This is a genomic window from Bradyrhizobium canariense, assembly GCF_019402665.1.
Taxonomy (GTDB): Bacteria; Pseudomonadota; Alphaproteobacteria; order Rhizobiales; family Xanthobacteraceae; genus Bradyrhizobium; species Bradyrhizobium canariense.
On the sequence record NZ_VSST01000086.1, the window covers coordinates 112,027 to 168,263 of the forward strand.

The window sequence follows — 56,237 nt, forward strand, 5'->3', positions numbered from 1 at the left end:
TCTGATCAAATTCTCGACAGAGGAACGTCTTAATGAGATCATGCGGTCGTTTGAGGCCGATGGATGCATCATCAACAATCCACATATTTTCAAACTCGAAGATGGTGGTCGCTTTGATGCGGACGGCCGGAAAATGGCGTTTCGCAAGCGAGTCGATCCAATGGGGCTTTTGAACCCCGGAAAGCTTCGTTCGATTGACTGATCCTTACGAGTGATCCCGCCAAGTGTTTGTAGAATTGGGCTTGGTTCTCACGCAATTTTGGTGCAGCTCCTATTCGGCGCCAGATTAATCTGGCTTGAAGCAGATCGATTTTACCGCGGCCATACATCTGACGTCTGACGAGCTTCAGACGCGTGATCTGACCTTCAGTGCCGTTGGATCATGGCGAAGTGATTGCCGCTCGAACCCCCTCAACGCCGCTAGCGAACGAGGCGATGAGACTAGCGCGGACGCTCATCCATGGGGCAAATCCCGTCTCAAGCCTGCACCGGATCATCAAGTGGAATTGGTTGATGATCTCGCGCGGTTCGGCCAGGGTTGGTACGCCAGCTTGGATCGGCGCGACCATGACGGTTTCCGCTTTGATGAGCAAGTTCCGCCCGATTGTCATGAGGCGTGCAGTTTTTTTGCCGACGAACCCGCTGAAGGTTTTGTGCGTCGGCCTTTTCAGCCCGTCGTCTTCGGGTCGCCCACTCGCTGATGACGCGGCGTGTGACCGCGCTGTCGCCCAAATTGGATAGGGCGAATACATCCGCCCCTTAAAGAGACGCTACCATCGTAGCGTAATGGATCGAATGGGGTCGAAGGAAAGCGATCAAAATCGAAAAATTTGGTAGCGAGAGACCGCTACCGCTTTTGCCCACATGGCGCAAATCTGCGATATTTCCTCCGATCCTCCGCCTAAGCGCTAGGTTTGTGGGCCCTCGCATACGAGGGAGCTACGAGCCCCGGCATAAGAGCCCTATCGGTTAGCCGCACCGACGAATGCTGCATATCGCCGATGGCTGGATGGCGACAATGCCGCTGGTGCTTGGCCAAGGGGAGCTGTTCCGAGGGGCTGAAGCTGATGACCTTTCCCGGCACTTCTGGTCCGAGGCAGTTGCGCCCAACGGGGTTGATAACGGGCCCGAGAGTTCCAGCACCATCGAAGAAGCTTCTGAAAACACGAAATTTTTGCTTGCTCCGTCGGGCAAAACAGTGGTTCATAAGGCGCTGGTCCTAGCAGACGAAGGAGCCAGCCCCGATGGCAAATGACGTCGACACTTCCTCGGAACTGTCCAAAATTGCGAAGCTGAATGGTGATTTCCGGAGGAATTACGGCACGCTCATCGGAGCGATTTTGTATCTCCGCACCGTGGCCGCCGCCCGCCGAAGCCCTTGGCTTTGGGCCAGCCTGATTTCGATCGCTTGTTCAGCGGCGCTGACCTACTTGGGGCGGTATGGTTGGATTTTGCCAGCGTTGCAGTGATTGCTCCAAACAACGCACCCTTTTCCGCGTAAAGCACGCCTCGATGTCGACGAAGGGAATCAGATGAGAGCCAGAGGTAGCGTCCTGCCCTCAACGGGGAAGACAACAGCACGTAGTCCTCGATCTCCCGATTCGCCGCATTCAACCGCATCATGGCAAGTAGGCCCGATGAGATCTGCCTTCGGTAGGCTTTCCATTGCGCGGCGTGGTCCTTTCCTCGATGCGCCAGTCGTCGCGCGACGAGAAACGAAATCACGCGCGCGCCTCCGACATCAAGCCCTATGCCGTTCGGAAGAAGATCAGCCTGGAGGCCAAGCTCCGTTCGCAGTGCCTCCGCGAGTTCGGTGGCATGCCTCGATTGTTCGGCGGCCCAAAAATCCCGCATATCGATCCAGTCGCAGTCGCGCGGCGACACGTATCCGATCAGCGCATAGGCCTTCCGCAGCGAACCGAAGTGCTTCACGTACGAGGAGACGTGATTGAGACCCAGCGTCGTATTGATGATGTACGAGTTGAGTTTACCGCGTCGGCGGAGCGTCAGACGAAGGCGCAACAGCATCTCTTCTTCCGGAATCTCCACGCGGCGCTCGGCCAGCAGCTTCTGGGCGCGAGCGAATATGCCCTCGTCCACGATAGGTTCGATCGCCGCAGCGCCCCGGACCCAAGCGTTATCCGGATTCTTGACCAGCTTCTGGCCCAAGCGTCTTGAGGTGCGATTGTAGACGGTGTTGCCGATGTAGTTCTCGTTCCGGAGAATGGTGGGTATCATACCGTCGGTCCAGGGCCGACCGTTGGGATTGGCGATGCCCGCGTCGTTCAGCTGGCGACTGATGTCGCTGTAGGATTTCCGGCAGTTGACGAACTGATCGAAGATTTCCCGGATCACCGCTGCCTCTTCTGCCGATCCGTGCTGCAGCCGAACGCGATCCGATTGCAGAGCCTTGAATTGCCCCCTTTCGAGAAAGGCCTTCGGATGCTCGCTTTCGTCGACCATCAAGCGTCGGAGGCCGTAGCCGACGGGAGCGCCAACGCGGTATCCAAGGCTCGCGACCCGGCAGTGTCCGGCATGCACCTTGACCGAAAGCTCCCGGCTCCACTCGGCGGCCATGCCGCGCTTCAGGCTTTTCGCGATCCCGGAAACAAAGGTGCCGTCGTTCTTGAAGATCTCCGCGCAGTATTCGACCTGGACGCCGTTCCGCTTGCACAGAAATTCGTAGTAGGCACTCTCGTCCACATCTTGGAACCGGCCCCAGCGACTGACGTCGTAGACGAGGATGTGGTCGAAGTCGACTCGGCCCGATTGAACATCTTCTATCAGTCCGATGAGACCGGGACGTCCCTTGATCCGGAGGCCACTGCGGCCGTCGTCGCGATAGGTGCGGACGATCGTGAGCGTGTTCGCCTCGGCATAGGCGGCGATGGCCGCCATCTGGTTCGCGATCGAGTAGCGCTGGAGCTCCCTCGACATTCGGACGTACTGCGCAGCACGGCGCGCCCGGGTCCGCCTTGCGAAGCTTGTTCCTTTGGGAACTACCAGCCAATTACCCATGCACCCCTCCTGCCACTTCAGGGTACCCGCGAGTGCAACTACACCTTCCGCGGTCAGGATAGCAATGCTGAACAGCTTGCACAGCACTGCGGCGCGCCTCACGCCGGCGCCCGAAGTTGGCTTGTGTACAGCTCGCGGAACATGGGGACAAACCTCAGCCCTGCCGATGAGGCGCTCGACGCCAGCAGGCGAGTTCCGATCGCTCGCCAGCGGACTCTGCTCGCAGGAGGCGGCGGCGAGCGCATTTTCTCCGCAAGCGATGCGACAGTGAAGCTCGCCTGCCGGGTTGCGCGCCTAGTCGACTGGTCGGCGACGCTGGAGTCCTTGGCAGAATTGGGGATCACCAGGGTGCTGGACCTCGGTCCGGGACATGCGCTGGCCGAATTGATGCGATCGTTCCGGCCCGACATCCGCTGCTACGCGGCCGATGGATTTCATACATTGGACGGGCTCCGAAACTGGCTCGCCTCTCCATAGCCAAGATGCCAACCCCGTGCCTCAGCCAGGCTGATCTATGCCGCTCCAATAGCACGTGCGCAAAAAGGGTAGGATCGCTCAACGACCGATACCGATATTCGGTTTGATTTGCGATCTGACTGACGCCCTTGCGTCCCGAACGCAGTGAGCATCTTGTAAGTCATTGAATTCTTTTGATGTGACAGGCGTTTCCGTCTCGTTTTGTTCACGATCGTTTCGCCCATTTCGTTGCGATTTCGTTGCGGCATTCCTGGGAAGAACGCTCTGTCGGAGCGGGATGGTCGCATCTTCGTGGCGGCGTCCAGAGCGGACGGCGCGAGCGAGGTCCGCTTCAGGGCTGTGCTTTTCGACGCGCAGCATGATCTTGCGACTTGCCTCCAATCGACGCCATCCACGCGGGCGTCGCGCAATTCGTATTGGTCAGCACCCGGGGCATCTCGCCGAGATCTGCACGATCTCTCAAAACGGGGACAGGCGAGGCTTTATCGCCATATCGCTGCGTCGCAACGCGATGGGGGCCGATATCGAAGGCCGCTCCGCTCTTTGGACTTTCTGCAGCCGGCGGTAGGTTCAGCCGAAACCTGGAGGGTAGAGCGGATGGACGACGAATCTGACGAAGCGGAAGGATCGCGCGGCCGTTTGGCCGATGCACGTCAAACGCGGATTGACCTCGGTTGGACTGAAGACGAACTCGACGACCTGGATATCTCAGATATCCTCCAGTACGCACGAAGCAGGACGCCCCCGCCGCCACAACTGCGATTCTAGTTTCCGCAATCAAGGGGCCAACTCTTCAACATCGCAGACGAGTTGGTGCTCGGAACGAGCCGCTGATTAAGAAGCATACTACCGGTCTTGATTTCTCAAGCGAATTTTTCCAACTGGGCCAATATCCGATCATTGCAGATCAATGGCTTACAGCGAAACCCCAACCGCGAGTGCGCTTGGTGTGGCGCATCCCCCGCTATCGTTCGCGTCATTCTAGGGCTGGTTCAGCATTTTGGAGTTCGAGGTGCTTCCGCGCCGAAAGATGCGCATGTACAACCAACGGATCGCATCCAACAGAAGTGTAGGCCCACAGGTCGCACAACGATCAATCTGGACTTCGCCGCGTTGAACATTCGACGCTTCTATGCTGGCTGATCAATCGGTCTAATCCATCATAGGCTAGTTGAACTAACTTAAGGAAGCGTCATCGAAGGACGTCAAATAGCAAGGCGTGACACTGCCAAGTTCGGGGGCTCGCAGCGACCGATAACGAGATTCGCTGATCGTGGCCTTTGGAAATGGAGCGATCACTTTCCTGTCCGACGGCACCCTCCCAGGATGCCATCCGCCATCCTAGACGTGGCGTCTCACTCGGTTGCGATCGTCAAGCTGCGACCGACGTTCGCCTGCGTTCGAAGACGAAGTCGCGGTAGCCTGCCTGGATTGCGGCGGCACAATACTCTCGATATTTGGGGAAACCGCCGGTGAACAACGTCAGTCCCTGAGCCTTGTCCTTGACGTTGGTGCCGACGTACCAGGTCTTCGCCTTGGACAGCAACGAGCGCTGCGCAAGCCTGAAAACGAGCTCCATCCAGTCGTCTTCAGCCTGCTTGGTCGGCTCGATGGTGTCGAGGCCATGCTTGGCCATATGCGTAATCGCATGCGCAATCCAATCGACGTCGTTCTCGCTGATCCTGACGACGTTGGCGACCGCCGCGGGACCGTTCGGCCCGGTGGTCATGAAGAGATTCGGAAATCCCTCCATCATGAGGCCGAGATAGGACCGCGCTCCCGCCCTCCACTTCTCCTTGACAGTCCGGCCGTTGCGGCCGACGACGTCGAAGGCCGTCAGCGCACCTGTCAGCCCGTCATAGCCGGTCGCAAAGATGAGCATGTCGAGTGCGGTCTCGCCGGACTGCGTGCGCACGCCATGCTTCGTGATCTCCACGATCATATCCGTGACACAGTCCATCAGCTGAACGTTCGGCTGGTTGAACGTTTCATAGTAGCCAGTGTCCAGGCACGGCCGACGGGCGAAGATGGGGTAGTCGCGCGGCTTCAGCTTCTCGGCGGTGGCGGAATCCTTGACCACGTCGTTGATCTTGCCGCGCACGAACTCGGCAACGTGCTCGTTCGCCTCTTCGTTGCTCAAGAGGTCGGTGAAGGTGCCTAGCATCGCCAGTCCGCCGGACTTCCAGGCATCCTCGAGCAGTTCGCGACGGCGCGACGGGGTGACGCTGAAGAAGGCGCGGGTCGTCCATGGGCGCACGCCGCCGTTCGGGCTGTTGCGCGCCACCTCGCGAATGCCGGTGTAGTTGCGCTTGACCTCCGCGACGTAGTCGGGATCGAGCTTCTGGTTGCGCATCGGCATGGTGAAGCTTGGCGTGCGCTGGAACACAAACAGCTCACGTGCCTGCCGACCAACCTCCTGCACGATCTGGATGCCGCTCGATCCCGTGCCAATCACGCCCACGCGCTTGCCGGTGAAGCTGACGGGATGATGCGGCCATTTGCCGGCGCGCAGCAGCTGCCCCTCGTAAGTCTCGATACCAGGAATCTCTGGATCCCTCGGAATCGAGAGCGGGCCGGTTGCCATCACACAGTAGGTCGCCTCGACCGTCTCGCCGCGATCCGTCGTGACCTTCCAAAGCCTGCGCGTCTCATCCCAGACCGCACTCTTGATACGGGTGTTGAACTGGTAGTGCTTGCGCAAGTCGAGGCGGTCGGCCACGAAATTGAAATAGGCCAGCAGCTCCGGCTGCGCGGCGAACTCCTCGGACCAGGTCCACTCCTGCTCGACCTCGGGTGAGAAGGAATAGCTGTAGTCGATGCTCGGAAGGTCGACCCGCGCCCCGGGATAGCGGTTCCAGTACCACACGCCGCCAACGTCGCCGCCGGCCTCGAAGGCCGCGATGTTGAGACCCATTTCGCGGAATTTGTAGACTGCGTAGAGACCGCCGAATCCAGCACCGACGATGACGACGTCTAGCCGTTGTTCGCTGGCATGCGCGCTGTTCATGTCGGCGTTCCCTCAGTTTCGTGCTTGGTTCGTTAAAGACGGCGTCCGCTAGCGGGCGCGGAGAAGATCGTAGATGGGGTCGTCGGGAAATCGTCCGCCCAATGGCAGCCGCGGACCAAAGCGCACCGCTTCGGGTTCGGTTGCAGCGACCTGCTCGTCCACCCAATCGTAGACGAGCACGCGCCGGAAGACCCGCCATTCGCCGTCGCGCTGCTGGAAGGCGTCGCAATAGCGACCGGCGATCAGAAACTGACGAACTTTGTCGCCTCCTCCCGGCCCGCGCTGCAAGGCAAGAAAGTAGGTTTCGACAACGGCCTCGTTGGGCGCGGTGAACTCGATCAGGATGTTGCCGACCATATGGACGTTGCGGGCACCGCTGTCGAAGATTCCGTTGGCCCATTGGAAGAAGCCTTCGACCGGCCCCGAATACGGACCGTGCTGGTCCGTTGCATCCGGCCAGTAGGCGCCACGAAGCGAGGCCTGATCCGCCCGATCGACCCCGCGGCAATAGCGGTAGATGCAATCGCGGATCGCCTCTCTGTCCAGCAGTTCGGTGATCTTCTCTTGAGACATCGTCATATCAGAGCCCGTCCAAACTCCGGTCCGATGCGCCCAGTGCATCGGTCACTCCCTTGACGACAGCGACCATCTCATGTGCAGTGAGAGCAACCAACAAAACTTCATATGTGAAGCCGAATTTCACATCCGTGAATTTGCTGCGACCAGGGAGCGGCACGAAGGGAGGCAAATTGCCAGCGCGCCTGACGACATCCGCCTCGATTTCCGCGGCCGGATCCACGGTCAAATCGGCCTTGCGCGCCATCGAAATTCTCGAGTTCTTCATGCGCGTGCGGCGGCCGTGCGCGATGTCCGAGATCGGCCTGGCGCTCGGCTATCCGCCGTCCAGCACCACGGTTCTGCTCAAGACACTGGTCGGCCTCGGCTACCTGAACTTCGACCGTCAGGCGCGGGTCTATTTCCCGACAGCGAAGGTGACTTCGCTGGGCGACTGGATCCCGAAATCCCTGTTTGGCGATAGCCGCGTGCTCGAGGCGATGCACGACGTCCACGCCGCGACGGGTGAAACCGTTGCGATTGGCACCACGAACGACGTGTATCTGCAATACGTCAAGATCGTGCAGTCGATCCACCCGCTCCGCTTTCATGTTGACGAGGGAACGCTGCGGCCGCTGACGCAGTCCGCGCTCGGCTGGCTCTTGATGTCGACGATGTCCGATGAGAAGGTCGACAGCATCGTTCGCCGCGCCAACATCGCCACACCCAACGCGTCCGACAGGGTCAAACTCCCGGACATGATGAAGCGCATTCGCCAGATCCGCGGCAAGGGCTACTGCTCCGCGGAGAACGTGCCCATGCCGGGCGGAGCAACGATTTGCGTGCTGCTGCCGCTGACGATTCAGAATCAACCCGTTGCCTTGGGGCTCGGCGGCATTGCCGAGCGGATCAAGCAGAACGCCGATCGCTACCTCAGCGTTCTGCAACAGGCCGCCAGATCGGTCAAAGCAAACGACGTGTCCAGTCGGCCGGCCGATACCAGCGCTTGATTTTGTATCGGCCCAGCCGACGCGCGACGCTTTCACTCCTGTAACGCCTCCTCCCGCCGCGTGCGGATCGTGGGCAGCATGATCAGGATGACCGCGATCGCGGCTGCGGCCAGCAGCGCGGCCGACAATGGCGACGTCAAGAACACGGTCGCATCGCCGCGCGAGAGCACCATCGCACGGCGGAAATTCTCCTCGATGGCGGGCCCGAGCACCAATCCCAGCAACAGTGGCGCGGCCGGCAGTTGCAGCTGGATTAGCAGATAGCCGAACACGCAGAACAGGGCGGCCTCATAGACCTCGAAGGTCCCGCTGTTGATCGAATAGACGCCGATCGAGCAGAACACCATGATTGCCGGAAACAGGTAACGATAGGGAATGGTGAGCAGCTTCACCCACAATCCGACCAAGGGAAGATTGAGGATCAGCAGCATCAGATTGCCGACCCACATCGAAGCGATCAGGCCCCAGAACAAGGTCGGGTTCTTGGTCATGACTTGCGGACCGGGCTGGATGTTGTGAATGTTCATGGCGCCGACCATCAGCGCCATCACGACGTTCGAAGGCACGCCGAGTGTCAACAGCGGAATGAAGGAGGTCTGGGCTCCCGCATTGTTGGCCGATTCCGGACCGGCGACGCCTTCGATCGCGCCCTTGCCGAACTGCTCGGGATACTTCGACAGCTTCTTCTCCAGCGTGTAGGAGGCGAAGGACGACAGCACCGCGCCGCCCCCCGGCAACACGCCGAGCAGCGTGCCGAGCGCGGTTCCGCGCAGAATGGCCGGAATCATGCGCCGGAAATCCTCCCGGGTCGGAAACAGATTGGCGATCTTCTGCGTCACCAGCGACAGCTTGTCGTCCTGCTCGAGGTTCTTCACGATCTCGGCAAAGCCGAAGATGCCCATCGCCATCGGCACGAAATCCAGCCCATCGAACAGCTGCGGAATGCCGAAGGCAAAGCGCTGCGTTCCCGTGCTGAGGTCGGTGCCAACAAGGCTCAAAAGCATGCCGAGCGCGACCATCCCGATGCCTTCGATAAAGGGACCGCTCGAGAGCACCGACGCCAGAATCAGGCCGAGGATCATCAAAGCGAAGAATTCCTTGGGGCCAAACAACAGGGCCGCCGCCGTAAGCGGCCCAGCCAGCGCGGCAAGTGCCAGCGTCGCCACGCAGCCCGCGAAGAACGAACCGATGGCAGCCGTCGAGAGCGCCACGCCGGCGCGGCCCTGCTTCGCCATCTGATAACCGTCGATCGTGGTGACGACAGACGAAGACTCGCCGGGCAGATTGACCACGATGGCTGTGGTCGAGCCGCCATATTGCGCACCGTAATAGATGCCCGCCAGCATGATCAGCGCTGCGTCCGGCGGCAGCGCATAAGTGATGGGCAGCAGCATCGCGATGGTGGCGAGCGGACCAAGGCCCGGCAGCACCCCGATCAGCGTGCCCAGCAGACATCCGAAGAAGGCGTAGAGCAGATTGGCCGGCTGGGCCGCGGTGGAGAAGCCGAGCGCCAGATTATGAAAGAGATCCATTATGCTCCGCCTTCAATTGAACAATGCCGGCCACACCGGCAGCTGCAGCCCGAGGCCATAGACGAACACCGCGAGGCACAGCCCGATCAGGATGGCCGCGTTCGCCAACGCGCCCTTCCAGGTGAACTCGGGACTGGCCCTGCTCGAGACCATGATCAGCACGAACAGTGCGCCGGCGAAGCCGAGTGGAAACAACAGGAGTGCAAACAGGGCAACCGAACCCGTGACCCAGGCGAGGCCCTTCATGTCCCATTTCAGCAACGCCTGTCGTTCGGCGGTCCGCCTCACGGCTCCCAGCATCACGACAAGCCCGATGGCCGCGAGCACGATCGCAAGTAGCCGGGGGAAATAGCCCGGCCCCATCCGCGCCGCGGTACCCGACGGATAGTTCAGCGCGGTCACAAAGAAGAACGCCGCAAAGGCGAGAAACAATGCACCCGAACCGAAGGCGCGCTGGTCGCGGATGATCGGCCCGGTCATCTTCGTCCTCCCGCTTGTGTTTTCTACGCGCCGACAGCCGGCGACTTGCTCGTCGTCTGACCAATCGCATCCATCAGGAGCGGCACGCCCATGGCGCAGGCATGTACGCCCAGATGGGCCGTCATCTGAAGAACCTGGAGGATTTCGCGCCGATCGATCCCAAGCCGCAGCGCTCGCTTGATCTGCAGGCGAAGCCCGTGCGGATTGAGCGCAGTGAAGCATCCGTTCAAGGCGAGCGTGATCAGGCAGCCCGATCGTTCGTTGAGACCGCCGACCTGACGCCCCACCGCCAACAAATCGAGCATCGCAGCGAAATAGCCGTGATCGGCGCGCAGCCACAGGTCACAGAAGTCCGGCCAGTCGCCGAATTGGGCGACATAGGCATCTCGAAGCGCCTGCTGCTCGTTCGAGAGCCCCGCTTGGACCGAACCGAGCCCCGCCATGACCAGCTCCTCAGCGAGAATGCCGACGCCGACGTAACAGCCCTCCAGCCCCTGCGCCGTAGCGAGCCGCAACACGTCGACGATCTCCTGCGCGGATGCGCCCTGGTCAAGCGCCAGCTGCATGTGCAAGGCAAGCCCGGAGCGAAACAGATGCGTCGCCGAGCCATCCAGCGCGACATAGATCAGTTCGCACATCTTGCGCGACAGTGGACCGGTTTCGGCGGGATAGCCGCCATAGCGGGCATAGGTTGCAAGAAAGTCCGGATCGAGCCGCAGCAAGCCCTCCGTCCACGGCCGCCAGTAACCGCGGGCACGAATGAAAGCTTCCTTCAGGTCCTGCTCTTCGGCCGTGAGAGTCATGAGAGGTCTCCTGCAACGGCGCGATCGGGGCCCGCATAAACGCTGAGCCCGCCGTCGACTGCGATGACGCTGCCGGTGACATAGGCGGCGTCCGGGCTGAGCAGAAACGCCGCCGTCTCGGCGATATCCTGCACAGATACTGCGTGCCCCAGCGGCATCCGGCCAATGGCGCTCGACGCCGTTCCCTCGATCGGTCCCGCGGCGATGGCATTGACGCGAATGCCACGCCCGCCCCATTCACACGCCAGCGTGCGCGTGAGCATCGCGACCGCCGCGGCGCTGGCTGCGACCTCAGCATCTTCGCCGAATGCGACCTCCCCGCCGATCGATGTCAGGTTGAGCAGCGTGCCAAAGCCCTGTCGCTGCAGGATGGGTCCGACCGCCTTCGCGACGCGGAGTGCTCCCGTCAGATGGACGGCGAGTGCGCCACCGGCAGCGGCTACGGCATCCGCGCCAACCGCATTCACGACTCCATCGACGCGCCCGAACCGGCGCACAATGCTGGCGATCGCCTCCGCCATGGCGGGCTCGTCCGAAATGTCGAACGGGAGCGCGTGGCATTCGGCTCCTGCTGCGGCAAGCGCCGCCAATTGCTGGCCGCCAGAATCGAGCACCACGACCGTCGCATCTCTATTAGAGAACCTTCGGACCATCGCCTGGCCGAGCGAACTGCAGGCGCCGACGACGACATAGGTCGGTGGCCCGGATGGCGCCGCGCTGCTGTTGGCGTCTTGCATGGTCCCATGACCGCCGACGCGCGATCCACCGTCGACGAGAAAGGTGGACCCCGTGATGGACGATACGCGCGGCGAGGCCAGAAATGCGATAACGGCGGCGATTTCTTCGGGCGCCGCCATCCGACCGAGTGGAATTCGTCGGGCCACGGCGACCGGGTCGATGCGGCCGCGCGCGATCAGCGCTTCGACGAGTTCGGTGTGGGTATAGCCCGGCGCAACCGCGTTGACCCTGATTCCATCGCGCGCCCAAGCGCAGGCATGATGCCGCGTCATTGCCAGCACGCCCGCCTTGGAGGCGCTGTAGCCGTTTCGAAACGGCACCGGCCGCAACGCCGCCCCGGACGCGATATTGACAATGGCGCCTCCGCCTGAGCGCCGCATCACCGCTGCCGCCTGCTCCGCGGCGACAAGGCTGCCGCGCAAATTGACCGCCACGAGATTTTCAAAGACGGACACCGGCTGATCCACCACACCAACCCCATCCGTGTCGGTACGGCCTGCATTGTTGACGAGCACATCGAGGCCACCGAGCCGACCGACGCAATAACGCACCATCTCGGCGACCTGCTCCGGCTGCGCCATGTCCACGCCGAAGAATCCATGCGCCGTACCGAGCTCGCCGGCGCGGATCGCGGCCTTGTCGGCGTCAATGTCGGCGATCAGCACCCGGGCGCCCTGAGCTGCAAAGCGCCGCGCGGCCGCCCAACCGATTCCGGCGGCCGCCCCGGTGATCAGGACGACACGTCCGCTCAGTCCGACTTCCCGTTCCGCTCGCGTCACAGCCAGTCCCCGCGATGCACCTGCGTCGCTTGGCGCTAGGCGATGTTGGTGACGGCAATCCCACCGTCGACCGTCAGCACCTGCGCCGATATGAATCCGCTATCGTCGCCGGCGAGGAAGGCGATCGCCCTGGAGATATCGTCCACCGTGCCGAGCCGCCCCAGCGGCGTGCGTGCGATCCGGCGCGCGTCGAGTTCGGCATTGCGGTTTCGCATCGTGCCTTCGGTCGGAATCGCCGATGGTGCCACCGCGTTCACCCTGATATTGCGTTCGCCAAGCTCCGCCGCCGCCGCGCGCGTAATGCCCATGACGCCCGCCTTGATGCCGCTATAGACGATGCTGTTCTTCGCCGAGATCAAGCCGGCGACGGATGCGACATTGATGATCGCGCCGCCACGCTCGGCGTCCATGGCCTCGGCCGCGGCCTGAATGCCCCAGATGATCGCCTTGAACCCGATATTGAGCATGCGATCCACGGTCTCGGGCGCGATGTCGGCGACCGACTGGTAGCGGACCCAGGCGGCATTGTTGACGAGGATATCGAGCCGACCCTGCCGCTCCGCATGGCCGAGAACCGCCGCGCGCATTCCGTCGCGGCTTGAGACGTCCTGCGTGATCGCGACCGCGTTCCCGCCGGCCGCCTTGATCGCATCCACCGTCGCATTGACGAACTCAGGCTTCAGATCGTTGATGCCGACGATGGCGCCGCGCGACGCCAAAAGCATGGCGGTCGCCCGTCCGATCCCGTTGCCGGCACCTGTGACGAGCGCAACTTGTCCTGCGAGGGTTTTGTCTTTCGTTTCCGTCATGGGGACTTCCCTTCTTTATCCTGACACTGCGGCGTCGGCGACTGGCGCAATTGCATCGATGTAACGGCGACCGAGCGCGGCCAAGGTCGCGCTCGCTTCTCCCTGCGCCTGCAAGGCGCGGACACGGCGCAAGTGCCGGTGCACCGGCACGTCCCACGTGAAGCCCATGCCACCGTAGATCTGCAGCGCGCCTTCGCTGATGGCGCTGCCATAGACACCGGCTGCAAGAAACGCCGCGTCGCGCTGCGTCGCGGCGGCCTCGTCGCTCACGCTGCGGGTGATGGCATGCCGGATGCCTTCGAGCCCGAGCTTTTGCCGGGCCAGGGCGTGCCGTATGGCCTGATTGTAGGAGAGTGCACGGCCAAACTGGCGGCGCGTCGAGGCGTGCTCCTGGGCGAGCGACAAGCATGCTTCGGCAGATCCCAGAATCGCGGCCGCGCGCAGCACATTGGCGTCCGAGCACAGGAGCTTCCAGGCGCTCTCGGGCAGAACGCTTGCTGCCGGGATGGTGACGCCCTGCAAGCGGACGCTATGTTCCGGCACCGTGAGATCCAGGCCCGTCGCCTCCTCGACAACGGTCCCGTCGCTATCCATCGGAACCAGTGCCGCCTCGCCGGTGCCGATCCGCACCAGCAGGCTATCGGCCTCGGCGGCGCAGGCCGCGCGCGCAACCCAACCGTTGAGCACAATTGAGTCACCCTCACGCTCGGCACTGACGCTCCCTTGCCAGGCAATCGTCGCCAGCGTCTCGCCGGTCACGACGGCTTCAGCTGCTCGTGGCAGCGATTCTTGCAACGCGCGTCCGAGCAGTAGCGCTTCCATCAGGGGAAACCCGAGCAGGCCCGAACCGGCCGCCGCGACCACCGGCACCGCAAAGGCCAACGGCAAATCCAGGCCGCCGACCTCCTGCGATGCGATCACCCCGAGCAGGCCGTCATTGGCCAAATGCCTGGCCTGCTCTCGCAAATCCAACGCCGCGCAATCCGCAACCGCGCGTGACGCGGTGACCGCGAACTCGCTCGGCTGCAACCCTTCGCCGGTCAATGTCATCACTTCCCTTTCGAAAGCTGCAGGATTCTGTCGGCGATGATGCCGAGCTGAATCTCGGTGGTGCCGGCATAAATGGTCTCGGCGCGCGCCTGCAGATAGATCGCTTCGAAGCGGCGGCGGGCGAGCTGCACGGCCGAGATTTGCGGCAGCGAAGCCTGCGCGAGCAATTCGAGCGCGAGCGCGGCGAAGCGCTGATGCGCCTCGCTCCAATGCAGCTTCGCCAGGCTGCCACGCGCACCGATCTTGTCACCGTTCGCGAGCGCGTCCACCGCGGTCTCGACATGCGCCTTCAGCACCTCGATATCGACGACGACTTCGCCGAGCTTGACCTCGTAGTGGCGCTCAGTGACCAGTTGCGCCAGCACGGGATCGCTCTTGCAGGCCGAGATCAGATGGCGAAGCTCGTTCTCGAAACGCCAGGACCGGTACATACGGTTGGTCGCCCGTTCGATCTCGAGCACGCGGATCGCAGCGTTCCAGCCTTCATCGGGTGCGCCGAGCGCGTCGGACTCCAAGACCTCGACATCGTCAAAGAAGACCTCGCAAAAACTCTCGCGTCCGTCGATCGACTTGATCGGCCGCACCCGCACGCCTTTGGCATCGAGCCGCACCGCGAACATGGCAAGGCCGCGATGCCGATCCTCCAGCGGTCCGGTTCGCGCCAGCACCAGGCAGCGCTGGGCGCGGTAGGCCCCGCTCGTCCAGATCTTCTGACCGTTGATCCGCCATGTGTCGCCATCGCGCGTGGCGCTTGTCCGCAAGCCCGCGAGGTCAGAACCCGCTTCCGGCTCGGAAAAGCCCTGACACCAGACGTCCCGCATCTCGAGGATGGCGGGGAGAAAGCGGTGCTTCTGCTCCTCGGTTCCGACGGCGAGAATGATCGGGCCGGCGAGCTCCTTGCCGATCGAATTGACGCTCTCCGGCATCGCGAGCGCGCCGATCTCCTGGTTTGCGATCAGGTGCTCGCGCAAGGTCCGGCCGTGGCCGCCATAGGCCTTCGGCCAGGTGATGCCGGCAAGCCCGGCGCGATACATCGCCGCTTCCCAGGCAATCGATTGCGGCAAGGTCGGCGACGCGAATGCTGCGACGTCGCTGCGAAAGCTCGCCGGCAGATTCGCCCGCAGCCAGCGACGCTTGGCGACCCGATACGCCTCGCCGGATAGCTCACCGGTCGTGGCAGCTTCAGGCGCCGCTCTTTCAATCGCTGTCATCGTCGACATCCCGCTTTGGCTTGCTCTGCAGGGACCGACACCGGCCGATTGTCGGCCGGGTCGCCCCATGATCATTTGCTCATTGCGACTTGAGCAGATCGCACACGCTCTCCGAGGCTGGCCGCCATGCCTCCTCGGCGGGGATGGTCCCCGTGATCTCGTAATAGTCGTAGGTGTATTTGGACTCGGCCGGCGTCTTGATGCGGGCGACGTAGAGCGGACGCATGACCTGCCCGTCGGCTCGGATGCCGACATCCTTCATTTCGAAATCGTTGATCGGCGTGTTCTTCATCTGCTTCATCACGGCGTCCCCGTCATCGGTACCTGTTGCCGCGACGGCCTTGAGATAATGCGTGATGGCACTGTAGGTGGCGGACTTGGCCTCGTTCAGGATCTGGCCGTTGAACGCCTCGCCAAAGCGCTTGGAAAAGGCGCGCGTTTCCGGATTGAGGTCCCAATAGAACGGCGTGGTCAGCCGCACATTCTGCAGGTCGCGCAGTCCGATGCCGTGCGCTTGGTTGATCATCAGTCCCAGCGGCACGAGCAGTTGCTTCGGCGACAGTCCGAATTCCTGTGCCTGCTTGATAGCGTTGCCGAAGTCCGCTCCCGAATTGGCGAGCGCGATCGCCTTGGCGCCGCTCGCTTGCGCCGTCAGCAGGAACGAGGAGAAGTCCGACGAGTTGAGGGGATGCAGTACCGAGCCCACCACCTTGCCGCCACCGGCCTTGATGAAGTTCGTGGCGTCAGCCTGCCAACCCTTGCCGAACGCATAGTCGACGGTGAGGAAGAACCAGGTGTCGACGCCCTGGGCGAGCAAGGCCTTCACCGTGGCCTTTGGCTGTGCATAGGTGTCCACCATCCACTGCGTGGTCATCGGCGAGCACTTATCGTTGGTGAAGAACGAACCGGCCGTCCCCGCCAGCATATAAGGCTTCTTCCGCGTCTTCATGATGTCCTGCACGCCGAGTGCGATCGATGAGGCCGAGCAGCCGACGATGGCGTCGACGCCCTCATTATCGAGCCAGCGCAGCGCGACCGCGACGCCGATATCGGGCTTGTTCTGGTCGTCGGCGACGACGAGCTCGATCTTCTTGCCATTGACGGTGCCGCCGAAATCGCTGACCGCGAGTCTCGCTGCGGCCACTGAACCCGGGCCGCAATTGTCGGCATACGGGCCGTTCTGGTCGTTCATGATGCCGATCTTGATCACGTCGCCCGAGACGCCTTGCGCACGCAGCGGCATCGCCAGGACCAACAGAGCGCCCAACATCACGGCGATGTTGAGAAGACGGGTATTGAGCTTCGTCATGGATTCCTCCCTGCAATCGTTGAGCCGGCTTCGCGGTTCTTGTTGATCGATGTCTCAGTGGTGGTGCGTTGGTGGGCCGCCGTGTGGCACGAGCAGTGCGTCGAGCGCGACAGCGCTCTCGCCTTCCGCTTTCAGCAGCAGCGGATTGATGTCGACTTCCGACACCGTGTCCGCGTGTGCAACAGCGAAGCGCGACAGCGCAGCAATCGCGTTGGCCGCGGCCTTGAGATCGGTGCGGCGCCGTCCGCGTGCCCCGTCGAGGACAGCGAACGCCTTGAGTGATTTCAGCATCGCCATGGCCTGCGTCTCGTTCACCGGCGCCATCTGCACAGCGGTATCCTGGACGATCTCCGCGAAGATGCCGCCGAGGCCGACCATCACGACCGGGCCGAACACCGGATCAATCCGGCTGCCAAGAATGAGTTCGGACAGGCCCTGCGCCATCGGAGCGACGATCACGCCATCGATCACCGCGCGCGGTGCCTTGTCGGCGACACGCGCCAGCATCTGGATATGGGCCTGCCGCACCTCCTCCTCGGAGCGAAGGCCGACAGCGACGCCGCCGACCTCCGTCTTGTGCGGCAGATCGGGCGAGGCGATCTTCAGCACCACCGGAAAGCCGATTTCGCGTGCGGCTCGCGCCGCAGCATCGGCGTCCGACACCAGCCGCTCGCCAAGCACGGGGATACCGGCCGCAGCCAGCGCGCGCTTGGCGCCGAGCTCATGGCGGAATGCATCGGCGGCGAGCGGCGACGCCTTCGCAATGGCAGGCAAGCTTGCATCCTTTGGTGCAGTCGCCAATGCCTGCAAGCGGGCTAACGCCGCAATGATGGCACAGCATCCGTCAAAACTTGCAATCGTCGGATAGCCCAAGGCATGCAATTCAACTAACGCATCCGGCGGGCCTTCGACACACAGAATGACGGGGCGATCGGGATACTGCGCGCGGACATGGCGCAAGGTCTCCATATAGACCGAGCGCAGGCGCGGCACGTGCAGCGAGAACGGCAGCGGCAGCACGATCACGTCAGAGCGGTCGTCGGCCACGACCGCCGACAGGATCTTCTGCAGCATATCGGGACGGCTGGACATCTGTGCGGTGGCGTCGACAGGGTTGCGCGCCGACGCAAACGGTACGAGTTCGAGGATCGCGCGCTGCGTCGCTTCGCTCAATTCCGGAAGCGACAGCCCAACGGCTTGCGCGGCATCGGCGAGCAACACGCCAAAGCCGCCCGACGCCGTCACGACAGCAAGGCGCGGCCCCTTCGGCAACCGATCCGGCAAAAGGATGGAGGCCGCATGACCGAGATCGATCAATTCCTCGATGCTGCGGACCCGAACGGCGCCATATCGCGCCAGCAACGCATCAAACACGGTGTCCGATCCCGCCATGGCCCCGGTGTGCGACGCCGCCGCGGCCTGCCCCGCCTCCGACGTGCCGACCTTCAGCGCAATGACCGGCTTTCCGGCATCGCGCGCCTCGGTCAGCGCGGCGATGAGCCGGCCGGCATCGCGGCAAGCCTCGAAGCAGCACAGGATGACTTTGGTGGCGGGATCACGGGCCATCCAGGCAATGCCGTCGGCAATGTCGATGTCGCACTCGTTGCCGGTGGTCATGAAGCGGCTGATGCCGGCGCCGCGATCGCTCGCCATGCGCATGGTGTAGCTACCGAGATTTCCGCTTTGCGATACGATGCCGAGCGAGCCGGCCGTCGGCATGCTGTGCTCGAGCACGATCGAGAACGTGGCGATGACGCGTTCGGCGACGCTGACAGCGCCGAGACAATTCGGTCCCAATAGCCGCATGCCGGTCCGGCGCGCGGCCGTCTGCAACCGCTCCTGCATCGCGCGTCCCTGCTCGCCGAGCTCGGCAAAGCCGGACGAGAACACAACGGCGCTGCGAACGCCGCGCGCGGCGCATTGCTCCACCGCTTCGGCCGCCCGCTCGGCATCGACCGCAATGATCGCGAGATCGGGGGCCTCAGGCAGTTCAGCCACCGATGCATAGGCCTGAAGCCCCTGCACCACCGCGGCCTTCGGATTGACCGGATAGATCCGGCCCGCATAGCCGTAGCGGCGTAGCAGATCGACCGGCCGACCACCGATCTTGGTCGGCTCCTGAGATGCGCCGATGATCGCGATCGAGCGCGGCGACATCAACGCGTCGAGACCCTCTCCCGGCCGCATGATCAGCGTCCCTTGAACACCGGCGCGCGCTTCTCCAAGAAGGCCATGCGCGCTTCCTTGGCGTCCTCGGTCTTCGACAGCGCCATGGTGATGTTCTGCTCGAAGCGATAGGCATCGCGCGGCGGCATCAGCTCGACCATGTTGGCCGCATTCTTGGCGTACTCGATCGCAATCGGGCTCTTGGCGGCGATCTCGCGTGCGATCTTCATCGCCTCGGGCATGAGATCCTCCTTGCTGGTGCAGGCCTCGATGATGCCGAGACGATAAAGCTCCGCGGCCGGCACGCGGTAGCCGGTGAAGAACATCCGCCGCATCAGCGAGCGACCAAACAGCGTATTGAGCATCGCCGCGCCGCCAGCCAGGCCGACATTGATCTCGGGCATGCCGAACACGGCGTCTTCAGAAGCGTAGAAGATGTCGCAGGACGCCATCAGGCCGAGGCCTGCACCCAATGCGACGCCGTTGATCGCGGCGATGATGGGCTTGGAACATTCTCGGATGCAGTTGCCGGTCTCGCGGGTGATGCGGTTGTGGTCGTGGAATGCGCCGACCTTCGCCGGGTCCGGACGATCCTTGAGGTCGGCGCCGCTGCAGAAGATCTTGCCGTTACCGGTGAGGATCGCCACGCGGACGTCGCTGCGCTCGGAGATCTCGTCGAACACGCTGACGATGCGGTCGCGCATCGCGCGATTGAGCGCATTCACCGGAGGGCGATTCAGCGTCACGATTGCAATGTTGTCGGATACTTCAAGCGTCACGATGTCATCGGACATGGCTTCCTCCTGGCTCTTGTTTGATCTTGGCGCCTCGACCCTGGACGGCGACAATTTGTCGCCTGACCGATCGGTCAGTCGATTGGCTCATAACACCAAGGCCGCTCGCTTGCAATACCTGCGACTACAGAGCTGTTGACTGACCGATCGGTCAGGTCGTAGATTTCAGCCAACCGACAACAAATTCCCCGGGAGAAATCGCCATGACCAAATTTAGCCGGCGTCGGGCCGCAACCCTCCTGGCCGGCGCCATTGTCGCGCCGTTTGCTGCACCTGCGATCGTGAGCGCGCGCTCGTCACAGACCATCTTCATCATCGTGCCCTATGCGAGCGGCGGCTCGATCGACAGCCTGATCCGTTCGATCGCCAAGGGAATGTCCGAGGCACTCGACCAGCCGGTGCTGGTCGACAACAAGCCGGGCGCCAATGGCATCGTCGGATCGCAGTATGTGGCGCGCGCGCCCAAGGACGGCACCGTCCTGCTCGCCGGCGGTACCGGACCGATCTCGTTGAACGTGCTGCTGCGCAAGGCCCTGCCCTACAAGCTCGCGGACTTCGCCTCCGTCGCGATGCTCTGCAACGGCCCGCTGTCACTGACCGTGAACGCGAAGATGCCGGCCACCGACATGAAGGGCTTCGTCGCCTATGCCAAGAGCCGCGACAAGCCGCTGTTCTACGCCACGCTCGGCCCGGGCAGCGTGACGCATCTGTTCGGGCTCATGATGGGAAAATCGATGGGTTTTGCGGTCACCGACGTCGCCTATCGCAACAACCCGGCCTCGATCATGGAATTGCTGTCGGGCGAATGTGACCTCAATTTCGCCACGCCCGCCGCCGTCGTCGAGCACGTCAAATCGGGCCAGCTGCGCCTGCTCGCCGTCTCCTCGGACAAGCGCATGCCGAACCTGCCTGATGTTCCGACCTTCGCCGAGTCAGGTTACCCCGAACTCTCGGCATCGTTCTGGACCGCGCTGCACGCGCCCGCAGGCACGCCGCGCGAGACGATTGAACGGCTGAATACGGCAGCCAACGCCGCGATGCAGAAGCCCGAAATTGCAAAGCAGCTGGAAACCGATGGATTGCAGGCCGATACCGGCGCGCCGCAATTGCTCGATTCCCAACTAATCAAGGACGCCGCCCTCTGGGGACCTGTGATCACGGCGCAACATATAGCGCTCGAATGAAGCGGGCTTGCCCTCGCTCACGGGATCGTCTCGGCCTCACTTGCCAGCGCGCTTTCGTCGGGCAGGCTTGGGCTGCTCACCGGTCGGCGGCACTCCAAAATCCGGGTTACAGAGGCCGTTGAACACCATGTCGAAGAAGATGTCGGCGATCTGCTCTGGCGTTGCCGTCTTGTTGGGATTGTACCAGCGATGCATCCAGTTGAGCGACGACAGGATCAGACGCCCGGTCATGGGGACATCGAGCTTGCGGATTTCGCCGGCGTCGATCGCTTCCTGGATCAGGCCGCGCAGAAAGTTCTCGAACCGGTCGCGGCGCGTCAGCCTTTCCTTCTGCCTATGACGATCCGGATCGTTCCAGAAGGCGGTCGTCGATGCGATCCACGCCCAACGGTAGCGCCGGAAATATTCGGCGGTGGCTATCATGAAGGCGCGGATCTTCTGCGACGGCGGGCCATCCGGAACCCGGTCGCGTACGAACAGGTACAATTCGAGCGTGGAGCCGACTGCCACGCGCGCATAGATTTCGTCCTTGTTGGAGAAGTGATGATACAGCAGCGATTTCGAGATGCCGCAGGCGACCGCAATGTCGCGCATCGACGTCCCGTCATATCCCTTGGTGGCGAACAGCCGGGCGGCTTCCGCGAGAATCTGCAGGACACGATCGGACTGCTCCGCCTGGTTGGCGGTTCCGTCCTTTGTCGTCGATAATTCAACCATCGAACCCGCAATCTACCCTGGCACATCCAAACAGGCCGAACACCGACCGTCACATGCAAACAACCGTAGTTTTTCACCGACCGATCGGTCAAGCCCGCTCTGTCCTAGAGATCAACGAGGTGCCTCGATGAGCACGCCCCCGCGCATCACGCGCATCGGCGATACCACGGACCAACTCGGCGAGAGCCCGGTTTGGGATGACCGCACGCAGTCGCTGTACTGGATCGATTCGCTTGCGGGATTGATCCGCAGACTGTCCCCCGCAATCGGCGCGGTTGAGGAGTTTCAGGTGCCCCCTCCGGTCGGGTCGATGGCCCTGGCGCACAATGGCGACGCCATCCTGGCTTTGCGCCATAGCTTTGCGCGCTACGATTTCCGGACGCGAAGCCTGACCACGGGTCCCTCGATCGGCCTCGATCACGCGATGCTTCGCCTGAACGACGGCAAGGCGGACCCTCATGGTCGTTTCGTGGCCGGCACCATGCATGGCGGGCGGGCTGAAGACGAAAAGCCGCTCGGCGGCCTCTATCGCATCGACGCCTCGGGCGCGATCGAGCACCTCGAGTCCGATCTCGCCGTGGCCAACGGTCCGTGCTTCAGTCCCGACGACAAGACGTTCTACCTTGCCGACACGGTGCGGCGCGTGATCTGGGCTTACGACTATCACCGCGACGGGCCCCTCGCGAACAAGCGCGTTTTCGCCGAGATGGATCCGCTCGGCTCGGGCGGCGATGGGGCGACGGTCGATGCGGAAGGCTATTTGTGGACCGTGCTGGTCCGCATCGGGGCGATCGCGCGGCTGGCGCCAGATGGAACGGTGGTGCGCCGTGTCGACATGCCGGTCCGCCATCCGACCAGCGTAACGTTCGGCGGCGCCGGCCTCGATGTCCTCTATGTAACGTCGATCTCGCGCAGCACCCACCTCAGGGACGATAGCCCCGGCGCCGGCGGATTGTTCGCCGTCGAGGGTCTCGGCGTGACGGGGCTGCCGGCCCACAGGTTCGACTTGGGCTAGGCGGGTCGCTTGATCTGCCGCGGCACGCTCTCGGCCATGTAGTCGACGAAGACCCTGATCTTTTCCGGCAGATAGCTGCTCTGCTGGAAAGTGGCGTAAATGCCTTCGTCGAAGGTGGAATTGGTGACACGGAAGCCCGGCAGCAGGCGAACCAGTCGCCCGCCCTTCACCTCGTCCGCGACCGTGTAGTCGTCGAGCAGCGCGATGCCATGCGCGCGCACCGCAAGATCGCACAGGATGATGCCGTTGTTGCTGCTGAACGAGGACGGCACGACGATCTCACGAAGCCTGCTCTTGCGCATGAACTTCCAGACCACGTCGTCAGGGCCCATCCAGTAGGTGAGGCAATTGTGCCCTGCCAGATCATCCGGCCCACGCAGCTTCGGCATCCGCGCGACATAGTCCGGCGAGGCAACCAGGATACGTTCGCTCCGCACCAGGCGGCGCTGCATCAGGCCCGGATCCTTCGGCGCGGCGATCTGGAAATCGATGTCGAACTCCTCCTCGCGAAGGAGGACACGCCGTTCCGACAGGCGAAGCTCGACCTTCAACTCCGGATAAAGCTTCTGGAACTGCGGAATTAGCGGCGACAGCACCTTGATGCCGAACAGCGTCCGCGAATGAACCCGGAGCGTTCCGCGCGGCGTGCTCTGCAGGGAAAGCGCCGCAGCCTCGGCATCCTCGATGCCATGCAGCACCTGCTCGGTCCGCTGGAAGAAGATTTTTCCGGCCTCGGTCAAGCCGAGATGGCGGGTGCTGCGGTTGATCAATTGCACCCCGAGCTGGGCCTCGAGCTCGCCGACATAGCGCGACACCGATGCCGGCGAGAGCCCCGCCCGGCGTCCGGCCGCGGAGAAACTGCCCTCGCGGACGCTGCTGACAAACAATTCCATGGCCTGGAGACGATTCATCGATCTTTTCAGATTCTGCAAAAGATATACTCAGATTACGCCAATTGTTCGAAAAACCTCAAGGCCATAACCTCGCGTCAACCGGTCGAAAAACGGCCGCGGCGCAATATGGTAGAGGAATGCACCCATGGAATTCGGCGTTTTCATCCTGGCGCAGCAGCGCGGCTATCACCAAACCTCGCAGCAGGTCATCAACAACGCGGTCGAGCAGACGGTCGCCGCGGAAGCCGCCGGCTTCGATACGGCCTGGTATGCCGAGCATCATTTCAACAATTACAGCCTGTGCCCCTCGCCGCTGATGATGGTCGCGCATTGCGCCGGACTGACCAAGCGCATCAGGCTCGGCACCGCGGTCTGCGTGCTGCCGCTGTATCATCCCGCGCGCCTGCTGGGCGAGATCGGTTTTGCCGACACGGTCTCGAACGGCCGCCTCGATCTCGGCATCGGCTCGGGCTACCAGCAATTCGAGTTCGATCGTTTCGGCGTCGACCTGAAGAACTCACACTCGTTGTTCGCCGAGCTCTACGACGTGCTTGAAGCCGGCATGAAGGAACACGTCTTCTCCTATTCCGGCCAGCATCTGCAGATTCCGCCGACCTCCATCGCGGTGCGTACCGTGCAGAAGCCGATGCCGCCGATCTGGGTAACGTCGGGACATGCGGAGACGCTCGGCCGCGCCATCCGCGACGACCACAATCTGTTCGTCACCGCCCTGCTCAACGGTACCGACGCCATCAAGGCGCTGCGCGAGCGGCTCGAGGGCATTGCGGCCAAGGAAGGCCGCTCGATCGACGACACGCGCTTCGGCTTCCTGCGCTGCGCCTATGCCAGCGACAATGACAGCGAGATCCAGTCGTATCTGGACAATGCGCGCTTCCAGCGCCGGCTCTCCGAAAGCCTGAAGTTCCGCCGTGCCCAGAGCGATGACGGTTACCTCATTAAGGAAGAGGCCGGGCCGAACGACATGAGCCTCGAGACGATGCGGAGCAACTTGCCCGTCGGCAGCGTCAACCAGGTGATCGACCGCATGCTGGAAGAGATCAGCATTCTCAAGCCGACTCACATCGCGCTTCAGACCCAGCTCGGCGATTTCGACCAGCGCACGATGCTGCGCCAGATCGAGCTGTGGGGCAGCAAGATCATTCCCGCGATCCGGAAGGAGCTGAAATCCGCTACCGCCGGACGCGGCAAGATCGCGGGCGAAGCGGTTTCCGCGTAGCCCTGGTACCCTCGCATAGGGAGGAACGTCATGGGATGTCAAATGGCTCAAATGACCGATTTCCGCTCGGTTGAGGCCGCCGAATTCCGGCTCGCCATGCGGAACCTCGCCGGCGGTGTCGCGATCGTGGCGACGGGACGTGAGACCGCACGGCGTGGATTGACCGTGAGCTCCGTCACCTCGCTGTGCATGGAGCCGCCCTGCCTGCTCGTCGGCGTCAATGCGAGCTCCGAAACGCATGCCGCCATTCTCACCAACGGCCGCTTCGGGGTCAGCCTGCTCGGCCGAGGGCAGGAAGATCTGGCGCTGCGTTTCGCGGGCGGCGCCAAGGGGGCCGAACGCTTCGCGACAGCACCTTGGCAGCAAGGTGTCCTCGATGTCCCCCTGCTCGAACCGGCGATCGGCGTCTTGGAGTGCGTGCTGCATCATCACCAATTGGTCGGCACGCATGGTCTCTTCATCGGCAGAATCGTCGCAACCCGCCGCGGGAACGGCGATCCCCTACTCAACTATCAGGGGACGCTGCGCGCGTTGCCGCAGGCATAGTTGACGTTCGGTGCTAGCGAAGCGGCATAATGGCAACACGAATAGAAGGATAGCGGCTCCGTGATCATCGAATGCTTCGAGGGCGGCATGGTCCAGCTGAGCGAGCCGCTCGACTTCCGAAACTTCAAGCTGGTGCTGCATGCCGACGCAGGATCTAAAGCGCAGGGGTGGCAAGGGATTACGCTGCTCGACAATCGGGATGCGCTCGTTTCTGTCGATCTCGTTCCAACCCTTGCCGGTTGCCCCGGCGGGGCCAACTGGGCTCAAGACTACGCGGACATGGTCGCCAAGGCCGGCGAGCATGGCTGGATTGATTCAGAACGGAACGTTATCCGGGCTCATATCGAACGCGCGGCCGAGGCGAGTGGCCTCAGTTAGCACGCGCAGATCTGCTGGCCTTCACGTCGGTCGCCGTCAACGTGAACTCCGCGACGCACAGCGGCGCTCCCGTCAACGTTCAGAGCTCAATTGCGGACGATGCCTCAATTTTTTTGTCGCCAAGAATGGAATGTACCAATGATCCCAGAGTGTCCAGCTGAAGGCGATCTACAACTGACGGAGCCGTTTGATTTCCCGACGTTCGAGAGATCGCTGAAGGATAACGCAGGCATCCAATCGCTTGAGCAAGCCAGGATGATTATCGTTAATGACGGCAATGTCCTCGCGCCCACGGCTCTGGTTCCAGCCCTGCTCGGTGCTCCGATTGGCCCTGCTGCAGCATTTGGCACGCCCCGCGGCCTGAGGAGGCGCCGCGGAGGGGTGGTGGCGAGCGCGCTCCTATGTCTCGTCGTCGCGACGACGTTGCTCTTTCAGACGAGCGCCGCGACGGCCCAGACGGCGGCGGAAACTTGGCCGAACCGGGCGATCACTTGGATAGTACCGTTCGGGGCTGGCGGCGTCACCGACCTCGTCTCGCGCAAGATCGCAGAGCTGCTGCGGACGCGGCTTGGGCAGCCCGTGGTGGTAGAAAATCGACCCGGCGCTGGCGGGACCATCGGGACCGAGTTCGTAGCCCGGGCCCAGCCAGACGGCTACATCGTGCTCTACGCCTCGGGCGGCCCTATGACGATCCAGCCAAACCTAGGAATGACGAAGCCGAATTACGACCCGCTCAAGAGCTTTGTTCACGTCCGTGGCGTGAGCTCGTCAAATCAGATCCTCGTCGCGACTGCAGCAGCGCCATACAATACGCTGGCTGAGTTCGTGGCCTACGCGAAGGCTAGCCCGGGTAAGATCAACTTTGGCTCCCCGGGGCCCGGCACCGCCCAGCACCTCGCCGGCGAGATGTTCCAGGCGGCCGCCGGGATCACGCTGACACACGTGCCCTACAAGTCGGGCTCGAGCCAGATGACCGACATGATGTCCGGCATCCTGGATGTGTCCTTCGACTATCTCAGCGTGCTCAGGCCGCTGATCGACACCGGCAAGGTTAAGGTGCTCGGCACCACCGGTGCGGCGCGGTTGGCCGCGCTGCCGGATGCGCCGACGGTCCTCGAGGCCGGCTACCCGGACGCCGTCAGTGTCGGCTCAACCTGGGTCGCGCTCCCGGCCGGGACAGACCCGAAAATCGTAAGCAAGCTCTCTGAGGCACTCAGCTCTGTCCTTGCCGACCCAGGCCTAGTCGCCGACCTCGTCACCAACGGCCAAGTGTCGATTGCCGACAAGGGGCCGGCCGAGATGGTCCCGTTCATCGTCAAGGAGACCGCAAGTTACAAGCGGGTGATCGACAACACAGGCATCGCCGTCCATTAGCTCTGGCGCACGGGGTCAAACACCGGCCACAGCAGCGCCGCCGTTCGCACGAATGTCGTGTTCAGCCAATTCTGAAAATGTCTTGCCGCGGGGTCAAGTATTTCAGCGACGAGTGCGGGCGCTCCGCCACAACAGCAATTGGTTGGGTTTGGTGAGAATGCCGCTCGTGCCGACGTGATGGCTGCTATTGGCCCCCTTTGGCGTTCGCCGTGGATCACCTGACGACTCAGCATCCTGCTATGACTAAAGCGAATCCGCCCGCGCGGTGCATCGAAGGTTAGTGTCCTGAGGCCCCGCCGAGAATTGGGATACGTCAGTTGGCATGCTGCCGCCGAGCTCTTCAAGCATAAGCATGATGGTCTTGTCGTTATCGTATCCGAGTGACGCGTTGATCTCCGCGTCTCGTTGAACATTTGCCGGTATGCCGAGACGAACATGAGGTTCGCTGCGTTATCCGAAGCCGGAAGGTAAGACGCGACGAACTTCGAGCCGTAGACGAGGTCCCCAACAGCCGGCCAAGCAGTCTCTGGGGACAGGGATCGGCACGTTGACGCCAACCATGCCGACCTTGATCTGATGAGCAAATTCACGGGCGGCATCGCAGTCACGTGTGAAGATCGATGTCCCGTTGCCGAAATCGTGCTCATTGATCAGGCGCGCGGCCCACTATTCACTAGGCGCTTGCGCCAATCCACGGCGACGCTGCGCACTTCAGAACGCCTGCTCACATTGGCAGTCGTTAGATTTTCTTTGGTCTCCCGGCGCACACGTCGTGCACACGGCGCGTTCTAACCGATTGAAACACTTGAACGCTCCCTCCAATCCATCATGGGCCAATTTGAGCGAACTACAGCAACCGAGTGCCAACCAGATCCAATCTTGCCCCCGAAGCACTCGGATTGATGGATCGGGGCGGATTTGATGTCCTGTTCGCCGACGCGATCGTGCCGGGCGGCATCAACGGACGGCTGCTTGCCGTCCAGATCGACAATCGCCGGCCCGGTACTTTAACACCTGAGGATGTTCGGAGAACGCAATCATTCACCATGGCCTGCTCGATCCGGGGCTTCCTTGCTCTGCAAGCCGTCCCGGAAGGCCCCTGCTTCCTCCGCTTTGGCGCGTCAGTTCGCGCACCGCGCTTCCAATGCGTCGATGAACGAACGATCCCACCGGCCGTCACGCATGGCCTGCATCGTGGCTTCTTCGCGGGCACGCTGAGTCTCGGCATTCGCGATCAACGAGCGAGCGGCATCGGGCGCGAATGCGAGCAGGCCATCCTGATCGCCAACGAGCAGATCGCCTGGCCGCACGACCATCCCACCGACAGTGACTGGCACATTGATCGCGCCAGGACCATCCTTGTAGGGGCCGCGGTGATTGACGCCGCGTGCATAGATCGGAAACGTCCGCTCGCGGATTTCCGCCACGTCGCGGATTGCGCCGTCGATCACCATCCCGGCAAGCCCGATGGTTGCCCCATAGAAGGATAGAATACCTCCGATCACGGCGTTCGTGGTGTCGCCACCCGCGTCGATCACCATGACATCGCCGGGGCGGCAAAACTCGAAGGCGCGCAGGATGGCGAGGTTGTCGCCGCCCCGCGTGAGTACGGTGACCGCCGTTCCGGCGAGCGAGGCAGGCTTATGATAAGGCGTGAGCCCGACGGAGCCGCGGTTGCGCTGCATATTGTCGCTTAGGAGCGCCACGGGGATGTCACGCAGCGCCGTGATGATGTCGGCGGACACCTGTGGTGCGGAGGCATTCTTCGTGAGACCGGACGTCTGCATGGCTTCGAATCCTGTGTGGAGTGTTAGCGTAAATCCGACACGGCCCGCGCGATGCGCGCGACCCCATCGGTCAATGTTTCAATGTCGGTGGCGATCGAAAGCCTGAAATAGGGAGAGAGCCCATAGGCCGTTCCGGCAACCAACGCGACACCGGCGCTGTCGAGAAAATACAAAACCACGTCGCCGTCGGCGTCGAGCCGTTTGCCGTCGGGCGTGGTCTTGCCGATCAAGCCTCCGCAATTGACATAGAGGTAGAAAGCACCATCCGGCGCCCGGCAACTCAGGCCGGGAACGGCGTTGACGAGCGGCAAGATCGCGTCGCGTCGTTGCCGGTAGATCGCGACACTTTGCTCGACGAAGCTCTGGTCGCCGTCGAGGGCCGCCGCGGCTGCGGCTTGGCTGATCGAACAGCAGTTTCCGGCCGATTGGGACAGAAGCGTGTTGATCGCCTGGACGAGATCGCTCGGGCCTGCGATCCAGCCGATCCGCCAGCCCGTCATGGCGTAGGTCTTGGAAACACCGTTGATGGCCAGCGTGCGATTGCGCAGTTCGGGTGCGACCGTGAGAAGGTGTGGCGCGCTGACACCGTCGTAGCGAATGTGCTCATAGATGTCATCGGTCATCACCATGACATGCGGATGCTTCGCCAGCACGTCGGCGAGCGCGCGATATTCGTCGGCCGTATAGCTTGCGCCGGTCGGATTGCTCGGCGAATTGATCACGAGCCACCGCGTTCGCGCCGTGATCGAGCCCTCCAGTTGCGCCGCGGTCAACTTGAAATTCTGCACCTCCTCGCACGGAACAAAAACCGGAGTACCATCACAGGCAATCGCCATATCGGGATAGGAAACCCAGTAGGGCGCTGGAATGATCACTTCATCGCCGGGCTCCAGCGTGGCCGCGAACGCGCTATAGATCGCACTCTTTGCGCCGTTAGTTGCAATAATCTCGTCGACCGTATAGGTCAGCCCATTCTCGCGCTCGAGCTTGGCCGCAATCGCGCGCCTGAGATCCACAGTACCAGCCATCAGGGTGTATCGCGTCGCACCCTTTTCCATCGCGTTCGCCGCCGCCTGGCGAATGTGCGTAGGCGTGTCGAAATCGGGTTCGCCGACTACGAGACTGACAATGTGTCTGCCCTGCCGGCGCAATTCGTTGGCGCGATCGGCGGCCGCCGTGCTGGGTGAGGGTTTAATTCGCCTGACGCGCTCTGCGATGCGGGATGAGTTCACCATGAACCTCGATCATACTGTCGGGTCGCGATGCTATCTTTCGGCGCGCGGTAAGGCCAAGACGAGTTCGGTCTTCCTCGATATGAATCTCTTATAGATGATGGCGATTTCGGCTAAGGTGGCAGAGTTCTTGCTGGCGCCGAGGCGGGCCGAGCAACGGGTAGAGGGCGACGGCCCGGTGGGAGTAATTCGTGAACCTGAGGCGCTTGCAATACTTCGTGAAAATCGTCGATATCGGCAGTCTCACACAAGCAGCCGACATCCTGCACGTGGCGCAGCCGGCGCTCAGCCAGCAACTGGCGACGCTGGAGGGCGAGGTCAAGCAGCAATTGTTGCTTCGGACGAAACGCGGAGTCACGCCGACGGAAGCTGGCAAGGTACTCTACCGACACGCCCAGCTCATCCTGCGCCAGTGCGACCAGGCGAAAGTCGACATGAACGCGGCCGGCCAGGGCCTGTCGGGTGCGGTATCCGTCGGACTGGCGCCCGGCACGGCTGCGGCCAGATTGGCGCTGCCGTTGTTGCGGACGGTGCGCGCCCGTCATCCCGGCATATTGCTCTACCTCAATGAAACCTATGGCAACACGTTGTCCGAACTCGTCATGAACGGACGCATGGATATGGCCGTGCTCTACGGTGGGCAGACCGCCGTGCATGGCCTGGCGTTCGTTCCCTTGCTGAAAGAACAGCTCTTCCTGGTCGGCTCCGACCAAATGGTGGCGCCGCCCGAACAGGTGCCTCTGCGCATGATCGGAGAGCTGGAGCTGTTTCTTCCGCGCCCCTACAATGTCGTGCGCCGAATGGTGAACGAGGCTTTTGCCGCCGCCGGAATGACGCCCAGGGTCGTCGCGGAGATTGAATCGGCCAGCACGCTCACGGCCGCTATCGCCGACGGTCTCGGAGCCACGATCCTGCCGGAATCGATGGCTCGCGAAGTTGCAGCATTATGCAACGCCTGGCAATCGCGGATCACGGACCCGGTGATCGAAGCGCCCCTCGCCCTCTGCCAATCGGACCATCTGCCGCTGTCAGAACCAGCGCAAGCGATCAGGGATATTCTTCTGGAGCTGATCGCCGCGCTGCATGGCAGCGAGATCGCATCGGGATGAACAACTAAACTCCCGGCTTCATAAGCGCGCCTTATCGGGACAAAGCCATTATGTCTTGGCGCCCGTGCCCGAGCATTAGTAGCCTTCCTTACATTGGCTGCGTGTTCGCGCGAGGAGCCCGAATTGGGTAGACGCCCATGGAACTGAAGCAGATCAAGGCTTTCATCGATGCCATGGCATCGTCCGAGCTCACTGAATTGCACGCGAACAAGGACGGCTGGACGCTCAGGCTGGTGCGGGGGGCGCCTGGCATGCCGTCTCGCGCCGCAGTTTCCAGATCGCCTCTCTCGACTTCCGCCCAAGCCATCCCGCGCGAACCGGGCGCGGCCTCGGCGATCGCCGACAAACCTGATACTGGCGTGCGTGCCCCCCTATTCGGCGTCCTCCACCTCACTCCGTCTCCCGACGCATTGCCGTTCGTCGTCGTTGGCCAGGCAGTCAAAGCCGGCGAGACACTGTGCGTCATCGAAGCGATGAAGGTGTTCAACAACATCTGCGCCGAGCGGGACGGCGTCGTTGAAACCGTGATGGCGACCTCCGGATGCGAGGTCGAAGCCGGACAATTGCTCATGCGCATTGCTTGATGCCATGTTTCAATCCGTTCTCATAGCCAATCGAGGCGAGGTCGCGCTACGCATTCAGCGGGCGTGCCACGGTTTGGGTCTCAAGACCATTGCGGTCTATTCCGAAGCGGATCGCGAAGCCCCTCATGTACGCCGTGCGGACCAGGCGCTCTGCATCGGGCCAGCGGCGGCCGGTGAAAGCTATCTCAATCAGGCGGCCATCATCATGGCCGCCAAGGTCACCGGCGCAGAGGCGGTCCACCCGGGCTACGGCTTCCTCTCGGAGAATGCGTTATTCGCCGAACGGGTGGCAGAAGCCGGCATGGTCTTCATCGGCCCCAGCGCCGCTAGCATTCGGGTTATGGGGGATAAGGTCGCCGCCAAGCGCGCCATGCGAGCGGCCGGCGTGCCTTGCGTGCCTGGCCCGGATGCCGCACTGCCCGACGCTCCCGACCAGATCCGCGATCTCGCACGCGAGATCGGCTATCCCATCATCGTCAAGGCCGCCGGCGGTGGCGGTGGACGTGGCATGCGGGTGGTCGAGCAGGAGACTGCCCTGCTCGGCGCACTGTCCGTCACGAAAGAAGAAGCCCGCCGATCCTTTGGCAATGCCGAAGTCTACATCGAAAAATTCCTTGCGAGACCCCGTCACGTCGAGATCCAGGTGCTGGCGGACCGCTACGGCAATACTTTGTGGCTCGGCAGCCGGGATTGTTCGCTGCAACGCCGTCACCAGAAAGTCCTGGAAGAGGCGCCGGCACCGGGAATTCCGGAGGCCTTGCTGGCAGAGGTCGGATCCCGTTGCGTCGAAGCCTGCAAGCAGATCGGCTATCTGGGGCTCGGCACCTTCGAGTTCCTTGTCGAGGACGGCGCCTTCTACTTCATCGAGATGAACACGCGACTGCAGGTCGAGCATCCCGTTACCGAGATGACGACCGGCATCGATGTCGTGCAGCAGCAGATCCGCGTGGCGAGAGGCGAGCGGCTCACATTTACTCAAGCCGATATCCGGTGTCGGGGCCACGCGTTCGAGTGCCGCGTCAACGCCGAAGACACCGAACGTTTCGTCCCCTCGCCCGGCACGATCACGCGATGGGATCTGCCTGGCGGCTACGGCGTGCGCGTCGATAGCCACGCCGGCGCCGGGTATCGGGTATCGCCTTACTACGACTCGATGATCGCGAAATTGATCGTGCACGGCGACACGCGCGAGGATGCACTCGGCCGACTGCGTATCGCCCTTGATGAGATGCAGGTCGAAGGCATTGCCACCAATCTGGCGCTGCACCGCCGGTTGGTGCGGGACCAGGCCTTCATCGCCGGAAGTGTTGACATCCATCATTTGGAGCAACGATTGCGCGAAGGAGAGCTGATGTGATCTCCGATCAGCCACGCATCAGCGTCCTCGGAACAAGCGCCCTGCTGTTTGAGGCGCCCGGGGAAACCGACCTTGCCACGCAAGAGCGCATCTGGGCGCTTGCGAAAGAAGCGGAGTGTTGGCCGGAAATACGCGAAGCAGTCCCCGGCATGAACAACCTCATGCTGAGCTTCTCGCGTCCCCCCGCATGCTGCAAACCGATCGAGGACCGGTTGCACGCGGCCTGGACTGCGGCCGTGCCGATGCGAATCGAGGGACACCTCGTCGAGTTGCCGGTCGTCTATGGCGGCGACGGTGGTCCGCACATGGCTGACGTGATGGCTCACACCGGCCTCGACATTGATCAAATAGCGGCGATTCACAGCGCGCCGACGTATGTCGTCTACGCGCTGGGAAGTCATCCAGGCTATTGTTACCTGGGCGGCATGGACCAGCGGCTCGCAACGCCGCGGCGCAAAACGCCGGTCGTCAGTATTCCGGGCGGAGCGGTTTCGATCGGCGGAGCGCAAACCGGCGTTTCAGCCTCGGCCGGTCCGAGCGGCTGGAACACGGTCGGCAGCACATCCATGCGTTTCTTCGACCCTGCGCTCGATCCACCGGCGCTGCTTCGTCCAGGCGATCGGCTGCAGTTCAAGATCGCCAAGGTGATCCGATGATCGAGATCATCGCAACCGGCGCGCTCGCAACGGTGCAGGATCATGGTCGTGGCGGCGCCCTCAAATGGGGAGTTGGAGCGTCAGGCGCACTCGACAATCTCGCGCTGGCGGCGGGAAACATCCTGCTCGGAAACGACGAACACGCGGCCGGTGTCGAGATTCAGATTTTTCCGTTCCAGGTCCGCTTTCTGGAAGACTGCGCTTTCGCGATCACCGGCGCCGATTGCGGGGCTTCTCTCGACGATCTGCCGCTGCCGCCATGGTGGGTACAGACGGCGTCGGTCGGCCAGATTCTGAGCCTGGGCATTCCTCGTCAGCGAATATGGCGCGCTAGCCGTGCCTATCTTTGCCTCGCCGGCGGAGTCGACGTGCCGCTGGTGCTTGGTTCACGCAGCACACAACTCCGCGGCACGTTCGGCGGTCTTGAAGGCCGGCCGCTTCGCAGCGGTGACAGGCTGCGGGCCGGAGCGAGGGCCAACGGTGCTGGCCGGGGAGGCTTCGGACTTAGCCCACCCGCCCTGGATCTACCTCTGACGGAAGGCGGTCTGCCGGCCGTCAGAGTCCTGCCGGCCGCCGAATACGCGCAATACACCGAAGCCGCACATCAGGCCCTGTGGAACGAGCCCTGGCGTGTCACGCCGCAGAGCGACCGCTACGGATATCGTTTGGATGGCGCGCCGCTGCACCTCATTGCGCCGATCGAAACCCGCTCCCATGGAATTGTGCCCGGGGTCATCCAGGTGCCACCAAACGGACAGCCGATCGTGCAGATGCGCGATGCACAGCCTTCCGGCGGTTATCCCAAGATCGGCGTCGTGATCGAAGCCGACCTCTGGCGGCTCGGCCAGGCGCCGATCGGCAGCCGTATCCGCTTCAGGCAAACTTCCTGGGACGAAGCGATCGCCGCTGGCGAGCTGAACGCGCGCTGGCTGGCGGAGGCGCGCCGCCTGGCGGACCTATATCGCGGCCGCACGGGGAGCAGCTGACATGTCCTTCGATGATCTCAGCGATCTCTCGGCATGGATGGCCGAGGCCGGCATCGACGAACTCGAATTGACCGGACCGTCGTTTCGGCTGCGACTAGACAGTGGTGGCGTGCACGCGCATGACGATCTGGCTGACGACCGGCAAAGCGACACCAGGTTGGATCAAATGCTCTCCAGCAAAGTGATCGCGGCATCCACGGTGGGGATATTCCTGCACCGCCACCCCTTGCATGAAGCTGCGCTCGCCCCCGAGGGAACTCAGGTACGCGCCGGACAGGCCCTCGGGCTGCTTCGGATCGGACCTCTTCTGGTTCCGGTGATCGCACCGCTGGACGGAATCGTCGGCGCCCTCCTGGTTGCCCACGCGACCCCCGTCGGGTTCGGAACCCGCCTTGTCGAACTTCACCCCGCCAGCGCCAGGTAGCACCGACCATGGACATCGATCTCAACGCCGATCTTGCCGAAGGCTTCGGCCCGTGGCTCATGGGAGACGACGAAGCGCTGCTGGACGTGCTGTCGTCAGCCAATCTGGCCTGCGGCTTTCACGCCGGCGATCCCCTGATCATGCTCCGCACGGTCAGGCTGGCATTGGCCCGAAACGTGGATATCGGCGCCCATGTCGGTTTTCCCGATCGCCAGGGCTTTGGGCGACGCATCATGCACATCGATGGCGCCGAACTCGCCGCGATGGTGATCTATCAGCTCGGCGCCCTCGACGGCATCACGCGCTCCGCCGGCGGCCGGATGACGCATATGAGTTTTCATGGCGCCCTTGGAAATATGGTTGCAGCCGATCAGGGATTGGCCGAGATACTGGTCCGGGCGGTTGCCGAATTCGACCCTCGACTGCTGATCGTCTCATCGAGCAGCCGCGCCATCGAAACGGCGGCTGCCGACTGGGGCCTGAGGGTTGCGACAACCTTCCTCGCCGACCGCGCCTACGACGATGACGGCTTGCTCGTTCCACGTAAGCTCCCGGACTCGGTGATCCATGACGAAGGCGCCGTGATCGAGCGTGTGCGGCGCATGCTTAGCCGCGACGAGGTTGTCGCCTACTCCGGCAAGCCATTGACGATGCGGCCGCGAAGCATCCTGCTGCATGGCGACACGCCCGGCGCGGTCGACCTCGCCAGACGCATCCGGCGGGAGATCGAGGCCCTCGGCGGCAGAATCGTTCCGGTCTCGCGCCTGCTGGATCGGCCGGCGGCGGGATAACGCATAAGGCGGTCTTATCCCGCCACAGACATTCCATCTTATCGCACCGCCACGCGGCTCGGTAAGCTCCCGCAACGATCTGGAAGCCAGCGATGCCTTTTTCGGATTACAAGACAGCACTCGTGACAGGCGCCTCGTCCGGCATCGGTGCTGCCGTGGTCGAGCGCCTGCGGCGCGAGAATCTCGAAGTCCACGCGCTGGCGCGCAGTGCGAAGGCGCTCGGAGAATTGTCCGAACGAACCGGCTGCATCGCCCATGCGCTTGATGTGACGGACCTCAAGAGCGTGACCAGGCTCACACAAGAGGTCGCGTTCGACGTCCTCGTCAACAATGCAGGCGTCGATCGGCCCAACCCGTTGCTGAAGGCAGAAGCCGAGGACATCGATCTTCTCATCGACGTCAATTTGCGCGCCGTGCTGCATCTGTGCCGCCTGGTCGTGCCGGGAATGGTCGCGCGCGATCGGGGCCACGTGATCAATATCAGCTCGATCGCTGGCGCCTACAATTTCGGCGGAAACTCCACCTATCATGCGACCAAGGCCGCCGTCAGCATGTTGTCGCGCCAATTGCGCATCGATGCCTTCGGCCGGCGGGTGCGCGTGACCGAGATCTGTCCGGGCCGTATCGCCACGGACATTTTCGCGCACGTCCATGGCGCCTCGGCAAACACCTACGAACGGTTCATCGAAGGATATGAGCTGCCACAAGCCTCTGATGTCGCCGATACGATCGCTTTTGCGATTGCCGCCCCGGTAGCCGTCAATATCGGCCATATCGAGATCACACCGACGCTCCAGGTACCCGGCGGACTTTCGACCGCGAAGCCGGCCGCGCCCGCCGCTGACCCAACTTCTTGAGCAGACGATGCAGGGTTTCGACGTCAGCGCAATCCTGCTCAATCCCCAACTGGCCGGGATGCTGGTCGACGGCTTTTGGGTCACGCTTATCATCGCGGTAGGGTCCTGGATCCTTGCGATGAGCCTCGGCATCCTGTTGCTCGTGATCCGGCTGATGCCAGGCCGCATCGCAGAGCGCGCCGTCCGCGTCTACGTCTCCTACCACAGCAATGTGCCGACCCTCGTCCAACTGATGATCTGGTACTTCGGCATCTTCAGCCTGCTGCCGTCCGCCTTCCAGAACTGGCTCAGCGAGCACTACGCCGAGGCCACATTCGCTATCATCGGCCTCGGCCTCTGCCAGGCGGCTTATTTCAGCGAAGATCTTCGTTCGGGCTTGCGGTCGGTCGTGGCCGGACAGGAGGAAGCCGCGCGCGCTCTCGGGCACAGCTACATCGGTACCATGCGCTATGTGCTGTTGCCACAGGCGTTCTCCAACGCCCTTCCCGCACTGGTCAACCATACCGTGTCGCTGTTCAAGAACAGCACACTGGCCCTAGCCATCGGCGCGGCCGAACTCACGCATGCGGTCAAGGAGGTGGAGAACCAGAGCTTCCGCACCTTCGAGGCGTTCCTGATTGCGACCGTCGTCTATCTCGCCTGTTCGCTCATTTTGATGGGAATCGGCGCGTGGCTCGGCCAGCGCGCCAAAGCGGTCGGAGCACGCTGAGCGATGCTGAGCGAGGTTTACCATATCATCCAGGACGATTGGCCGCTTCTGCTGATCGGACAATATCCCAACGGACCGCTGGGCGGCATCGCGGCGACGCTGCTGCTCTCGGTGCTCGGCATCTCGCTGGCATTCCCGCTCGGCGTTCTGGTCGCCCTGGCGCGGATTTCGCCCTGGCTCCTGTTGCGCGCGCCAGCAACGGCGCTGGTCTACACGATGCGTGGCGTGCCGCTGCTCGTGATCATATTCTGGGGGTACTTTCTCGTTCCGCTGTTGATCGGGCGGGTCGTTCCGGGCTTTGTCACGATGGTTTGCGCCCTTGTGATTTACGAGGCCGCATTCCTGAGCGAAATCGTGCGCGCCGGGATCCAGGCGCTGCCCTCGGGACAAACCGACGCCGCCAGAGCACTCGGCCATAGCCACCTCGGCGCGATGCGATACGTCGTCCTGCCGCAAGCGCTCTACAACATGATGCCGAGCATACTCAGCCAATTTGTTTCCACGATCAAAGACACGACATTGGGTTATGTCATCAACGTTCCGGAACTCACATTCGCTGCGAACCAGATCAACAACCGCCTGCTCACCAAGCCGTTCGAGGTCTTCTTCCTGCTCGCGGTCATTTACTACGTCGTCTGCTGGAGCCTCACGCAGCTGGCAAACTGGCTTGAGCGGCGGATCGCTGCGAAACGAGCCGGCAGCGGAGGCGCCTACAGAAAGGATTTGGCGGTGCAGGACGGCCAACCTCTGCCAGCGGAGCTATGAACATGTTCGACGCAGCAGTTCGGGAGAACCGCACATGATCGAATTCTCGCACGTCAACAAGCGATACGGTGAATACCACGCTTTGGTCGACATCAATGCGCAGGTTCGCAAGGGTGAGGTCGTCGTCGTATGCGGACCGTCGGGATCGGGGAAGTCTACCCTCATCCGCACGGTCAATCGCCTGGAGGAGATCCAATCTGGAACGCTGACGTTCGACGGCCAGAATGTTCATGCCAAGATGAGCAGCAAAGAACTAAATCGGATCCGAAGCCGCATCGGGTTTGTCTTCCAGAGCTTCAACCTGTTTCCGCATATGTCGGCGCTCGAGAACGTCATGTTCTCGCCTATCCGCCTCCGCGGCCTCAGGCCTGCCGACGCGCATGACAAGGCCATGCTTCTCCTTGATCGCGTCGGGCTGGTCAACAAGTCGCGATCCTATCCGGCACAACTTTCCGGGGGACAGCAACAGCGCGTCGCAATTGCGCGTGCACTCGCAATGGAGCCCCCGGCGATGCTGTTCGACGAGCCGACAAGCGCCCTCGACCCCGAAATGGTCGGCGAAGTCCTTGCGGTCATGCGCAGCCTGGCGAGCGAAGGAATGACGATGATGTGCGTCACGCACGAAATGGCATTTGCACGCGAGGTCGCCGACCGCGTCTGGTTTATGGATGCGGGGAGCATCCTGAGCATGGCCGAGCCGAATAGTTTCTTCGGCAATCCAGAACATCCTCGCGCGCAACGCTTTCTTGCCGACCTTCGCGCGCGATAAGCCGCTATCATCCGTCGACCAGGAGTCCGATCATGTCAGCCAGAAGCTTCGCAAGTCATTTCGTTCTTGTTGTTGCCAGCCTCTCGACAATCTTCGCCGCCCGTGCCGACCAATTACAGGACATTATTCAGCGCAAGGAGTTGCGTTGCGGAACATTTGCTGACGTGCCTCCGTTCGCCGCGCCGGATTCCAAGACCCGAGAGATGGTTGGCTTCGATGTCGACTTATGCGGCGCGATTGCGAAGTCTCTCGGCGTCGTCGCCAAGATCACGCCGTTGTCGGTCGATGCGCGCGTGCCTGAGGTGAAATTGGGGCACGTGGACATCACCGTTGCCAACCTTGCATATACCCTTAGCCGCGCAGAACAGATCCAGTTCAGCGATCCCTATTACATCGCGAAGGAAATGCTGGCCGTCAAAGCCAGCGACCCCGGCACCAAGAAGGCAGACTTCACGGGCAAGCGGCTTTCGTCGACCAAGGGATCGACTTCCGAGTTGTCGATCAAGCTCAACGGCTCTGATCCTCTCACTTTCCAGGATACCGGCTCGGCTTTCATGGCGGTTCAGCAGAACAAGGCGGTCGGAATGGTCGCCAACACGATGACGATAACCAAGCTAGTCAACGAGTCCAAGAACGCGAACGCCCAGCTGAAAATGATCGACGAACCCATGATCCTTCAGCCGATCGGCATCGGCATGAAAAAGGGCGAGCCGGCCCTTCTCGCAAAGGTCAACGAATCCCTCGCGGCACTCGACAAGAGCGGCGAGATCAATCAGATCTGGGAAAAATGGCTCGGCGCCGCCACGGAATACAAGATGGTACGCACCGACAAGGTCGCGCCGCTTGGCGAGCTGAAATTCACGCCCATTCCCTAGAGTGTTCAGGGCGAACTGGACTTGTCGACAGCTCGCCCTCTCCTCGGATCGACGCAACTCTGCCGCTTCTGGCTGATGAGGGCGACGGCTGCATGCGGCAACGTCTAGAGACTGGTGGTGATCCCGCCATCGACATAGAGCTTGTAGCCGTTGACGAAGGACGACGGCCTTGCCGGACAGGCACGGCCGCTCCGACCAACCCGTCAATATTTCGCAATTGACCGGTGTCCGCTATTCGGGCCAGCTCGAGTCGGTGGTCCGCTACATTGCAATGCTCACTATTTCGGAATTTTCTCTTCGAAGGGGCGCCCCCGGAGCAGTTCCATCGATCTCTCCGCTCTCAAATTGTCGGACCGATCAGGCAAATCGCGATATGGCGAACGGCCGGACATTGATGCCGCCATCCCTGCCCGCAATGAGATCGGCCACGATCCGGCCTGTGATCGGGCCCGATGCTAGGCCGACATGTCCGTGGCCGAACGCGTGGACGATATCCGGTGAGGCCGAGGCTACGCCGATGACGGGACGTCCGTCCGGCGTCGAAGGCCGATGCCCCATCCAGCGATCAACCGTCAGGCCCGCGCGTGCTCCAAGACCGGGGTAGGTCGTCAGCGCATGCCGAACAAGAATCTCAACGCGGGCCCAGTCCGGCTCGGCGCCGACGTGCGCGAGCTCAACCTGTCCGGAGAGCCGCAAACCGGCGGGCGTCGGCGTGTTGGCCATTCTTCCATCGCTCGGCATAATCGGAATCCGCGGGCCCGCGGCGGGAGATGCAATGACGCCGTGATAGCCGCGCTCGCTCGCGAGCAAAACTCGATCACCCGCGGCCTCGGTCAGCGCCTTGGACCAGATCCCCGCGCAGATCACCGCGCGATCGCAACCGATCCAGCCTTGGTCGGTCGTCACCGCTTCAAGACGACCATTCCTCACGGCAAAGCTCGTCGCGCGCGCCTGACGAAGGACAGCGCCTCGCATGCGCGCAGCGTCCACGATCGCCGCCACATAGGCGCCCGGGTCGGTACAATAGGCGCCCTCCTCGACGAAAGCACCGAAGCGATAGGCGGGGCTCAAATCCGGCTCACGGCGACGCAGCTCGCCAGCGTCGAGCTCGACCCATCGCAGCCCGTTCTCCTTGCGAAGCCGCCAAGCGAGCGCGTCATCACCGAAAGCCTCCCGATCAGGATAGGCATAGAGCAGACCCGTGCGGCGGATGTAGTCCGGCTTGCCTATTTCATTCGACAGGACAACATGGCGCTGCGGACTGTCGCGCAGGATCGACGCGAGCAGGCGTGCCGTGTGCTCGACCTTCTCGACGGTCCATCCTGCCGCGAGGAAGCGCAGCAACCACGGAGCCATTGTGGGTAAGGCCGTCCAGCGAAGGACAAGCGGCCCGTTGGCGTCGAGCAAATAGCCAGGCAACTTGCGCCACAGGCCGGGCATCGACATCGGTATGATCGAGGCGGGGCTGATCCAGGCTCCGTTGCCATAGCTTGCCGCCTGCCGCCCGCCCGGCTCTTCCGGCTCGATCAGCGTGACGTCGTGTCCGTCCTTGATCAGCTCCCACGCCGTCGCAGCGCCGACGATGCCGGCGCCGATCACCGCGATGCGCAACGTCTTGTCATGTTCCATTCAAAGACCCAGTCCCAGCCGTCAGCCGGTCATCCGTTAGCGGCAGCCGCCGGGAGGCCGCTGCTATGGAAGTGACTGAGGAAAGACCGCGTCGCAGGCTGGCGCGGCGTATCGATGACCTGTCGCGCCGGTCCCTCCTCCACGACGATGCCGTCGCGCATGAAGACAACGGTGTCGGCGACCTCACGCGCGAACGCCATTTCGTGGGTCACGAGCACCATGGTCATTCCGTCGGCCGCGAGCTGGCGGACCACCGCCAAGACCTCTCCGACCAGTTCGGGGTCGAGCGCAGACGTCGCTTCGTCGAACAGCATCACTTGCGGCCTCATCGCCAACGCGCGCGCGATGGCCACGCGCTGCTTTTGGCCGCCCGACAGCTTGTCCGGAGCCACGTCCGCCTTGTCCCTCAATCCAACCTTGTCCAGCAATCCGAGTGCCGTATCGCGCGCCATCTCCGGCGGGATCTTCAGAACCGTGACTGGACCTTCCATCACGTTTTGAAGCGCGGACATGTGTGGGAAGAGGTTGAAATTCTGGAACACCATGCCGGTGCGCGCGCGGAATGCCGCCAGCTCTTTGTCGCGGGGCAATTTGTGCCCGTTCGTGAAGTCCATGGTGCTTTCGCCGACCCGGATGGCACCGCTTTCCGGGATCGTCAACAGATTGAGACATCGCAGCAGCGTGGACTTGCCCGATCCGCTGGGTCCGATGAGCGCGAGCACACCGCCGCGGGGTACGCGCAGCGATATGTCCTTCAGAACGCTGACGGGCCCGAAGGATTTTTTCACGTGAACCAGTTCGATCATCGCGTTGTCAGGCACAGAACCATTCCCCTCTTTGATGGACATCGCCGGGCTTCACCGCGCGAGCCGCGTTTCGAGCATGCGGGCGACACGAGTCATCGGGAACAGTATGATGAAGTAGATGACCGCAATCATCGTGTAGGTTTCCAGTGGTCGGTAGGTCGCAGACGTGATGAGTTGCCCCTGGTAAAGCAGATCCGGCACCGCCAGAACCGAGAGAAGCGAGGTGTTCTTCAGCTGAAGGACGGCCTGGTTGACCAGCGGCGGAATCATGCGCTTCAACGCCTGCGGCATCACGATGCGCTTCATCAGTTCGAAGCGGCGCATCCCCAGCGCGCGGCCGGCATCCCACTGTCCCGGATCGATCGACGCGATCCCGCCCCGAATGATCTCCGAATAGAAGGCTCCGGCGTAGAAGCTAAGAGCGATGAACGCCGCCACCGCAGGCGAGAGTTCGATCCCGATCAGGACCGGAAGCGCGTAGTAGATCCACACCAGTTGAACCAACACCGGCGTGCAGCGAAAAACCTCGACAAGCATCACAAGCGGCGCGGAGATAAACCTCACATTGGACAGGCTGGCGATCGCCACCACGCATCCGACCGCAAATCCGGTCACCGCGGTGGCGACCGTAAAGCTGATCGTATAGGCGGTGCCGACAGCGATGAGCCGGCTGTACTGTAGGAGAAAGCCGAAACTCCATTCGTAATGCATCGCACCTATCCCATGTCAATCGATTGCGAATAGGCGGTCTGGGTCAACCCCGAATAGAACCAGCGCCCGAGCGTGATGATGTCGTAGACCGGCAGTCCGAATGCACGCGACACCTCATCCGAGAACGGCGGAAGATTGGTGCATTCGAAAATGACCGCGCCGATATCTGGATTTGCGGACAGCAGCGTGCGGACCGCGGCGTGCACGTCGCGTGCCACTCCGTTCCGGTCGTAAGGGCGACCACCCTCGATGTGCGCGCGCAGGCTGCCATTCACGGGCAGCCCGGCACGTGGCGTCTTCGGATCCGCGCCGACTTCTGTAAAATGCCGGTCCGTCAATGCCTTCGCATCGTAGGTGATGACGCCGGCACGGCGACCAGCCGAAAGGCAGTGCTCGACCATCGGCAGTTGCAACAGGCTTGACGTCGCCAACGGAAGCTTCATCCGTGCGGCGAGCTCGCGCTGGCGCGCCGCGAGAAATCCGCACGATGTCGTCAGACCGACGGCGCCCTCGGCATGCAACTCATCACCGGCAGCGACGAATGCGTCGATCAGATCCGCGTCGTCTCCATCCACGATCTTTCGCGCGGTCGCGCCCGCAACGGTCCTGAAGATGACGTCAAAGGGCCAACTCGCCGGATGGCCCACATCGCCCGGCGGGCGATCGATCGCCAGGTCGAGCATGATGACGCCCAGCGGAGGATTTCGCCCAGATTGCATCGATCCAATATCCCCCAACACGCTAATCTTCGGTTGACCCTAACCCAGCTGCCTTCCTGATAAAAAACTGCCCGCGTCACACGAAGACGCGGGCAGTTCGATCGATGGGGTCAAAACTGGAGACCGGGAGGAACATCCTGCTCGCCGATATTGACCAGCGAGAGGCTCGACAGGATCCACTCGCGCAAGGCGCCGAGGGAGCGGTTATATTCCAGCCAGTTGTCCACATAGGTCCGAAAGCGGGTATCGGCGTCCACGCGCACGCCGCAGCAAGTCGGCTGTGAGGCAATCGGCGTCGGGATGATGACCTTGCCGACCTTCGCGTTCTTCTTGACCGTCACCAGCGAGAGCATCGCGACCTGGATCAGGCAATCCGCCCGCCCCGACTGCACCGCCAGCACGGCGTCGTCGGGAGTCTTGAGCGCAACCAGCGTCGCCTTGGGCAGGATTCGCCGCGCGTAGAGATCATGGGTGGAGCCGATATCCACAGCAACCCGCACTTCCGGCTTGTTGAGGTCTTCCCACGATTTCGGCTCAAAGCCCGACTTGGCGATGATCGTGAAGGTGTTGTTCAGGATCGGGCGGGTGAACTCGAGGATCAAGGCGCGCGACGGCGTCGGGCTGAGGCCGAACATGATGTCGATCTTGTTGGCCTGGAGATCCAGAACCGAGTTGCCCCAGGTCGATTCGATGATCTCGACCTCGGCCTCCAGCGCCTTTGCGAGGTCTGTCGCCATGCTTACGCAAAAGCCCGACCATTGTCCGGTCGCAATATCCTTATGGTAATAGGGCTCGGTGCCGACAATCCCGGCAATGCGAAGTTTCTTGGTCCTGCGAATCTGCGCGAAAGTGCTCTCCGCCGGAGGTTGTGCCTGGGCAACGGCCTGGGACACGGCGGAGCCGGCGGCGATTGCCGCAGCCGTAGCGCCAAGCCCAACCAGCGATCCGATTTCACGACGACTGACCATATCAAACTTCCCCTCTTGTTGAATTCCTCAAACCGTGATGCTGCGGAATTCTGCCCCCCGGCTCAAAGCACTTACGCAGCCCTCTTGGTAGCGAACTGAATGGCAAAGTCACTGGTCTCGGAGCTGCGTGCCTCCCTGGCCAGCCTGCCGCCTTCGCGCGTGGACAGAAAATCGGACAGGCTCGCATCCTCCTGCCGCACGAAGCCCTTTGCCGGAAGCTTGCCCGACAGGAAGAGCTCGACCATGGCGACGCAGCCAGCCGCCGTGGTCAGCTGGATCGCGCCGAGTTCCGGCCGTCCATCATAGCGCAGCACGATGCTGTCCTCCTCCATGCGGCCGTTGCGTTCGCCGATGCCGGTGACGAAGATCACCACGACATCCTTGCGCGTGAACGGCGCAGCGCGGTTGAGAATGCGGCGCATGGTATCGCGGTCGTCGGCGAGCCCCAGCCCTTGTAGCAGAAGCTTCATGATCTCGGCGTGGCCGGGATAGCGCAGCGTCTTGTAGCTCATGTCGCGCACCTTGCCGGCCAGCGTCTCAGTCAGCGTGCCGAGGCCGCCGGAGGTGTTGAAGGCCTCGTAGGCGACGCCATCAATCATGACGCTCTCGACGCCCTCGAGCGCCGGCACCGATATCGACTTGCCGTCGTAGACGATCTCGCACGGGTTACAATACTCATTGATCAAGCCGTCGATGGACCAGGTGACGTTGTAGCGCAAGGCATTGGTCGGGTAGAGCGGCAACGCACCGACGCGCATCTTGATGGTCTTCACGGTGTCGAAGCGCGCCGCCATGTCGGCCCCGAGCACACAGATGAAGCCCGGCGCCAAGCCGCACTGCGGCGCCAACATCACGTCGGCGCCGGCCGCGATCTCCTTGATGTACGTCGTCGTCGCCACGTCCTCGGTCAGGTCGAAATAGTGTGTTCCCGTTTCCACAGCGACCCGTGCGATACCCTGGTTAAGAAAATACGGACAGGCGCTGACGACGATATCCTGATCATTCAGGAAGCCGCGCACCGCGTTAAGGTCTCCGGCATCCACGACCTTGGTAGCGAAGGTTAGGCCGGCACTCAAGGCGAGTTGCGCCTCTGAAGCGTCAGCCAATGTGACTTTGTGCCCGTGCGCCGCCAGCATCCCGGCGATAACGGCGCCGATTTGCCCGGCACCAAGGACAGCGATGTTTTTCGACGGATGAGCCATGTTGAAACCTCTCTAGAGCGCAGCCTGGACGCCGACGGCCGCCGGATCGGCGCCCACCTTTTTCAGCCATGAGAACACCGGCGGCAGACGATCGGCGATGGATTCGACCACGACATCGATGAAGACCGGCTCGCTCAGCGCGAAAGCCTCGCTCAGAGCCGCCTCCAGTTGCGCCGGCGTCTCGACCCGGAAGCTGCGAATCCCGTAGACGTCCGCGAGCTTGCTCATGTCGTACTTGCCGAAATCGACGCTGAACGTCGGATCATTGGTCGCCGCGTCCCGGCTACCGCGCGCGGAAGCCTTGCGGGCATGATCGCGGTCGACGACCCGCTGCAGCGCCTTGATCCAGCCGAAGCAGGCATTGTTGAAGTGGATCAGCACGGCCGGGATCTGCAGGCGCGAGAGCGTCTCGAGTTCACCGGCGGACATGCCGAGCGAGCCATCGCCGAACAGACCCACGGGCCTCAGATGCGGGGCAGCGAAATAGGCCCCGACGACGGCCGGAATGGCATAGCCCAATCCACCATAGAAGCGCGGGATCACGAGCCTGGACTGCGGATCGCGTAACCGGAGGAAGCGCGTCGCGTAAGGGGTCGGCGTACCGGCGTCCGACACCACGTTGCAGGGCATCGGTAGGCAGCGGTTGAGCGTTTCAATGACCCGTTCCGGGCGCAGCGGTACCTCGTCGCTCTCCAGTTGCGGCGCCATCACATCCCAGAACTCCGCACGGCGGCCGTTGATTTCAGCGACCCATTCCGCCGCGGACGGCGCGCGATCCGCGGGGACCTTGGCGAGTAGTGCATCGACGACCGCGCGGACATCACCCACGAGCGGAAAATCAATGGCATAGGTGTTGCCGATGACTTCCGGTTCGAGATCGACCTGAATGATTCGTGTCTCTCCGTTCGGGACCGGCCATTGCCAATTCATGGTGGCGACCGAACCCATGCGACAGCCCACATAGATCACGAAGTCAGCGCGTCCGAGCGCCCACACCGCATGCGGGTGGAAGCCGTTGTCGCCGATGATGCCAATGCCGAGCTTGTGGTCATCGCGAATGACTCCTTGCCCGGTGATCGTGGTGACGACGGGAATGTCGAGCCGTTCAGCAAGCGCGGTGATGGAAGCTGCCGCGCCGGACCGATTGGCACCACCACCGGCGACGATCAGCGGGCGCTCGGCGGTGAGAATGGCGTCGATTGCCGCGTCGAGGTCGCAATCCGGCGGCCTGCTCCGATAGGATGGCGCCTGTCGGCACTGCGGCTCGACATGCAGCGACACCGCCTCTCCCGGCATGTCCTGGTAGAGAAGGTCCTCGGGCAGCGCGAGCACGACAGCCCCCGGACGACCGCCGGTCGCCTCGCGGAAGGCACGACGTACGACCTCGGGCAACTTCCCGACGTGACCCAACGTCTCAGCGCGCTTGCAGAGCGGCTTGAACAGTTCCTCGATGGGCAATTCGGTTAAGGTGCCGCGCCCAACACCAGGCTGCGGGATGTCGTTGACGAGGAGGATCAATGGCACCGAGGATTTGTTGGCTTCGGCCACGCCCGGCAGACCATAGAGCGCGCCGGCACCGCTCGGCACCTCCGCGATCCCCGGCTTGCCCGAAAGACGTGCGTAGCAGTCCGCCATAAACACGGCTGAGCGTTCGTCACGGCACAGGATATGACGCGGGGCGTCCTTGACCGTCCTCAATGCCTCGTAGAGCGCAACATTCGTGTCGCCGGGAACGCCAAAAATGACATCAACGCCGTATCCAGACAGCATGCTCACGAGGGCAGTTGCACCATTCATTCCGAACGCTCCTTGATCTTGTTTTCTTATCCAGGAGCATAGGCGCGACATAAATATCCAAACCGCCGGCTATAGGAATAATATTGTTACATTCCGCTGGCTTAACCTTCGCTTCGATGGGAAATGAGAAATTTTGCACATGAATGTGGCGTGCCGATCGTCTCGGAGGCGGCCTTCGCCTAGCTTCTGCTCACCTCTCGAATTTTCGGGCGAGCAGAACCGACGAGGTGGTGCGCCTGACGCCATCCATCTCGGCGATCCAGTCGATGACTTCGTCGAGATGAACGGAGGTCGCGCAATTGATCTTCACAAAGAGATCAAACGGGCCGCTCAGCGTATAGCAATTGACCACTTCGGCTCGCTTACGCAGCGCTGCAATGACATTGCCCTGCTGCCTGACTTCAAGCTCAATCAGGATAATCGCCGAGATCGCCGTAACATGATCTTCCTTGCCTAGAATGGCGGTGTAGCCGGCGATCGTTCCCTGCTTCTCCAGCCTTGCCATTCGCCCCTGCGCGGTCGCGCGGGACACGCCGAGCGCCTTGGCGATATCGGCGACAGAGGTCCGCGCGTTCGCAATCAGGATGTTGATGAGATCCTGGTCCTTCCTGGCGTCGGCTGGGCGGGCCATTTTTGTCCCTTCGGATTGATTGTTTTTCGACAAAACGATGGGGAATTATTGCATTTTGCCAACCCAAGTCCACCGTATCCCGCTCACCGGTCGGGTGCGGTCTCCGCCACCAGCCACACCCGGAAAGCCAGGAGCGGCGGATACGTCGCGCGTTCGGAGGGCCAGACGAGGTAGTATTGCTCAGGACTCTTCATCGGCAGATTGATGGCGCGAACCAGCTTGCGGCTCGCCAACTCGTCCTGGATCAGGAACGTCGGGAGCAGCGCCACGCCGACGCCGGCAATCGCAGCCTGGGCCACAGTCGCGAATTGGTCGAACACCATCCCCTGAAAGGTTCTGCCAGGCACATCGTGAAGCGAAAACCAACGATCCCAGGCCTGAGGGCGGGTGGAGATGCTGAGCAGCGGAGCCTGCTTGAAGTCGCCCGCCGCACGGAAGCCGTGTTGCCGTTTCAGTGCGGGACTACAGGCAGGAACCACCTCCTCGGATCGCAACAGCACCATCTCTGCACCTGGCCACTCCGGCCGACCGAAATGAATCGCGGCATCCAGTGCTTCCGCACGGAAATCGAAGTAGGACAAGCGCGTCGCAAGATTGATCGTGATCCCGGGATTGGCCGCCAGGAACCTGGGCAGGCGCGGCGCGAGCCAGCGCGTACCGAATGTCGGCAGGATGGCGAGATTGAGCATGCCCCCGCTCGGATTCGCGTGAAGATTGACGGAGGCGGCGCTGATCTTGTGCAGCGCTTCGCGGACCTCGCGCGCATAGACGTCGCCGACGGCAGTCAGTCGAATGGTCTGTCGCTCGCGGACGAACAGTTCGACCTCGAGCTGCTTCTCGAGAATCTTGATCTGACGGCTGACAGCACTTTGCGTCAGGCTGAGCTCACGCGCAGCCAAGGTCATGCTGCCGGTCCGAGCGGCGGACTCGAACGCCGCTAATACGGCGGTGGAGGGAAGGAAGCGACGAGGCGTTTGCATACTCATTCCATTTCAGAATGATCTAGTGAGAAAACATTGATTGAATCGGCTCATTCCGCAAGTCTAATCTCGACGATCATAACTAAATCGCATGAATATGCCGTCGGACCAGGCACGCCGGCGCAGGCGCGTTCTGTGGCAATGGAGATACTGATGACAGCGCTGCACGCGGATCCCGACGAAATCCGCACTCTGTTTTCCCGCGCCATGTCGGAAATGTACCGAGCCGAAGTGCCGCAATACGGAACCCTCCTGGAGCTCGTCAGTGACGTCAATCGAGAGATCTTGCAGCAGCACAATGAGCTTTGTGCGAGCCTCGCACGAAACGACGAACTCGATCGGTTGAGCGTCGAGCGTCACGGCGCGATCCGCTTGGGGCGCGCCGAAGAGCTGTTCAATATCCGTCGTGTCTTCTCCGTGATGGGCATGCATGCAGTCGGCTATTACGATCTGTCGGTCGCAGGTGTCCCCGTCCACTCCACCGCCTTTCGGCCGATCGCAGATGCAGCACTCCGCCGCAATCCGTTCCGAGTTTTCACCTCACTGTTGCGCGTCGAGCTTATCGAGGACGAGGCGCTTCGCAGGCAGGCCGAACAAATCCTTGCCGAGCGCCAGATTTTCACGCCACGGGCGCTCGAATTGGTGAACATTTTCGAGACTGACGGTCGCCTGACCCGCCCGCAAGCCGAGGAGTTCGTTTGCGAGGCCTTGGAAACGTTCCGCTGGCACAGCGAAGCGACAGTGAGCCTCGACGTCTATCGAAAGCTGCATGATGCTCATCGGTTGATAGCTGACGTGGTGAGCTTCAAAGGCCCTCATATCAACCATCTGACACCGCGCACGCTCGACATCGACGCCGTCCAGGCGGGGATGCCACGACGCGGCATCGTGCCGAAGGCCGTTATCGAAGGTCCGCCGCGCCGCAACTGCGCGATCCTGCTGCGCCAAACCAGCTTCAAGGCGCTGGAAGAGCCGATCATCTTCCGGCAGACAGATGGCAAAGGCGCTGAGGGAATGCATACCGCACGCTTTGGCGAGATCGAGCAGCGCGGCGTTGCGCTCACACCGAGAGGCCGCGAGCTCTACGACGCATTGCTTGCCTCGGTGCGGCAGGCCAGTGCGGCAGGGTCGACCACAGGCGACTACGACGCCGGACTCGCCGGGGCGTTCACGGCTTTCCCGGACGATTGGGCGGCGCTGCGTTCGCAAGGCCTCGCCTTCTTCCGCTACTCGGCGACGCCGGCAGGCGTTGAGGCGGGCAAGCGTCGGGCTCTGCCGTCCTCCCTGGACGAGTTGGTGGCTGAAGGCTTTTTGCGTTACGATCCGATCGTCTACGAGGACTTCCTCCCCGTCAGCGCGGCAGGAATCTTCCAGTCGAATCTCGGCTCCGACGTGCAGCAGAACTACGCCGCACGCTCGAACCGGGCTGCGTTCGAGGCCGCCCTTGGCGCCGAGGTACAGGACGAAATGACGCTATACGCAGAGACCGAAAGAGATTCTGTCGAGCGGGCAATGAATCAACTCGGTTCGCCGCATCTCGCACGCAAGGCAACGGCCTGATCCCGCCCTTTCAACTATCCAAGAGAAACCACCATGACGATTACGAGCCAAATTCCGACGGGTATTGCCAAATCCCTGGCCGGCGAGGCAGACCAGCTCCTGAGCAAGCTTAACGTCAAGAGGACCCGCTACACCGGCGGCAAGCTGATTGCACGATCTCCGATCACTGGCGAGATCACGGGCCACGTGAACGAGATCGATGCCGCCGACGCACGGACGGCAATCGACAAGGCGCACGCCGCCTTCCTCGAATGGCGACTTGTTCCCGCCCCGAAACGCGGCGAACTCGTCCGCCTTCTTGGCGAGGAGTTGCGCGCCAACAAGCAGGCGCTCGGCAGACTCGTGTCCATCGAGGCCGGCAAGATTGCGTCCGAGGGCCTCGGCGAGGTCCAGGAAATGATCGATATCTGCGACTTCGCGGTGGGCCTGTCACGCCAGCTCTATGGCCTGACCATCGCGACGGAGCGAAGCGAGCACCGAATGATGGAAAGCTGGCATCCGCTCGGCGTCACCGGAATCATCTCGGCGTTCAACTTCCCTGTCGCCGTATGGTCCTGGAACGCGGCACTGGCGTTGATCTGCGGCAATAGCATCGTCTGGAAACCGTCCGAGAAAACGCCACTGACGGCGCTTGCGACGGAAGCGCTGTTCGATCGCGCGCTCGAGCGCTTCAGAGCGGAGGGCGGCAGGGCGCCGGAAGCGCTTTCTGCCGTTCTGTTTGGTGGTCGCGAGATCGGTGAAATCCTCGTCGATCATGCCAAGGTGCCTCTGGTGTCTGCGACCGGCTCAACGGCAATGGGGCGTGTCGTCGGGCCGCGGCTGGCGAAACGCTTTGCGCGCGCGATCCTCGAACTGGGCGGCAACAACGCCGCAATTGTCGCGCCAACGGCCGACCTCGACCTGACTTTGCGCGGGGTCGCATTCGCCGCCATGGGCACGGCAGGTCAGCGCTGCACGACGCTGCGACGCCTCTTCGTGCACGAGAGCGTCTATGACAGGTTCGTACCGCGTCTGAAGCGCGCCTACGAGAGCGTCACCGTCGGCGACCCGCTCAAGGACGGCACCCTGGTCGGCCCGCTGATCGACGGACCGGCGTATGCATCGATGCAGAAAGCGCTGGCCGAGGCGCGCGCTGCGGGCGGCGCGGTGTTCGGCGGCGAGCGAATCCTCTTCGACGGCACTGATGAGGCCTATTATGTTCGCCCGTCGCTGGTCGAGATCACAGGACAGGTCGGCCCCGTCGAGCACGAGACCTTCGCGCCCATTCTCTACGTGATCAAATATCGTGACTTCGATGCGGTGCTTGAGCTGCACAACGCGGTCCCGCAGGGACTCTCGTCCTCGATCTTCACCAACGATCTCCGCGAAGCAGAAGCTTTCCTATCGGTGGCCGGATCGGATTGCGGCATCGCCAACGTCAATATCGGCCCATCCGGCGCCGAAATCGGCGGCGCCTTCGGTGGGGAGAAGGAAACCGGCGGCGGCCGAGAGTCGGGCTCGGATTCCTGGAAGGCTTACATGCGCCGCGCGACGAATACGATCAATTTTGGCCGGACGCTGCCGCTCGCCCAAGGCGTCAAGTTCGACGTGGCATAAAGAGAAGACGCATGAACGCGCCCCTCCACAGCCCGACGTTGTTCCGCCTCTCCCACCGCCTTTCGTCGATCGGCGTATCGGAGATCCTGAAGATCAGCGGGCTCGCTGCAGAGATGAAGCGCCAGGGCCGGGATGTCATCATCCTCGGTGCGGGCGAGCCTGACTTCGATACGCCGGACTCTATCAAGGATGCAGCCGAGCGCGCGATGCGCGCCGGCGCGACCAAGTATACCGCCTTGGACGGCGCGCCGGAACTCAAGTCTGCCATTCGTGCAAAGTTCAAGCGCGATAACGGGCTCGAATTCGCCCAGGACGAGATCACCGTGTCCGCTGGTGCCAAGCAGGTGCTTTTCAACGCCATGATGGCCACCATCAACCCTGGCGACGAGGTCATCATCCCAGCGCCGTTCTGGGTGACTTACGCCGACATCGTCACGATCGTCGGCGGCACGCCGGTGCTGGTGCCATGTTCGGAGGCCAATGGCTTTCGGCTTTCGACTGACGATCTTGAACGCGCCATCACGCCTCGCACGCGATGGCTCATGCTGAACTCGCCGTCCAATCCATCCGGCGCGGCCTATTCGGAAACCGACTATCGGCCGATCCTGGATGCGCTTATCAAGCATCCGCACGTCTGGCTGATGGTCGATGATATCTACGAGCATATCGTCTACGACGGCTTTCGTTTCGTCACGCCGGCGGCGATCGAACCGGCTCTCCGCAGCCGAACACTGACCGTCAATGGCGTTTCGAAAGCCTACGCGATGACCGGCTGGCGCATCGGCTACGGTGCTGGGCCAAGCCCCCTGATCCGTGCCATGGCTGTCGTCCAGAGCCAATCGACCTCCTGCCCATCCTCGGTCAGCCAGGCTGCGGCGATCGAAGCCCTGAACGGCCCGCAGGATTTCATCCGGGAGCGCTGCCGGTCATTTCAACAGCGCCGCGACCTTGTCGTCGGCGCATTGAATGGGATCGACGGCATCTCCTGCCGCGTGCCCGAGGGCGCATTCTACACGTTTGCGAGCTGCGCCGGCTTGATCGGAAAAATCACGCCTGACGGCCGAACGCTGCAAAGCGACACGGACTTCGCGGAATATCTTCTTCGCACCGTTGGCGTTGCCGTCATCCCTGGTTCGGCTTTCGGTCTTGCGCCGTATTTCAGGATTTCCTACGCGACCTCCGCCGTCGAACTTGAAGATGCTTGCCAGCGCATCGCACGTGCAACTGCGGGACTCTCGAGAAAGCCCAAAGACGACGCTGAGAGACCGTAGCCGTGACACTCCACCGCGACCTCCAATATTCGTGGAGACATTGCGTCTGATTTGATCCTGCCCGGCTTTTCCTGGCCACGACCAAGTCTCGGTCCAGTCCATCGCCAGCAAATTTGGGCTAGATCCAGCCAGCGGAAGCAAGTCAAGTCTAACTCCGACACACTTCAACGACTGCTGTGCCAATAGGGTCATTCCATCCGTTACCGGCGCAACAGTTCGCAAGGCGCTGCCTGCCGATCTGAACGGCCCGATGAATCGGTGATCGACGCCGACACTCGGAGCCGACCAGTTTTCCGTTGAGGCGACTTACAGGAGCTTTTAGGGGCGCCGTTCCTGAAACGTGCCGCGGGTGGGGAGCCGTTGGTAGCGGGAGACCGCTACATGGTTAAACCCACTACTGTGGAGGCGCTGTTCTCTTACCGGAGGGCAGCTTAGCTCCCGACCTCGCGCCTTGGTAGCCCGCCAGAAGCCGCCGTTCTTACGCGGTCCAACGCATGCCCGTGTGTCGACGTAAAAGTCACGATTCCGGCGGAGCCGCTGATTAAGAGGCGTATGATTTCTCTGTAAGATCAATGGCCATTCCGACAAACGTCTTCTTGAACGTGCATTGAACCCACAATTGGATTTCCATTTGTCGGAATGACCCGATACCAAATACGCGCAGCTAGCAAGAACCTACAGGACGAGGCGTCGGGGTTCGAGAGCCCACGCCAATATCTTCCAAGTCCTATTCACGTTGAACTCCCCATTGTTGACGACCGCGCTTCCCGACCGTCACATCGCCTTGTTGATTCGGAATACATTCTCCGTGGCGCGTTCGGGCCGCGATGCAAGCGGATCTTGAAGCGGTTGAAGCCTACTCGGCGGGCCGTGTGACCGCGGCACCAGAGCTCTCCGGGAGGTCCAGCACAGCAAACGCCTTCGGTTTCCGCAAGCGCACGTAGATCTGCGCCGCCAGAAGCACCACGCACAGGAGCAAAAAGAACGCGCTGATCGGCCGCTCGACGAAGATCATGGCGTCGCCCCGCGAGACCAGCAGCGAACGGCGGAAGTTCTCCTCCAGGCGCGGCCCCAAGACGAAACCGAGCAGGATCGAGGCCGGGTGGAAATCAAGCAGCAGCAGCAGATAGCCGACCAACCCGACGACGACAGTCTCGCCGACCTGGAACATGTCGTTGTTGGTCGAGTAGACGCCGATCGCGACGAAGAACAGCGCGCTCGGATATAGATATTTGTAGGGAATCATCAAGAGCTTCACCCACAGCCCGATTAGCGGGACGTTGAGAAGCACCAGCATGACGTTGCCGATCCAGAAGCTTGCGATCAGGCCCCAGAAGATGTCCGGATGCTCCTTGATCAACTGGGGGCCGGGCACGATGCCCTGGATCATCAGTGCACCAAGGATTAGGGCCATGACAGCGTCGCCGGGAATGCCGAGGCTCATTGTCGGGATGAAGTCGCCCTGCACCGACGAATGCGTAGACGCCTCTGGACAGGCGACGCCTTCGATCATCCCGGTACCGAACTTCTCTGGCGTTTTCGAGACCTTTTTCTCCGCAGCGTAGGAGATGAAGGAGGCGATCGTCGGTCCCGTTCCCGGAATGAGCGAGCAAAGACTTCCTATGATGGTGCCCCGCAACATCGCTGGAATAGAGCGGCGGAGTTCGTCGCGTGATGGACGCAGATCGCGCAGACCGACGTTCGAATAGCGCGTATTCACGTCGGAGTATTGATTCACGCTCTTCATGAACTCGGCGATGCCAAATAGACCGAGTGCGAGTCCGACGAGTTCGATGCCGTCAAGGAGGTTCGGAATGCCTAACGTGAAGCGCTCCGTGCCAGTCTCGACATCCGTTCCCACGATTCCCAGGAAGAGGCCGAGCAAGGTCATTGCAATACCCTTGAGAGGTGAGCCCTTCGCCAACGTCGAACCGGCGAGCAGGCCCAGAAGCATCAGTGAACAAATCTCGGTCGGACCGAACTCCAGTGCGACCTTCACCAGCACCGGCGCCAGAAAGATCATCTCCACTATGCCCCAAGAGGCGCCTACGAACGACGACAGTACCGTGATGCCGAGTGCCGCGCCGCCTCGACCCTGCTTCGTCAGCGGAAATCCGTCGAGGCACGTCACCGCGTGCGGTGGATGGCACGGTAGGTTGAGCAGGATGGAACAAATCGCGCCGCCGTATTGCGCTCCATAGAAGACGCCTGACAGCATCAAGATCGCGCCGACCGGGGGAATGCCGAACGTTAGCGGGAGCAGCACCGATATCGTGGCGAGAGGCCCCATTCCTGGCAGGACCCCGACCATGTTGCCAACCAGAACACCGACGAAACACCACATGAAATTCTGTGGCTCGAAGGCGACCCCGAAGCCGTACCAG

The 56,237-nt window shown here is 62.3% G+C and carries 53 protein-coding genes and 2 pseudogenes (1 of these 55 running past the window's edge); 25 read left to right on the forward strand and 30 right to left on the reverse strand.

The window, feature by feature from the left end:
* The 3 genes from FXB41_RS36385 to FXB41_RS36395 all read left to right on the forward strand — a co-directional run.
* Positions 1 to 202, forward strand: partial view of an FAD-binding oxidoreductase gene (locus FXB41_RS36385; protein WP_219685197.1) — the 3' end only. The gene continues 1,136 nt to the left of window position 1, outside the view; 202 of the gene's 1,338 nt are visible here — the last part of the coding sequence; the start codon falls outside the window, past its left edge; the stop codon is at positions 200 to 202.
* Between the two features lie 94 nt (positions 203 to 296).
* Positions 297 to 701: a hypothetical protein gene (locus tag FXB41_RS36390; protein WP_219685198.1), complete on the forward strand. Its 405-nt coding sequence runs from the start codon at positions 297 to 299 to the stop codon at positions 699 to 701.
* 284 nt (positions 702 to 985) lie between these two features.
* Positions 986 to 1,255, forward strand: a complete 270-nt coding sequence (locus FXB41_RS36395; protein ID WP_219685199.1) for a hypothetical protein — start codon at positions 986 to 988, stop codon at positions 1,253 to 1,255.
* Positions 1,256 to 1,326: 71 nt separating this feature from the next.
* Here the strand turns inward: FXB41_RS36395 and FXB41_RS36400 are convergent, their stop codons facing one another.
* The 4 genes from FXB41_RS36400 to FXB41_RS36415 all read right to left on the reverse strand — a co-directional run bounded on the left by FXB41_RS36400 (position 1,327) and on the right by FXB41_RS36415 (position 7,325).
* Positions 1,327 to 3,018, reverse strand: coding sequence for a recombinase family protein (locus tag FXB41_RS36400; RefSeq protein WP_219685200.1), 1,692 nt, complete (start codon positions 3,016 to 3,018; stop codon positions 1,327 to 1,329).
* A gap of 1,849 nt (positions 3,019 to 4,867) precedes the next feature.
* The gene (locus tag FXB41_RS36405; RefSeq protein ID WP_219685201.1) at positions 4,868 to 6,502 is read right to left on the reverse strand and encodes a flavin-containing monooxygenase; all 1,635 of its coding nucleotides are present in this window, start codon (positions 6,500 to 6,502) and stop codon (positions 4,868 to 4,870) included.
* A gap of 48 nt (positions 6,503 to 6,550) precedes the next feature.
* On the reverse strand, positions 6,551 to 7,081 hold the full coding sequence (locus tag FXB41_RS36410; RefSeq protein ID WP_311985942.1) for a nuclear transport factor 2 family protein: 531 nt from the start codon (positions 7,079 to 7,081) through the stop codon (positions 6,551 to 6,553).
* Position 7,082: 1 nt separating this feature from the next.
* Positions 7,083 to 7,325, reverse strand: a complete 243-nt coding sequence (locus FXB41_RS36415; RefSeq protein ID WP_219685202.1) for a hypothetical protein — start codon at positions 7,323 to 7,325, stop codon at positions 7,083 to 7,085.
* On the opposite strand from FXB41_RS36415, the gene FXB41_RS36420 reads away from it, so the two are divergent.
* Positions 7,315 to 8,067 (forward strand): IclR family transcriptional regulator, encoded by a 753-nt coding sequence (locus FXB41_RS36420; RefSeq protein WP_219685203.1) that lies wholly within the window; start codon positions 7,315 to 7,317, stop codon positions 8,065 to 8,067. The genes FXB41_RS36415 and FXB41_RS36420 overlap by 11 nt on opposite strands.
* Before the next feature lie 32 nt (positions 8,068 to 8,099).
* On the opposite strand, the gene FXB41_RS36425 is transcribed toward FXB41_RS36420, so the two are convergent.
* From FXB41_RS36425 to FXB41_RS36470, 10 genes are all read right to left on the reverse strand, one after another.
* The gene (locus FXB41_RS36425; RefSeq protein WP_219685204.1) at positions 8,100 to 9,599 is read right to left on the reverse strand and encodes a tripartite tricarboxylate transporter permease; all 1,500 of its coding nucleotides are present in this window, start codon (positions 9,597 to 9,599) and stop codon (positions 8,100 to 8,102) included.
* 12 nt (positions 9,600 to 9,611) lie between these two features.
* Positions 9,612 to 10,079, reverse strand: a complete 468-nt coding sequence (locus FXB41_RS36430) for a tripartite tricarboxylate transporter TctB family protein (protein WP_219685205.1) — start codon at positions 10,077 to 10,079, stop codon at positions 9,612 to 9,614.
* A gap of 23 nt (positions 10,080 to 10,102) precedes the next feature.
* The gene (locus FXB41_RS36435) at positions 10,103 to 10,882 is read right to left on the reverse strand and encodes a carboxymuconolactone decarboxylase family protein (RefSeq protein ID WP_219685206.1); all 780 of its coding nucleotides are present in this window, start codon (positions 10,880 to 10,882) and stop codon (positions 10,103 to 10,105) included.
* Positions 10,879 to 12,399 (reverse strand): SDR family oxidoreductase, encoded by a 1,521-nt coding sequence (locus tag FXB41_RS36440; RefSeq protein WP_219685207.1) that lies wholly within the window; start codon positions 12,397 to 12,399, stop codon positions 10,879 to 10,881. Before FXB41_RS36440 ends, FXB41_RS36435 begins: the two co-directional genes overlap by 4 nt.
* A gap of 35 nt (positions 12,400 to 12,434) precedes the next feature.
* The gene (locus FXB41_RS36445) at positions 12,435 to 13,208 is read right to left on the reverse strand and encodes an SDR family NAD(P)-dependent oxidoreductase (RefSeq protein ID WP_219685208.1); all 774 of its coding nucleotides are present in this window, start codon (positions 13,206 to 13,208) and stop codon (positions 12,435 to 12,437) included.
* 15 nt (positions 13,209 to 13,223) lie between these two features.
* The gene (locus FXB41_RS36450; protein WP_246649466.1) at positions 13,224 to 14,153 is read right to left on the reverse strand and encodes an acyl-CoA dehydrogenase family protein; all 930 of its coding nucleotides are present in this window, start codon (positions 14,151 to 14,153) and stop codon (positions 13,224 to 13,226) included.
* 104 nt (positions 14,154 to 14,257) lie between these two features.
* Entirely contained in the window at positions 14,258 to 15,469 is a 1,212-nt protein-coding gene (locus tag FXB41_RS36455; RefSeq protein ID WP_219685209.1) for an acyl-CoA dehydrogenase family protein, read from the reverse strand.
* 79 nt (positions 15,470 to 15,548) lie between these two features.
* Positions 15,549 to 16,778, reverse strand: coding sequence for an ABC transporter substrate-binding protein (locus tag FXB41_RS36460; RefSeq protein ID WP_246649467.1), 1,230 nt, complete (start codon positions 16,776 to 16,778; stop codon positions 15,549 to 15,551).
* Positions 16,779 to 16,832: 54 nt separating this feature from the next.
* Entirely contained in the window at positions 16,833 to 18,965 is a 2,133-nt protein-coding gene (locus tag FXB41_RS36465) for an acetate--CoA ligase family protein (protein WP_219685210.1), read from the reverse strand.
* Between the two features lie 2 nt (positions 18,966 to 18,967).
* Positions 18,968 to 19,738, reverse strand: a complete 771-nt coding sequence (locus FXB41_RS36470) for an enoyl-CoA hydratase/isomerase family protein (RefSeq protein WP_219685211.1) — start codon at positions 19,736 to 19,738, stop codon at positions 18,968 to 18,970.
* Between the two features lie 203 nt (positions 19,739 to 19,941).
* On the opposite strand from FXB41_RS36470, the gene FXB41_RS36475 reads away from it, so the two are divergent.
* Entirely contained in the window at positions 19,942 to 20,922 is a 981-nt protein-coding gene (locus tag FXB41_RS36475; protein WP_219685212.1) for a Bug family tripartite tricarboxylate transporter substrate binding protein, read from the forward strand.
* A gap of 36 nt (positions 20,923 to 20,958) precedes the next feature.
* Here the strand turns inward: FXB41_RS36475 and FXB41_RS36480 are convergent, their stop codons facing one another.
* On the reverse strand, positions 20,959 to 21,639 hold the full coding sequence (locus tag FXB41_RS36480) for a TetR/AcrR family transcriptional regulator (RefSeq protein ID WP_246649468.1): 681 nt from the start codon (positions 21,637 to 21,639) through the stop codon (positions 20,959 to 20,961).
* Positions 21,640 to 21,766: 127 nt separating this feature from the next.
* Between FXB41_RS36480 and FXB41_RS36485 the strand changes: the two genes are divergently transcribed.
* Entirely contained in the window at positions 21,767 to 22,654 is an 888-nt protein-coding gene (locus FXB41_RS36485; RefSeq protein WP_219685213.1) for an SMP-30/gluconolactonase/LRE family protein, read from the forward strand.
* On the opposite strand, the gene FXB41_RS36490 is transcribed toward FXB41_RS36485, so the two are convergent.
* Positions 22,651 to 23,565 (reverse strand): LysR family transcriptional regulator, encoded by a 915-nt coding sequence (locus tag FXB41_RS36490; protein ID WP_219685214.1) that lies wholly within the window; start codon positions 23,563 to 23,565, stop codon positions 22,651 to 22,653. The genes FXB41_RS36485 and FXB41_RS36490 overlap by 4 nt on opposite strands.
* Positions 23,566 to 23,692: 127 nt before the next feature.
* Here FXB41_RS36490 and FXB41_RS36495 point away from each other — a divergent pair, with 127 nt between their 5' ends.
* From FXB41_RS36495 to FXB41_RS36510, 4 genes are all read left to right on the forward strand, one after another.
* Complete coding sequence (locus FXB41_RS36495) at positions 23,693 to 24,784, forward strand: LLM class flavin-dependent oxidoreductase (RefSeq protein WP_219685215.1); 1,092 nt, start codon at positions 23,693 to 23,695, stop codon at positions 24,782 to 24,784.
* A gap of 42 nt (positions 24,785 to 24,826) precedes the next feature.
* Positions 24,827 to 25,330 carry a flavin reductase family protein gene (locus FXB41_RS36500; RefSeq protein WP_246649469.1) on the forward strand — a complete coding sequence of 168 codons (504 nt, stop codon included), beginning with the start codon at positions 24,827 to 24,829 and terminating at the stop codon, positions 25,328 to 25,330.
* Between the two features lie 60 nt (positions 25,331 to 25,390).
* Positions 25,391 to 25,708, forward strand: a complete 318-nt coding sequence (locus FXB41_RS36505; RefSeq protein WP_219685216.1) for a hypothetical protein — start codon at positions 25,391 to 25,393, stop codon at positions 25,706 to 25,708.
* 138 nt (positions 25,709 to 25,846) lie between these two features.
* Positions 25,847 to 27,082 (forward strand): Bug family tripartite tricarboxylate transporter substrate binding protein, encoded by a 1,236-nt coding sequence (locus tag FXB41_RS36510; protein WP_246649470.1) that lies wholly within the window; start codon positions 25,847 to 25,849, stop codon positions 27,080 to 27,082.
* 528 nt (positions 27,083 to 27,610) lie between these two features.
* On the opposite strand, the pseudogene FXB41_RS36515 reads toward FXB41_RS36510, so the two are convergent.
* From FXB41_RS36515 to FXB41_RS36525, 3 genes and pseudogenes are all read right to left on the reverse strand, one after another.
* A pseudogene (locus FXB41_RS36515) lies at positions 27,611 to 27,745 on the reverse strand (aldehyde dehydrogenase family protein); the annotation flags it as partial.
* 458 nt (positions 27,746 to 28,203) lie between these two features.
* The gene (locus FXB41_RS36520) at positions 28,204 to 28,869 is read right to left on the reverse strand and encodes an RraA family protein (protein ID WP_219685217.1); all 666 of its coding nucleotides are present in this window, start codon (positions 28,867 to 28,869) and stop codon (positions 28,204 to 28,206) included.
* Between the two features lie 23 nt (positions 28,870 to 28,892).
* Positions 28,893 to 30,101, reverse strand: a complete 1,209-nt coding sequence (locus FXB41_RS36525; RefSeq protein ID WP_219685218.1) for an aspartate transaminase — start codon at positions 30,099 to 30,101, stop codon at positions 28,893 to 28,895.
* Positions 30,102 to 30,292: 191 nt separating this feature from the next.
* On the opposite strand from FXB41_RS36525, the gene nac reads away from it, so the two are divergent.
* From nac to FXB41_RS36585, 12 genes are all read left to right on the forward strand, one after another.
* Entirely contained in the window at positions 30,293 to 31,210 is a 918-nt protein-coding gene (nac, locus tag FXB41_RS36530) for a nitrogen assimilation transcriptional regulator NAC (RefSeq protein WP_219685219.1), read from the forward strand.
* 137 nt (positions 31,211 to 31,347) lie between these two features.
* Positions 31,348 to 31,794, forward strand: coding sequence for an acetyl-CoA carboxylase biotin carboxyl carrier protein (locus tag FXB41_RS36535; protein WP_219685220.1), 447 nt, complete (start codon positions 31,348 to 31,350; stop codon positions 31,792 to 31,794).
* Positions 31,795 to 31,798: 4 nt separating this feature from the next.
* Positions 31,799 to 33,151 carry an acetyl-CoA carboxylase biotin carboxylase subunit gene (gene accC, locus FXB41_RS36540; RefSeq protein WP_219685253.1) on the forward strand — a complete coding sequence of 451 codons (1,353 nt, stop codon included), beginning with the start codon at positions 31,799 to 31,801 and terminating at the stop codon, positions 33,149 to 33,151.
* The gene (gene pxpB, locus FXB41_RS36545) at positions 33,148 to 33,807 is read left to right on the forward strand and encodes a 5-oxoprolinase subunit PxpB (RefSeq protein WP_219685221.1); all 660 of its coding nucleotides are present in this window, start codon (positions 33,148 to 33,150) and stop codon (positions 33,805 to 33,807) included. Before accC ends, pxpB begins: the two co-directional genes overlap by 4 nt.
* A complete protein-coding gene (locus FXB41_RS36550; RefSeq protein ID WP_219685222.1) occupies positions 33,804 to 34,793 on the forward strand; it encodes a 5-oxoprolinase subunit C family protein in 990 nt (329 codons plus the stop codon). Before pxpB ends, FXB41_RS36550 begins: the two co-directional genes overlap by 4 nt.
* A 1-nt stretch (position 34,794) precedes the next feature.
* Positions 34,795 to 35,217: an acetyl-CoA carboxylase biotin carboxyl carrier protein gene (locus FXB41_RS36555; protein WP_219685223.1), complete on the forward strand. Its 423-nt coding sequence runs from the start codon at positions 34,795 to 34,797 to the stop codon at positions 35,215 to 35,217.
* 8 nt (positions 35,218 to 35,225) lie between these two features.
* Complete coding sequence (locus FXB41_RS36560; RefSeq protein ID WP_219685224.1) at positions 35,226 to 36,008, forward strand: LamB/YcsF family protein; 783 nt, start codon at positions 35,226 to 35,228, stop codon at positions 36,006 to 36,008.
* Positions 36,009 to 36,100: 92 nt separating this feature from the next.
* Positions 36,101 to 36,865, forward strand: a complete 765-nt coding sequence (locus tag FXB41_RS36565; protein ID WP_219685225.1) for an SDR family oxidoreductase — start codon at positions 36,101 to 36,103, stop codon at positions 36,863 to 36,865.
* Positions 36,866 to 36,872: 7 nt separating this feature from the next.
* Positions 36,873 to 37,574 (forward strand): amino acid ABC transporter permease, encoded by a 702-nt coding sequence (locus FXB41_RS36570; protein WP_219685226.1) that lies wholly within the window; start codon positions 36,873 to 36,875, stop codon positions 37,572 to 37,574.
* Positions 37,575 to 37,577: 3 nt separating this feature from the next.
* Positions 37,578 to 38,339: an amino acid ABC transporter permease gene (locus FXB41_RS36575; protein WP_219685227.1), complete on the forward strand. Its 762-nt coding sequence runs from the start codon at positions 37,578 to 37,580 to the stop codon at positions 38,337 to 38,339.
* Between the two features lie 34 nt (positions 38,340 to 38,373).
* Positions 38,374 to 39,108, forward strand: coding sequence for an amino acid ABC transporter ATP-binding protein (locus FXB41_RS36580; RefSeq protein WP_219685228.1), 735 nt, complete (start codon positions 38,374 to 38,376; stop codon positions 39,106 to 39,108).
* A gap of 32 nt (positions 39,109 to 39,140) precedes the next feature.
* The gene (locus tag FXB41_RS36585) at positions 39,141 to 39,983 is read left to right on the forward strand and encodes an ABC transporter substrate-binding protein (RefSeq protein WP_219685229.1); all 843 of its coding nucleotides are present in this window, start codon (positions 39,141 to 39,143) and stop codon (positions 39,981 to 39,983) included.
* Between the two features lie 104 nt (positions 39,984 to 40,087).
* Here FXB41_RS36585 and FXB41_RS42205 read toward each other — a convergent pair.
* The 10 genes and pseudogenes from FXB41_RS42205 to FXB41_RS36630 all read right to left on the reverse strand — a co-directional run.
* Positions 40,088 to 40,185: pseudogene (locus tag FXB41_RS42205) on the reverse strand (gluconate 5-dehydrogenase); the annotation flags it as partial.
* Positions 40,186 to 40,340: 155 nt separating this feature from the next.
* On the reverse strand, positions 40,341 to 41,612 hold the full coding sequence (locus tag FXB41_RS36590) for an NAD(P)/FAD-dependent oxidoreductase (RefSeq protein ID WP_219685230.1): 1,272 nt from the start codon (positions 41,610 to 41,612) through the stop codon (positions 40,341 to 40,343).
* A 29-nt stretch (positions 41,613 to 41,641) separates the two neighbouring features.
* A complete protein-coding gene (locus FXB41_RS36595; RefSeq protein ID WP_283843502.1) occupies positions 41,642 to 42,460 on the reverse strand; it encodes an amino acid ABC transporter ATP-binding protein in 819 nt (272 codons plus the stop codon).
* A gap of 9 nt (positions 42,461 to 42,469) precedes the next feature.
* Positions 42,470 to 43,129 carry an amino acid ABC transporter permease gene (locus FXB41_RS36600; RefSeq protein ID WP_219685231.1) on the reverse strand — a complete coding sequence of 220 codons (660 nt, stop codon included), beginning with the start codon at positions 43,127 to 43,129 and terminating at the stop codon, positions 42,470 to 42,472.
* A gap of 5 nt (positions 43,130 to 43,134) precedes the next feature.
* Positions 43,135 to 43,848, reverse strand: coding sequence for an aspartate/glutamate racemase family protein (locus tag FXB41_RS36605; RefSeq protein WP_219685232.1), 714 nt, complete (start codon positions 43,846 to 43,848; stop codon positions 43,135 to 43,137).
* Between the two features lie 110 nt (positions 43,849 to 43,958).
* The gene (locus tag FXB41_RS36610) at positions 43,959 to 44,816 is read right to left on the reverse strand and encodes a transporter substrate-binding domain-containing protein (RefSeq protein WP_219685233.1); all 858 of its coding nucleotides are present in this window, start codon (positions 44,814 to 44,816) and stop codon (positions 43,959 to 43,961) included.
* Positions 44,817 to 44,887: 71 nt separating this feature from the next.
* Positions 44,888 to 46,018, reverse strand: coding sequence for a saccharopine dehydrogenase family protein (locus FXB41_RS36615; protein ID WP_219685234.1), 1,131 nt, complete (start codon positions 46,016 to 46,018; stop codon positions 44,888 to 44,890).
* Positions 46,019 to 46,030: 12 nt separating this feature from the next.
* The gene (locus FXB41_RS36620; protein ID WP_246649471.1) at positions 46,031 to 47,866 is read right to left on the reverse strand and encodes a thiamine pyrophosphate-binding protein; all 1,836 of its coding nucleotides are present in this window, start codon (positions 47,864 to 47,866) and stop codon (positions 46,031 to 46,033) included.
* A gap of 139 nt (positions 47,867 to 48,005) precedes the next feature.
* On the reverse strand, positions 48,006 to 48,446 hold the full coding sequence (locus FXB41_RS36625; protein WP_219685235.1) for an Lrp/AsnC family transcriptional regulator: 441 nt from the start codon (positions 48,444 to 48,446) through the stop codon (positions 48,006 to 48,008).
* Positions 48,447 to 48,529: 83 nt separating this feature from the next.
* Positions 48,530 to 49,426, reverse strand: a complete 897-nt coding sequence (locus FXB41_RS36630) for a LysR family transcriptional regulator (protein ID WP_219685236.1) — start codon at positions 49,424 to 49,426, stop codon at positions 48,530 to 48,532.
* 153 nt (positions 49,427 to 49,579) lie between these two features.
* Between FXB41_RS36630 and hglS the strand changes: the two genes are divergently transcribed.
* The 3 genes from hglS to FXB41_RS36645 are packed head-to-tail and all read left to right on the forward strand — an operon-like array spanning position 49,580 to position 53,853.
* Entirely contained in the window at positions 49,580 to 50,986 is a 1,407-nt protein-coding gene (gene hglS, locus FXB41_RS36635; protein WP_219685237.1) for a 2-oxoadipate dioxygenase/decarboxylase HglS, read from the forward strand.
* Between the two features lie 33 nt (positions 50,987 to 51,019).
* Positions 51,020 to 52,582 (forward strand): L-piperidine-6-carboxylate dehydrogenase, encoded by a 1,563-nt coding sequence (gene amaB, locus FXB41_RS36640; RefSeq protein WP_219685238.1) that lies wholly within the window; start codon positions 51,020 to 51,022, stop codon positions 52,580 to 52,582.
* Positions 52,583 to 52,593: 11 nt separating this feature from the next.
* On the forward strand, positions 52,594 to 53,853 hold the full coding sequence (locus FXB41_RS36645) for a pyridoxal phosphate-dependent aminotransferase (protein ID WP_219685239.1): 1,260 nt from the start codon (positions 52,594 to 52,596) through the stop codon (positions 53,851 to 53,853).
* An 856-nt stretch (positions 53,854 to 54,709) separates the two neighbouring features.
* Here FXB41_RS36645 and FXB41_RS36650 read toward each other — a convergent pair.
* Positions 54,710 to 56,237, reverse strand: a 1,528-nt coding sequence (locus FXB41_RS36650; RefSeq protein WP_219685240.1) for a tripartite tricarboxylate transporter permease, incomplete at its 5' end; no start/stop codon positions are given.

Coding starts and splice junctions, on each gene's coding strand:
- FXB41_RS36475 (WP_219685212.1), top strand. CDS start 19,942: ATGACCAAATTTAGCCGGCGTCGGGCCGCAACCCTCCTGGCCGGCGCC.
- FXB41_RS36585 (WP_219685229.1), top strand. CDS start 39,141: ATGTCAGCCAGAAGCTTCGCAAGTCATTTCGTTCTTGTTGTTGCCAGC.
- FXB41_RS36580 (WP_219685228.1), top strand. CDS start 38,374: ATGATCGAATTCTCGCACGTCAACAAGCGATACGGTGAATACCACGCT.
- FXB41_RS36560 (WP_219685224.1), top strand. CDS start 35,226: ATGGACATCGATCTCAACGCCGATCTTGCCGAAGGCTTCGGCCCGTGG.
- FXB41_RS36590 (WP_219685230.1), bottom strand. CDS start 41,612: ATGGAACATGACAAGACGTTGCGCATCGCGGTGATCGGCGCCGGCATC.
- FXB41_RS36630 (WP_219685236.1), bottom strand. CDS start 49,426: ATGCAAACGCCTCGTCGCTTCCTTCCCTCCACCGCCGTATTAGCGGCG.
- FXB41_RS36510 (WP_246649470.1), top strand. CDS start 25,847: ATGATCCCAGAGTGTCCAGCTGAAGGCGATCTACAACTGACGGAGCCG.
- FXB41_RS36645 (WP_219685239.1), top strand. CDS start 52,594: ATGAACGCGCCCCTCCACAGCCCGACGTTGTTCCGCCTCTCCCACCGC.
- FXB41_RS36500 (WP_246649469.1), top strand. CDS start 24,827: ATGGCTCAAATGACCGATTTCCGCTCGGTTGAGGCCGCCGAATTCCGG.
- FXB41_RS36520 (WP_219685217.1), bottom strand. CDS start 28,869: ATGCAGACGTCCGGTCTCACGAAGAATGCCTCCGCACCACAGGTGTCC.
- FXB41_RS36610 (WP_219685233.1), bottom strand. CDS start 44,816: ATGGTCAGTCGTCGTGAAATCGGATCGCTGGTTGGGCTTGGCGCTACG.
- FXB41_RS36600 (WP_219685231.1), bottom strand. CDS start 43,129: ATGCATTACGAATGGAGTTTCGGCTTTCTCCTACAGTACAGCCGGCTC.
- amaB (WP_219685238.1), top strand. CDS start 51,020: ATGACGATTACGAGCCAAATTCCGACGGGTATTGCCAAATCCCTGGCC.
- FXB41_RS36455 (WP_219685209.1), bottom strand. CDS start 15,469: ATGACAGCGATTGAAAGAGCGGCGCCTGAAGCTGCCACGACCGGTGAG.
- FXB41_RS36465 (WP_219685210.1), bottom strand. CDS start 18,965: ATGCGGCCGGGAGAGGGTCTCGACGCGTTGATGTCGCCGCGCTCGATC.
- FXB41_RS36405 (WP_219685201.1), bottom strand. CDS start 6,502: ATGAACAGCGCGCATGCCAGCGAACAACGGCTAGACGTCGTCATCGTC.
- FXB41_RS36410 (WP_311985942.1), bottom strand. CDS start 7,081: ATGACGATGTCTCAAGAGAAGATCACCGAACTGCTGGACAGAGAGGCG.
- FXB41_RS36395 (WP_219685199.1), top strand. CDS start 986: ATGCTGCATATCGCCGATGGCTGGATGGCGACAATGCCGCTGGTGCTT.
- FXB41_RS36595 (WP_283843502.1), bottom strand. CDS start 42,460: ATGTCCATCAAAGAGGGGAATGGTTCTGTGCCTGACAACGCGATGATC.
- FXB41_RS36445 (WP_219685208.1), bottom strand. CDS start 13,208: ATGACGGAAACGAAAGACAAAACCCTCGCAGGACAAGTTGCGCTCGTC.
- FXB41_RS36615 (WP_219685234.1), bottom strand. CDS start 46,018: ATGGCTCATCCGTCGAAAAACATCGCTGTCCTTGGTGCCGGGCAAATC.
- FXB41_RS36555 (WP_219685223.1), top strand. CDS start 34,795: ATGTCCTTCGATGATCTCAGCGATCTCTCGGCATGGATGGCCGAGGCC.
- FXB41_RS36470 (WP_219685211.1), bottom strand. CDS start 19,738: ATGTCCGATGACATCGTGACGCTTGAAGTATCCGACAACATTGCAATC.
- FXB41_RS36480 (WP_246649468.1), bottom strand. CDS start 21,639: ATGGTTGAATTATCGACGACAAAGGACGGAACCGCCAACCAGGCGGAG.
- hglS (WP_219685237.1), top strand. CDS start 49,580: ATGACAGCGCTGCACGCGGATCCCGACGAAATCCGCACTCTGTTTTCC.
- FXB41_RS36625 (WP_219685235.1), bottom strand. CDS start 48,446: ATGGCCCGCCCAGCCGACGCCAGGAAGGACCAGGATCTCATCAACATC.
- FXB41_RS36535 (WP_219685220.1), top strand. CDS start 31,348: ATGGAACTGAAGCAGATCAAGGCTTTCATCGATGCCATGGCATCGTCC.
- FXB41_RS36570 (WP_219685226.1), top strand. CDS start 36,873: ATGCAGGGTTTCGACGTCAGCGCAATCCTGCTCAATCCCCAACTGGCC.
- FXB41_RS36605 (WP_219685232.1), bottom strand. CDS start 43,848: ATGCAATCTGGGCGAAATCCTCCGCTGGGCGTCATCATGCTCGACCTG.
- accC (WP_219685253.1), top strand. CDS start 31,799: ATGTTTCAATCCGTTCTCATAGCCAATCGAGGCGAGGTCGCGCTACGC.
- FXB41_RS36430 (WP_219685205.1), bottom strand. CDS start 10,079: ATGACCGGGCCGATCATCCGCGACCAGCGCGCCTTCGGTTCGGGTGCA.
- FXB41_RS36565 (WP_219685225.1), top strand. CDS start 36,101: ATGCCTTTTTCGGATTACAAGACAGCACTCGTGACAGGCGCCTCGTCC.
- FXB41_RS36460 (WP_246649467.1), bottom strand. CDS start 16,778: ATGACGAAGCTCAATACCCGTCTTCTCAACATCGCCGTGATGTTGGGC.
- FXB41_RS36550 (WP_219685222.1), top strand. CDS start 33,804: ATGATCGAGATCATCGCAACCGGCGCGCTCGCAACGGTGCAGGATCAT.
- FXB41_RS36495 (WP_219685215.1), top strand. CDS start 23,693: ATGGAATTCGGCGTTTTCATCCTGGCGCAGCAGCGCGGCTATCACCAA.
- FXB41_RS36415 (WP_219685202.1), bottom strand. CDS start 7,325: ATGGCGCGCAAGGCCGATTTGACCGTGGATCCGGCCGCGGAAATCGAG.
- FXB41_RS36435 (WP_219685206.1), bottom strand. CDS start 10,882: ATGACTCTCACGGCCGAAGAGCAGGACCTGAAGGAAGCTTTCATTCGT.
- FXB41_RS36620 (WP_246649471.1), bottom strand. CDS start 47,866: ATGTCGCGCCTATGCTCCTGGATAAGAAAACAAGATCAAGGAGCGTTC.
- FXB41_RS36575 (WP_219685227.1), top strand. CDS start 37,578: ATGCTGAGCGAGGTTTACCATATCATCCAGGACGATTGGCCGCTTCTG.
- FXB41_RS36485 (WP_219685213.1), top strand. CDS start 21,767: ATGAGCACGCCCCCGCGCATCACGCGCATCGGCGATACCACGGACCAA.
- FXB41_RS36490 (WP_219685214.1), bottom strand. CDS start 23,565: ATGAATCGTCTCCAGGCCATGGAATTGTTTGTCAGCAGCGTCCGCGAG.
- FXB41_RS36425 (WP_219685204.1), bottom strand. CDS start 9,599: ATGGATCTCTTTCATAATCTGGCGCTCGGCTTCTCCACCGCGGCCCAG.
- FXB41_RS36400 (WP_219685200.1), bottom strand. CDS start 3,018: ATGGGTAATTGGCTGGTAGTTCCCAAAGGAACAAGCTTCGCAAGGCGG.